The sequence below is a fragment of the Chitinimonas sp. JJ19 genome (assembly GCF_036961565.1).
In the GTDB taxonomy this organism is placed as follows: domain Bacteria; phylum Pseudomonadota; class Gammaproteobacteria; order Burkholderiales; family Chitinimonadaceae; genus Chitinimonas.
Map to the genome: position 1 here is coordinate 1 of NZ_JBAMDD010000017.1, position 55,777 is coordinate 55,777.

Below are 55,777 nucleotides of genomic sequence, written 5' to 3' on the forward strand. Positions count from 1 at the left end.
ACGGCGAAAAGACTTTGAACAGGCTCTAAAGGCGAGCTTGAGCCATAGCGTCCGGCGACCCTACTCACCGCGTTAGGCTTGGTATGCTAGGCTGGACTCGGCACGCAAGGGACAAGCACCTCTCAGTGCCGCGTCCCACCTGGGTAGGGCTGATCTTGCAGAGACTATGGGACCTCGCATGGCATCTGAGTGATGCCTGCGCGTATGACCCTGGTCAGCCGTCTGCCAGGCATTACCCCAACCGGGCGATGCGGGATGCGGCTTCGTCTACATGCCGGTGTATCGCCATCGGCCTGGGCCATGACAAATCCTTCCGGCCGGACAGGTAGGAGCACACCCAGCTCCCGAGTCAGGCCCTGCTCGTTAACGCTGAAAATCGGGGCTGAGGCAAAACCACGCGTCGTATCCCGCAGGGCATAACGAATAGCCGGACCAGCCCCGATTCGCACCACTTCATCACCCAGCCTGGCCAGCGCACGCGACACCGTAGGCTGGCTACTCCCTGTATTTTCAACAAGTTGCCGCGACGTCAGCGGGCCTCGAGCGAGCAACTGGCGGACAGCGTCGGATTGGCGAGCCATGACCATGAATAAGCCAGTGAATAGATAAATGAATAGCTACTGTAGCTACTCGCGGGCGCCTTTCACCACCCCTGCGGTAATGGGTCCAGGGAGTGGCGCGACGTGCGGTCGCCTTGGGCTGACGAAGATCAGGCATTGCTGGCCTAGCAACTACGCCTTGTTCGGGAAACCCTGGTGCGATGATCAGAAACCGCTACCCGGCTCCGCCAGATAGGCGATCTCCGCCTCGCTCGATGGCCGTCCCAGCACGCTGTTGCGGTGGGGGAAGCGGCCAAAGCGCTGGATCACCTCGCGGTGGCGGTGGGCGTAGTCCAGGTAGGGCGACAGCGAGGGCTGGCCGGCCGCCAGTGCCCCGAACAGGGCAACGGCCTGGTCCTGCATGGCCAGGGGTTCGGCATGCTCGAAGGGCAGGTAGACGAATATCCGCTGCAGGGGGCTGAGCTGCTGGTCCAGGCCCTGGGCTACCGCCTGTTGCGCTGCCGCCAGTGCCAGCGGGTCGGCCAGGAAGGCGCGTGGCTGCTGGCGGAAGGCATTGCGGCAGAACTGGTCCAGCAGTAGCAGATAGGCCAGCAGCCCCTGTGGGCTGGCCCGCCAGCGTTGCAGGCCGCCGGCCTGGGCGGCCGTGATCAGCGCACCGAAGCGCTCGATGATGGCGCCGTCGAAAGCGGCGTCGCGCTGGAACCAGGCCGGTCGGGGGGCATCGGCATCAGCAAACCAGAATCCCAGGATGGCGGCAATCTCGGCGGCCGCATCGGGCGGCGCGGCATTCATGGTGCCGGACAGGCGCAACACCTGGACGGGGTGGCCGGCCATCACATCCGGCTGCAGGCTGTCGATCTCGGCCGCCAGGCCCATGGCGCGGTAGAAATCCACCGCACCACCATTGCCGACCGCCACCCGCACGCTGATGCGGGTATGGCCTGCGGCCCGCAAACCCGCCACACCGGCCTGCCATAGCTGCCGCCCCAGCCCCCGGCCTACCCAGGCCGGGTCCAGATAGATGGCCCAGACTTCGCCTTCGCTGGCGGCGGCGCCGGCATCGCGGCAGGGGCCATAGGACAGCCAGCCCACCAGCTGCCCAGCCTGCTCCAGCACCAGGGTGGTGGAATCGCCTTGCGGCAGCAGGGTCTGCCAGCGGGCCTCGCGTTGGTCTACCGACAGCGCGGCCAAGGCCTCGGCCGGCAACAGGCCGGCGTAGGTGGCCTGCCATGACTGCACCTGTATCTCGGCGATACGGCGGCAGTCGGCCAGGCTGGCTGGCCGTATCAACGCTGCATCCGCCAGCATCTACAGCACCACCATATTGTCGCGGTGTATCAGTTCAGGTTCATCGACAAAGCCCAGCACCGCCTCGATCTGGCTGGTGGGCAGGCGGACGATGCGGCGGGCATCGGCAGCATCGTAGTTGCACAGGCCGCGGGCCATTTCGCTGCCGTCGGGGCCGACGCAGCGCACCATCTCGCCGCGCAGGAAATCGCCTTCTATGCTGGCCACGCCTATGGGCAACAGGCTGGTGCCTTGCTGCGCCACGGCGCGCACCGCACCGGCATCAAGCTGCAGGGTGCCGCGCACCTGCAGGTGATCGGCAAGCCATTGCTTGCGGGCAGCCAGGCGGGTGGTGCGGGCCGTCAGCTGGGTGCCTATGGCCTCGCCTTGGGCCAGGCGACCCAGCACCTGGTCTTCGCGGCCGCTGGCAATCACCGTGCTGGCACCGCTGCGGGCCGCACGCTTGGCTGCAATGATCTTGGTGTACATGCCACCCGTGCCCACGCTGCTGCCGGCGCCGCCGGCCATGGCTTCCAGCTCGGGCTGGCCGGCCTCGTACTCGTCGATGAAACGGGCATCGGGGTGCTTGCGTGGGTCGGCGCTATACAGACCACGCTGGTCGGTCAGAATGATCAGCGCATCGGCATCGATCAGGTTGGTGACCAGCGCCCCCAGGGTGTCGTTGTCGCCCACCTTGATCTCGTCGGTGGAGACGGTGTCGTTCTCGTTGATGATGGGGATGACCCCCAGGCCCAGCAAGGTCAGCAAGGTGGAGCGGGCGTTCAGGTAGCGGGTACGGTCGGCCAGGTCTTCATGGGTCAGCAATATCTGCGCCGTCTTGAGCCCGTGCGCCTTGAAACAGCGCTCGTAGGCCTCGACCAGCCCCATCTGCCCTACCGCCGCTGCGGCTTGCAGCTCATGCAGGGCGCTGGGGCGACGGGGCCAGCCCAGCCGGGCCACGCCCTCGGCAATGGCACCGGAACTGACCAGTACCACCTGCTTGCCCATGCGGGTCAGGGCGGCCATTTCGGCGGCCCAGCGGCCCAGGGCGGCATGGTCCAGGCCACGGCCATCGTTGGTGACAAGACTGGAGCCCACTTTGACGACAAGGCGGTTGGCGGTGGCAATGCAGCTCTGCATGGCGAAGACTCGGCTTAGGGTTGGTGGAACAAAACTCCGATTATGCCGTCATGACGGCACACTACAAGCGACTAAGCGCCTGTAGTGAACTCAGGGCATCAATAGCTGAGACGGATTGTGCAGGCGCCAGGGAAACCCTGGCGCTATAGGTCGGGGCAGCCGGATACGTTGGGCGCTTCCCTGATTTATTCCACACCCCCCGCCCGCGCCGCCGCGCGGGAGCTTCGCTGACGCTCGATATGAACTCAGCCTGTTTTGAATTCAGGACACCAATAGCTGATGACGGATTGTGCAGGCGCCAGGGAAGCCCTGGCGCTATAGGTCGGGGCAGCCGGATACGTTGGGCGCTTCCCTGATTTGTCCCACACCTCCCGCCCACGCCGCCGCTAGACTTGGTGTCTGGCCCCGGATACATGGCGCAAGCTGCCTAACAGCACCACCACAGTCATACCCAGCCTTCCATCAACCTGGTCTACCCTAGCCATGAAACCACTGCCCGGCGCCCTTTCTATCGGTCTTATCAAGACCATGGTCTTCCTCCTCTGCCTGCTGCCGCTGGGCAGAGCGGCCTATATCGTGCTCAGTGGCGAGGCTGTCAACCCCATCGAGTTCATTACCCGCTCCACTGGCACCTGGACACTGGTGTTCCTGCTGCTGACCCTGGCCATCACCCCGTTGCGGCGGCTGAGTGGTTACACCCAGCTGATCAGGCTGCGGCGCATGCTGGGCCTGTATGCCTTCGTTTACGCCAGCCTGCACTTCACCACCTATCTGTGGCTGGACCAGTTCTTTGATGTGGCCGCCATCATCCGTGATATCGCCAAACGGCCCTTTATCACCGTCGGTTTTGCCGCTTTCGTGCTGTTGATACCACTGGCGCTTACGTCCACCGATGCCATGATGCGACGGCTGAAGCGCAACTGGGGGCGCTTGCACAAGCTGGTCTATGGCATCGCCTTGCTGGGCGTGCTGCACTACTGGTGGCTGGTCAAGAAAGACCTGACCCAGCCGCTGATCTACGCGGTCGTCCTGGGCCTGCTCTTGGGGCTGCGCCTGTGGTGGCGTTGGCGGGGAGCCTAGCGTGGCTTTCTGCCATTTTGCAGTGAATATTCCACCCACCGCCAAGGCGGGGTGGCATTCCCTCACAGCTTGGCCTTGAATGATGGGATGCAAGAAGCACCATACCCCTACGTCTGGCTGGGGGAGGATGGCATCCTGCGGCTGGATTACGGGCGTAATCCCCGTATAGACCTGGAAGCCATACAGTCAGCCTTGCGCCAGCACGTCGCGATCTCCACCGTGCCGCGCCCGGTACTGGTCAAAGGCCAGGGCATGGTCACGTCTACTGCCGAAGCAGAGGACTATGCCGCCACCCCCGAGGTGATGGCCGTCACCACGGCTGTCGCACTGATGCAGCCCACCACCATTGCCCGCATCGCCGCCAAGCTCTACCTGACCTATCGCCGGCCGCCCTACCCCTGCCGCGCCTTCGACCGGGAAGCCGATGCCATAGACTGGTTGCTGCAGTACGTGCCCAGGGAGTGAGAGCCTTTCATGCACGCAAGTCATAGCCGGTTGGAACGGGCCGAACAGGCGCCAGGGTAACCCTGGCGCTAGACGGCAGCGCAGCCAGTGAGCCTACTAATTCCCAGCCAGGCCGCGCACTTCTGCCGTGGTATCGAGCTTGATAGCCTTGCCATCCTGTTCCACGTGGAGCACCAGCGGCAGCTGCTCGCCCACCTTGAGCGGCGCCTTCAGCTGCATCAACATCAGGTGGTAGCTACCGGGCTTGAGTGCCACGGTCTGGCCGGCGGGCAGGGGTAGTTTGTCCAGCTGGCGCATCTTCATCACGCCGCCTTCCATCTTCATTTCGTGCACTTCCACCATGGCGGCAGCCGGGCTGCTGGCTCCGGTCAACACGGCGGCCTTGCCGGCGGTGATCTCCAGGAAGGCCCCCGAAACCGGCTGGCCCGGCACCGTGGCGCGCGCCCAGGCATGCTTGACGGTGATATCGGCTGCCAGGGTGGCGCTTGCAGCCAGGAGCAGGCTGGTGATCAGGGCGTATTTCATGGGGGTCTCGGGCTTGGTGAAGGGGATAGCTTAGCTGCCTGGGCGGGCTGCCGGGCTGCGGCACAATGTCGCAGCCCAGGGCCATCAGACATAGGGCGTCGGGTCGGCCACACCGGCCGCCTCGAAGCCGGCACGGCGCAGGCGGCAGGCATCGCAGGCGCCGCAGGCGCGGCCTTGCAGGTCGGCCTTGTAGCAGGAGACGGTCAGCGCATAGTGCACGCCCAGGGCCACGCCGGTCTTGATGATCTCGGCCTTGGTCAGCTTGATCAGGGGGGTGCGTATGCTGAGTGTCGCCCCTTCCACCCCAACCTTGGTGGCAAGGTTGGCCATCATCTCGAAGGCCGAGATGAATTCAGGACGGCAATCGGGGTAGCCGGAGTAGTCCACCGCGTTGACGCCGATAAAGATGTCATTGGCGCCCAGCACCTCGGCCCAGCCCAGGGCAAAGGACAGCATGATGGTATTGCGGGCTGGCACATAGGTCACCGGTATCTCGCCCTCCTTCACCCCATCCACCGGCACATCGATGGCGGCGTCGGTCAGGGCAGAGCCGCCGAAGGCGGCCAGGTCTATGGTGGCAATACGGTGTTCCTTGGCGCCCAGACCCAGGGCGACGCGCCGGGCGGCTGCCAGTTCGGCATTGTGGCGCTGGCCGTAGTCAAAGCTCAGGCAATAGCACTCATAGCCCTGGTTCTGCGCCAAGGCCAGTACGGTGGCGGAGTCCAGTCCGCCCGAGAGCAGGATGACGGCTTTTTTCTGCATGGTGTGTCCCGTTGTATCCAGTTATGGGGGCTTCCAGAAGCTCCCCTCTATCAATTGGCGTGTGCCGCCTCGCTGGCGAGCTGGCCCAAGGCTGGTTGCAGCAAGCGGCGTACCGCCATATGCGTTGCCCGCACGGCGCCGCAGCTATCGTAAAAACCATTGCTCATGGCATTGTCGTGCACCACCAGCCATTCCATGCGGGTACAGGCTGCCGCCAGCGCAATCTGGGCCAGGGCCGCCATGGCGGCCCGCGCCACACCCTGGCGCCGGTGCGCCGGGGCGATATACAGCGCCTGCATGTATAGCTCGCGCTGGCCGGTAAAGGTGCCCCATTCCCATGAATAGATAAGGAAACCGGCTACCGCCTCCCCGCGCATGATCAAGCGGCAGTATGCCGCAGGTGCGTCGCCCAGGCAGGCCAGTTGTAATTGCTCGGCCGTGGTGGCCACCTGGGCCACCCCTTCGCTCTTGCCCAGCGCGTGCAGCATCGCCAGTACCAGCGGCATGTCGGCGGCTTGTGCCGCCTGCAGGCTGACCAACACGCTATACCCCCGGCTTGTCGCCCCACAATATCTTGTGCAGCTGCACCTGCACCCTGACTGGCAGCTTGTCTGCCAGCACCCACTCGGCCAGGTCCTTGGGCGGCAGCGATTCCCATACCGGGCTGAAAATCACCGGGCACAGCGTAGACAACTGGTTGTCCTGCAGCAGATCCCGCGCCCATTCGTAGTCGTGCCGGTGCACCAGCACCAGCTTGAGTTCATCGCGTGCGGTCAGGTGCTGCAGATTGGTCCACAGGTTCTTTTCCACTTCACCCGAGCCTGGGGTCTTGATATCAACAATGCGCGACACGCGCGGGTCCACTGTTTCTATCGGCAGGTGGCCGCTAGTTTCCAGGCTGACCGAAAAACCGGCATCGCACAGCTGCGTCAGCAGCGCGTGGCAGCCAGCCTGGGCCAAGGGCTCGCCCCCGGTGACGCAGACATAAGGCGTGCCGTGCTGCGCCACTTCTTCCAGTATGGCGGCCAGGCTCATGCGCTTGCCGCCATGGAAGGCATAGGCGCTATCGCAGTAGCCACAGCGCAAGGGGCAGCCGGTCAGGCGCACAAAGACCGTGGGCAGGCCCAAGCGGCTGGTTTCGCCCTGCAGCGAGTAGAAGATTTCGGTAATGCGTAGGGAGCTAGACATCCTGTACCCAGAAAAGCCAACGGCATGGGCGGCCGCCCATGCCGTATTGCAACTGGCTGAATTATCTCAGAAATTCCGCTCCACGCGAAGCTTGCCTGCGCGTCAGGGCAGCTTATCCCGTTTCATACCGTTGCCGATGCCGCAACATCCCCGGCGATCGGCCCCCTGTGCTTCACAGGCCTCAGTTGCCCGCGCTGACGCTGCCTATGCCAGACACCGTCTTGCTGACCTTGGCAGGCTTGCCGTAGTAGGTCAGCGAACCGATGCCATCGACGGCAGCCGTCAGCGACTCGCTGGCATAGACGCTGATGGCCCCCACGCCTTCCAGGCTGACGCTGACATCGCGGGCCTTGAGGGCATCCAGGTCCAGCGCGCCGGCACCAGCCGCCTGCACGGACAGCTTGCCTACCCGGCCGGTAGCGGTAACCAGGCCAGCCCCTTCGTAATCCAGGCTGAACTGCTCGCTATTGATATCGTGGAATATCGTCTTGCCAGCACCTTCATGGCTGTAAGCCGTCAACTTGGGTACCGTCACCTCGATGCGCAGCTTGCTGTCATCCTTCAGATGCACGGTCTGCTTGCCATCCTTGAAACGGATATGCAGCTGCTTGTTTTGCACCACGGTCTCGATCAGCGGCTGCAGGTTGTCGTCGGCCTTGACCTTGACCGAGGGCGCCGGGCCGACCTTCACATCAAGTATCCAGACGCCATCGCTGCGGATGGACTGGAAGTCGGTCACCGGCCGTAGCTGCTCCACCACGCGGCCGCTGCCGCGCACTTCTTCGGCCAGTACCGGGGTAATCAGGGCAAGGGCAATCAAGGCTGCGGGCATTTGCATGGCGGTCTCCTAGTTAGCATACTGATTAGTATGTTACTAATCATCCACAAATGCAAATGTCCGCCCCTGCTAGAACCCAGCCAGCTTCAGCCCACCCACCAAGGGCTTGCCCTTCTTGGCCCGCTTGCCCACATAGGGCGCCAGGTCGTTGGCATCAAAGGTCAGGCTCATACTCTTGCCGCCACGGCCGGTGCCGTTCAGCGTCAGGCTCTTGCCATCGCTGATGGTGATGGCCGCCAGGCTGTCGCCCTCGTCCAGCGCCATGGCAATCATGCCGCGCCCGCCGCCCGACAGCGCCTTCAGCTCAGCCAGGGGGAAGGCATGCAGGCGAGTCGATGCCGACAGGCAGCAGACCAGGTTGCCCTCGGCCGGGCTGAAGGTGGCGATCTTCAGCAGCTCTTCCCCTTCATCCAGCGACAGGAAGGCCTTGCCGGCCTTCTGCCGGGTCAGCAGATCCTTGAACTCGCAGTGGAAGGCATAGCCGTTGGCACCTGCAATCAGCAAGGCCTGCTCCGGCCGCGCCGTCAGCAACTGCACGATACGGCTCTTGGCGGCCAGGTCGATCACCGAGGCCACCGGCACCCCGTCACCGCGCCCGCCCGGCAGATTGCCCGCCAGCAGGTTGTAGACCCGGCCATCCGAGCCAAACAGCGCCACGGTATCAACCGAGCGGCACTCCAGTGCCGCCAGCAGGCTGTCGCCTTCCTTGAAGGTCAGGTTCTGGGTCTCGATGCCATGGCCGTTGCGGCTGCGTATCCAACCCTTTTGCGAGATGATGACCGTCAAGGGCTCATCCACCACGGCCACGGTGATGCTGGCCTTTTCGGTGGCTTCGATCAAGGTACGGCGGTCGTCGCCAAAAGCCTTGGCGTCATCGCGTATCTCCTTGACGATCAGCTTCTGCATGGCCGCTTCATTGCCCAGCAGATGCTCCAGGCCAGCCTTCTCGTCACGCAGCTTGGCCAGCTCCTGCTCGATCTTGATACCTTCAAGCCGGGCCAGCTGGCGCAGGCGGATTTCCAGGATATCGTCGGCCTGCCGCTCGCTGAGCTGGAAGGCCTGCATCAGGGCCGACTTGGGTTCATCGCTCTCGCGGATGATGCGTATCACCTCGTCGATATTGAGGTAGACCACCATGCGGCCTTCCAGGATATGGATGCGGTCATCCACCTGGCCCAAGCGGTGCGCGGTGCGGCGGCGCACGGTGGCAAAGCGGTACTGCACCCACTCCGCCAGCAGCTGCTTCAGCGATTTCTGCTGCGGCCGGCCATCAATGCCTATGGCCACCAGGTTGATGGACGAGCTGCCCTCCAGGCTGGTGTGGGTCAGCAGCATGTTGGCAAACTCATCCGGGCTCTGGGTCCGCGACTTGGGCTCGAACACCAGCCGCACCGCCACGTCCTTGCCCGATTCATCGCGCACGGTATCGAGCTGGCTCAGCAGCAATTGCTTGAGCTGCACCTGCTCCTGGGTCAGCGCCTTCTTACCCTTCTTGATCTTGGGGTTGGTCAGGTCCTCTATCTCTTCCAGCACCCGCTGCGACGAGGTATTGGGCGGCAGCTCGGTCACGACCAGCTGCCACTGGCCGCGTGCCAGTTCCTCTATCTTCCAGCGTGCCCGCACCGCCAGGCTGCCACGGCCGCCCTCATAGGCCGTGCGTATCTGCTCGCGGCTGGAGATGATCTGGCCGCCACCAGGAAAATCCGGGCCCTGGATATGGTCCAGCAGCTCGTCCAGGCTGATCTGCGGCCGCTGTATCAGCGCCACCGCCGCATCGGCCACCTCGCGCAGATTGTGCGGCGGCATTTCGGTAGCCATGCCCACCGCGATGCCCGATGCGCCGTTCAGCAGCAACATGGGCAGGCGGGCCGGCAGCAGCTTGGGCTCCTCGAACGCACCGTCGTAGTTGGGTACGAAGTCGGCAGTACCCATATCGATTTCGGACAGCAGCAGCTCGGCGATCTTGGTCAAACGCGCTTCGGTGTAGCGCATGGCCGCAGCACCGTCGCCATCGCGCGAGCCGAAGTTACCCTGGCCGTCCACCAGCGGGTAGCGCAGAGAGAAGTTCTGCGCCAGCCGCACCATGGCGTCATAGGCCGAGGTATCGCCGTGCGGATGGTACTTACCCAGCACCTCACCCACCACGCGGGCCGATTTCACCGGCTTGGCCGTAGCGCCCAGGCCCATCTCGTGCATGGCATAGAGGATGCGGCGCTGCACCGGCTTCTGCCCGTCACAGACATCTGGCAGGGCACGTCCCTTTACCACCGAGACGGCATATTCCAGGTAGGCCCGCTCGGCATAGCGCCCCAGCGGCACACTGTCGGCGCCGGCAAAGTCGGTCAGGCTAGGTGGTGGCGGCAGATCATTGCTGCCGGGCTCCGCAGCGACTGGCTCGGGCAGTTCGTCTTCGGGTTCATCGAGTGGCAGGTCTGGGATATCAGTCATGGTGCTTACGGCTAAGAGGATTCGGGCGGGCGGATGATGGCACGATGCAGGGGGCCTGGACAAATGAGGGTAGCTAAAAACGGCTTTACCCGGCCAGCCTGACTATAGACAGCAGCGGATAGACAAACCTGCTATGCCGGTAGGGCCATCACCAACCGGAGTCTACCTCATGCGCCTTGCCCCCCTGCTGCTCATGCTGTCCGGCCTGACAGCCCAGGCGGCCGAGACGCTGCACATTGCCACCGCAGAGTACCTGGGCTACGCCGAATCCAGTGGCAAGGGCTACTACCTGGATCTGTTGCGCAAGATCTACCCGGCACCGGCCTACCAGCTGAAGATCCGCTTCGTACCGTATGAAAGGGCTCGCATGATGCTGGATGCCGGTTCGGCCGACATCCTGCCCAGCACCAACAACCTACAAGCCAACAAGATACTGCTGTCTGCCCAGATGACCGATATGGATGTCGTGGATGCCGCCGTACAGGGCAGCCGGTTTCCTGCCTGGCAGGGCAAGACCTCGCTGACCGGCATGCGGGTGGGCGCGCAGATAGGCTATGCCTTTACCGAATACGCGCCGGATGTACGCATGGACTACCAGGAGAAGATTTCGCTGTCCTCCATGCTGGAGATGCTGGCCGCCAACCGGCTGGATGTGGTGCTCGACTACGAGGCCGAGATGAAGCCGCTGCTGGCCAAGCTACCCAGTCAGGCCGGTATCGTGATCAAGCCGGCGGTGCTGACCAAGCCCCTGTACTTCGGCTTTGTGGGTAAGCCCCGGGGCGCGCAGCTCAAGGCCCGCTTTGATACCGAGCTGGCCAAGCTCAAGCAATCGGGTGAGCTCAAGCGGCTATTCCTGGCCTACCCCAGCAATAATCCGGATGCGTTCCCGCCTTGATGGACCGGCATGGCCAGTAGGGGACTTCCAGAAACAACAAGGCCGCCCTGTGGGCGGCCTTGTTGCGACAGCACCAAGGGATGCTTATTCCTTGGCCTTCAGTGCTTCGACCAGGTCGATGTACTTTTGCTTGGCAGCGTCTTGCTCGGTGCCGGCCAGTTCAGCCCAGGCGTTGTACTTGGCCGCGCCGACAAAGTCGAACATGGAAGGCTTGTCGCCCTTCACATCGCCTTCGCTGGCTTGCTTGAACAGGGCGTACAGCTTGAGCTTGACCGAATTGTCAGGGGCTTCGGAGAGCTTGGTGACGTCTTCGGCGGCTTGCTTGAAGTTTGCATCGATATCGGACATGGCGTGTTCCTCACTGATTCAGGGGTTCTGGTCGTGCTTGGGTCGGGGTCCATGGACCCTGTTGGAAGCTTGGCGTGCGTTTCACGCTGCGCCCGGTTCGGTATAGGCCAGTCGGCCACCGACCAGGGTATGGCGGACTCTACCACGCATCTCCATCCCGACAAACGGTGTGTGCTTGCCACTGCTGAGCAGCGTTTCCGGCATGACACGCCATGTTGCATGCGGATCATACAGGCACAGGTCAGCCGGCGCGCCCACGGCAATACGGCCAGACTCCAGGCCCAGCAATTCGGCCGGGCCACTGGTGATGCGGGCCAGCGCCTGCGCCAACGGCACCCGCTTTTGCTCGGCCCAGGCCAGCACCAGCGGCAACAGCAGCTCCAGCCCGCTGGCACCGGGCTTGGCCTCGCCAAACGGCAGCAGCTTGTCGTCGTTACCCACCGGGCTGTGGTCAGAGCAGATGGCGCTGATGGTGCCGTCCAGCAGGGCATGCTGGATGGCATCGCGGTCGGTCACCCCGCGCAGGGGCGGACTCAAACGCATATTGCTGTCGAAGTAACCGATATCGATATCGGCCAGATGCACATGGTTGATGCTGACATCGGCCGTCAGCTTGAGGCCATAGTTACGGGCGGCGGCGATCATCTCCAGGCCTTCGCGGGTGGACACCCGCTCCAGGTGCACGCTGGCGCCGCTGTCCTTCATCAGGATCACGATGGTGGAAATGGCGACCGTCTCGGCCACCGAAGGAATGGCCGGCAGGCCCAGCCGGGTAGCGACCTGGCCATCATGGGCCACCCCGCCGGACGCCAGCCGCACATCCTGCGGCCGCAGGCGCAGGGTGATGCCATAGGTGGCGGCATACTGCATGGCACGGTAGAGCACGCGGGTATCGGCCAGGGGCGCATCGGCCTGGCTGAATGAAACGCAGCCGGCATCGCGCAGCTTGGCAAACTCGGTCAGCTCCGTGCCGTCCAGGCCCCGGGTCAGCGCGCCCAGCGGCAGCACCTTGGCCAGGCCCAGGCCATCGGCCCGCTGACGCAGCATCTGCACCAGGCCGGGCTCATCCAGCGCCGGATGGGTATCGGGCATGGCGCACAGCGTGGTGACCCCACCGGCCACGGCGGCACGCAGCTCGCTCTGCAGCTTGTTCTTGTGCTCGCCCCCCGGCTCGCCCAGGCGGGCAGCCAGGTCGATCAAGCCCGGTATCACAGTCAACCCTGCCACATCCAAAGTCTGGTCGACCACATGGCCGGCCGGTGCTTCGCCTATGCCGGCGATGCGGCCATCGGCCAGGTAGAGGTCGGCGACCGTCTCATGGCCGCTGGCCGGGTCCAGCAGGCGGCCGTTCTGTATCAGGGTAATCATGCGCGGGCCTCCGACAAGATGCTCATCACGGCCATGCGTACCGCGATACCGAAAGTGACTTGATCCAGGATGACGCTCTGCTTGCCATCCGCCACGGCGGAATCAATCTCCACGCCACGGTTCATGGGGCCAGGATGCATCACGATGGCATCGGGCTGGGCCAGTGCCAGCTTCTCGCGGCTGAGGCCGTAGAACTGGTTGAACTCATTGGCCGAGGGCAGCAGGGCGCCGTTCATGCGCTCGTTCTGCAAGCGCAGGGCAATCACCACATCCACGCCCTTGAGGCCTTCCTTCAGGTCGTGGAACACCCGCACGCCCAGCTGCTCCACATCTCGCGGCAGCAGGGTCTTCGGGCCGATCACCCTGACCTCGGGGCAGCCCAGGGTGGTCAGCGCATGGATCTGCGAGCGGGCCACCCGCGAATGCAGGATATCGCCGACGATGGCCACGGTAAGGTTGCGGAAGTCGCCCTTGAAATGGCGGATGGTGTACATGTCCAGCAGGGCCTGGGTGGGGTGGGCATGGCGGCCGTCACCGGCATTCACCACGGCCACGCCCGGCCGCACGTGCTTGGCGATCAGGAAGGGCGCACCCGATTCGGCGTGCCGCACCACGAACATATCGGCGCCCATGGCTTCGAGATTGTGGATGGTATCGAGCAGGGTCTCGCCCTTGGCCGTGGAGCTGGCCTGGATATTGAGGCTGTGCACATCGGCGCTGAGTCGCTTCTGGGCGATCTCGAAGGTGGTACGGGTACGCGTGGAGTTCTCGAAGAACAGGTTGAACACGCTCTTGCCGGCCAGGTCGCTGTGCTTTTTCTCGCCGGCATCGCCCGCTGCCACATAGCCGGCAGCACGGTCCAGTATCTGGTGCAGGATGCGCGCTGGCAGCGATTCGGTGCTGAGCAGGTGTATCAGCTCGCCGTGGCTGTTGAGTTGGGGGTTATACATCGGTCGATGCCTTTCAGATGACGGTCGCTGCACTGTGTTTCTCGAATACGAAACTGCGCCGCTTGGAATAGTCGAGATGCTCGTAGAACTTGTGGGCCTCGGTACGGTGGACGCCGGAACCCAGCCTGATGCGGCCGCCGCCCAGCTGTGCCACTACCCAGTGTTCGACCTGCGCCAGCAGCTTTCGTCCCACGCCCTTGCCCTGGCACGCCGGGTCTACCGTCAGCACATAGACCTCGGCATAGCCATCGCTGGCGGTCTGGCACACCTGGGCCACATGCACCCATCCCACCACCCGGCCTTGCCAGTCCGCCACGAACACCGCATGCGGCAAGCCCTGCGCCAAGCGTGCCAGCCGGCGCTGCATGGTGGCGGCATCGGCCGGGGCGTAGTCCAGGGCCGTCAGCAACTGGCCCATGGCCGCCGCATCGTCCATCACATAGGGACGTATCAACACATCCATTCAGGCCCCCTGCTGATCAAACCACACCTGCAGGATGCGCATGGCTGCCACCTGGTCCAGCGCGGCTTTGCGCTTCTTGCCAAAGGTCTGGGCCTCGCTCAGCAGCTCCTCAGCCTCGACCGAGGTCAGGCGCTCGTCCACCAGTGCCACCGGCAGGTTGAAGCGGCCATGCAGTCGGTTGGCGAAAGTGCGTGCCAGCCGGCTCATCTCGTGTTCAGTGCCATCAAGATGGCTGGGCAGGCCCACCACCAGCTGGCTGGGCTGCCATTCGGCGATCAGCTTGGCGATGGCGGCAAACTTGTCGTCATTGCTGGCACCGGTGATGGTGGTCAGCGGCGATGCCAGGCACAGCTCGGTACTGCCGCCGGCGACGCCGATGCGGACTTCGCCAAAATCGAAAGCGAGTACGTAGCCGGCCATGGGCTCAGGCGTGGCCGGCCGTGTCGGACAGCATGGCCATGTCTATGCCCAGCAGACCCAGGGCCGCCTCATAGCGTTGCTCAGACGGCAGGCCGAAGATCACCTCGATATCGGCGTCGACTGTCAGCCAGGCATTCTGGCCCAGTTCGCTCTCCAACTGGCCGGCTTCCCAGCCGGCATAGCCCAGCGAGATGAACATGCGATCCGGCCCCCCCCCCTCGCCCATGGCCAGCAGCACGTCCTTGGAGGTGGTCAGGCCCAGTTCATCCTCCACCGCCAGGGTGGATTGCCAGTTGCCCAGCGGCTGGTGCAGCACAAAGCCCCGGTCGGTCTGGACGGGCCCGCCGAAATAGACTTCCTGCTCGGCCACGTCTTCGCGGCGCAGCTCGATGTCTACCTGCTGGAACAGGGTGCGCATATTCATGCCCAGGGGGCGATTGACGATGACACCCATGGCGCCCTGGTCGTTATGGTCGCAGACGAACACCAACGACTTGGCGAAGATGGGGTCGGCCATGGCAGGCATGGCGATAAGAAATTGGCGGCTCAGATTCATGGCTTCCATGCGGCGAATTATCGCATACCCGCACCACACTTGCCTGTGCGGCAAACAGCCCATGCTCGAAATCCCGCCCCTGCGCATTGGGCAGCGTGGCCGCTGCACCCCCAGCCTGCGCACTGCGGGCCATGTTTCACGTGAAATAACGGCAAGACACCGCTGCAAGCCGGCCGTATTCTCCCTACAATTGCATAAGACATAACATGGACAAAATACATGAAGCCTTACACCACTGCCCTGCTCTGGCTGCGCCGCGATCTGCGGCTGGATGACCAGGCCGCGCTATACCACGCACTCAAGGCCGCCGAGCAGGTGCAGCCGGTATTCGTGTTCGATCGCGCCATCCTGGATACCTTGCCCAGGCAGGATCGCCGGGTGGAATTCATCTGGGAAACCCTGGCCGCCCTCAAGGCCGAGCTGCAGGCGCTGGGCAGCGATGTACTGGTGCGCCATGCCGTGGCCGAGGAGGAAATCCCCAGGCTGGCACGGGAGCTGGGTGCCCAGGCCGTCTACACCAATGCCGATTACGAACCCGCCGCCCTGGCGCGCGATGCGAAGGTGGCCGTCGCCCTGGCGGCGGACGGCATAGATTTTCACAGCAGCAAGGACCAGGTGATCTTTGAGCGTGACGAGGTGCTGACCCAGGCGGGCCGGTTCTTCACCGTGTTCACCCCCTACAAGAATGCCTGGCTGAAAAAGCTGGATCCCTTCTACCTGCAGTCCTACCCGGTCGCCCGCTACCTGCCGTCGCTACGCCGCTGCCCGGCCGAGCCGCTGCCGGCATTGTCGCAACTGGGATTCGAGCGCAGCAATCTGCAGCAGATAGGTATCAAGACCGGCGCAGCAGGCGCCTCACAGTTGTTCGAGGATTTCCACGACCGTATCGACAACTACAAGGTGGCGCGCGACTACCCCGGCATCAAGGGAGTGTCGTATCTGTCAGTCCACCTGCGCTTTGGCACGGTATCAGTGCGGCGACTGGCCAGCCACGCCTGGCAACGCGGTACCGCCGGCAGCCTGTGCTGGCTGAACGAACTGATCTGGCGCGATTTCTACCAGCAGATACTGTGGCACCGCCCCGACGTAGTGAGCCACGCCTTCAAGCCCGAATACGATCAGCTGCCCTTCCCCAACGACCCTGCGCTATACGCCGCCTGGTGCGAGGGCCGCACCGGCTACCCCATCGTCGATGCCGCCATGCGCCAGCTCAACCAGACCGGCTTTATGCACAACCGCTTGCGCATGGTGGCCGCCAGTTTTCTGGTCAAGGATCTGCTGATCGACTGGCGTTGGGGCGAGCGCTATTTTGCCGAGAAGTTGATTGATTTCGACTTGGCCGCCAATAACGGCGGCTGGCAATGGGCCGCCAGCACCGGCTGCGATGCCCAACCCTATTTCCGCATCTTCAACCCGGTCAGCCAGTCAGAGCGCTTCGACCCCGAAGGTAAATTTATCCGCCGCTATGTGCCCGAGCTGGCCCGGCTACCCACCGACGCCCTGCACGCACCCTGGCAAGCCAAGCCCCTGGTATTGGCCGGGGCAGGCATACGGCTGGGGCAGGACTACCCGGAACCGGTGGTCGACCACGCCACCCAGCGCGCCCTGGCACTGGCGCTGTTCAAGCGGCAAGGCTAGGCCAGATCCCAGCGCATCTCATGCTGCTGGGCGACCGAAGTAGCGCCCAGCTTGCGCAGCAACTGCACCGATGGGCCATCGGCATCCAGGTTGTTGAAATACAACGGTTTATCGCTACGAGCCGCCGCGCTGGCAATCAGTGCCTGCCCCAATCCCTGGCAGCGATAGCTGGGGTGGACGGCGAACAGCGGCAGCTCGCCGCTGAGGGGATTGAGCAGCGCCAGCGCTTGCAGTTCGCCCTGGCGGTACAGGCCCACCCGCTCAAACCGCTGCGGGCTGGCGGCCAGCGCCCGCACACTGTTCTGCCAGGCGGGCTGTGCCGTTAACCAGTCCAGGCTGGCTGCAGGCCACTCATTGCTGGCATCCACCACCACGGTCATTGCCTCGGGCAGGGCCAGCGGGGGTCGGGCCTGCAGCTGCAGGCAGTCAAACTGCCGGCTCAGGGCAAAGCCCGTGGCTGCGTAGCTGCGCCGGGCGGCCGTGTTCTCTGCCAGCACTTCCAGCAAAGCCTGTTGCACCCCCTGCTCACGCCAACGTGGCACCAGCCAGGCAAACAGCTGCTGGCTCAACCTTTGGCCACGCGCTTCGGGCAGCACACCGCTGGCGGTATCGTATGCCGTGCGCCGGCCTTGCCAGTCGCCCTGGCAGATAAAGTGAAAACCGATCAAGCGCTCACCGGCAAACACCCCACCCGACAGGCCCGGTACATAGCCGCGCCGTTGCAGCATGGTGTGCAGGCCTGCCTCGTCCAGCTGCATGGGCAACAGGTAGTCGGCAAACGCCGCCGCAAACGCCTGGTAGAGCTGCGCCAGCGGCACGCCTTCCAGGCTGGCAAAGTGCCAATCCTTCATTCCTGCCCCGCCGGAGAAAAGCGCCGGTTCAGCCATACCCGTATGCCATGCCAGACCGCTTCCTTGTTGGTCTCGTTCAGCAGCTCGTGACGGCCCTTGTCGAACAGGTTCACCACTACATCGCGCAGGCCGATGCGCAGGTAGCGCTCGGACAACTGGCGGCAACCGCGCCCGCCCATGCTGACCGGATCGTGGGTGCCCGCCATCAGCATCACCGACATCTTGGCCGGCAGGGTTGAGCCGCCGGCTTCCCGGTTTTCCATATCGACAATGGCGGCGAACAGATCAGACCACAGCCTGGGACTGCAATCAAAACCACACATGGGGTCGGCAATATAGGCATCCACCACGGCTGGGTCGCGGCTCAGCCAGTCGAACGGCGTGCGTGCCGGCCGAAAGCGCAGGTTGAACGTGCCAAATACCAGCTTGCCCATGAAGGCCGAGGGCTGATCCATGCCTTGGCGGCCTTTCCAGCGGGCGATCCGGCCCATCCAGCGCGCCAGCGGCGCCTGCCTGAAACCGGTGGCCGAGAGTATCAGGCCATCTATCAGGCCCGGCCGGGTCAGCAGCAAAGAACGAGCGATAAAGGAGCCCATGCTGTGGCCCAACAGCACCACCGGCAGACCGGGATGTTGCTGGCGGGCGTAGGCGATCAGCTCCATCAGGTCGGCCACCACCCGGCGAAACCCGTCTTGATCGGCAAAATGCCCGCGTTTGCCGTTTTGTACACTGCCACCATGGCCACGATGGTCCAGCGCCCAGACATCGCAATCGTGCTCGTTCAGGAATTCGGCAAAGGCATCGTAGCGCGCAGCATGCTCGGCCATGCCGTGCGAGATCACCATGATGATGCGAGGCTCGCGCCCAGCCCAGTGGTAGCGCGCCAGGGTAGCGCCATCGCTGGCGGTAAAGGTGTCTCTTTTCATATTGATGGTCATGGCAAACAAGCTGCAGGCAAGGTGGCAAAACGCGCAGCATAAACCATGTAATGGGGGCAGGTGGCGAGCGTCAGCATTTACGCCGTAGTGCTGTCGCGGTTTTTGGTAAGCTCTCGGCTGGCCACCAGGGGGCCAATAAGATTCTTATAAATCAGAGGCTTGGATTGATAGTCTATCTCTATACCCCGATCAACCCGGGGGAGCTGCCATGAGCTGGTGGCAGGTTGTAGGCGTTGCAGGCTTGGTACTGGTGGGCATAGGCCTGACCTGGACCCGGTGGGCTACCGCCACCCTGGCGCTGATGCGCCGCCGTGCCGGTTATGTGCGGCACAGCATAGGGGTCGATGGCTTCGAGCTGGTCTACCACGAATCCGGCCGGCGCGATGCGCCACCCATGCTGCTCTTGCATGGTTTTGGGGGCGATGGCGACAACTGGGTGCGCTTTACCCCACATGTGCGCGGCGACTACCGCGTGCTGGTGCCCGATCTGCCTGGTTTTGGCCAGACCGGCTATTTGCCGGGCCAATCCTATTCGCTGGAACGGCAGATTGCCCGGCTCAAGGATTTTGTCGACATGCTGCACCTGGAGCAGGTGCATCTGGTCGGCAATTCCATGGGCGGCTATATCGCTGCCGGTTTTGCTGCCGCCTATCCCGAGCGCGTGGCCAGCCTGGGGCTATTCAATGCCGCCGGGGTGGATATGCCCAAGCGCAGCCCCTTCTACGATGCCGCACTGGCGGGCGAGAACTGGCTGCTGGTGCGTGAACCCAGCGATTTCGACCGCATCATCAAGCTGGTTTACCACAAGCAACCCTGGATACCGGGCTTTCTGCGCGACTATCTGGTAGCCCAGCGCATGACGGTAGCGGACGACCAGGACCTGGTCTTCCACGAAATCTTTACCGAACGTGTCTGGCTGGATGACCGCCTGCCCGCCATCAAGGCCCCCACCCTGATACTGTGGGGCGACGACGACAGGGTGCTGGATATCTCATCCATCAAGCTGTTCCAGGCCGGCATACACCACGCCCAGGTGGCCATCATCCCGGCCTGTGGTCATGTCCCCATGCTGGAGAAACCGGCCGCCACCGCCAGGGTGTACCGCGGTTTTCTGGCCAAGCAAGGCGACAAGGTCAGCCCTGCCATGCATATCGGCGCACCTGGCGCCAGCACGGCCTGAGGCGATCAAATCAGGGCGGGTGGCATTCAGCGCCACTCGCCTTTCAGCATCACCGCCGCCAGCAAGCCACTGGTGCCCACCAGCACCAGCACTGTCATACCCCAGCCCTGCCAGCTAGCCAGGCTCTCACCGCCAGACAGCTGCATCAAGCCCAGGGCCATCAGGGTTCCCACCACTGCCCCACCTAAGGACCAGCGCGATTGACGCTGCTGCCTGGCCAACCGCTGCCTGGCCACGGCCAATGCCTGCGCGGCAGGCAGGGATGGCAGCGGCGAGTTATACACCTGCGCCATCACAATCTGGCTGAAGCCATCGTCCGCCAGATCAAACGGCCCTGCCGTGGCGTGCAGCATGGCATCCAGGGCTTCGTCCGTCGGTATTTCCGGTTTGATCGGCGTCATATCTGCTCTCCTGCCTGCCAGGCCGCCAGCCATGTGCGCAACCTGGCTTTGCCACGCGCCACATGCGATTTCAGGGTGCCCAAAGGCAAACCCAGTACTGCAGCGGCCTCTTCATGGCTTAAATCCATTTGAAAACAATGGACTATTGCTATCCGCTCCATCTCCGGCAGCCGTCTGACGGCCTCTTCGATATCCAGCCGCAAGACATTATCCACCTCGCTGGCGGCGATGTCCCAAGTATCGGGCAAGGCCTGCTGTACCGGGTGGCTGCGCTGATGCATCAGAAACTGGTGGTAGGCAATCCGGTATAGCCAGGTGCTGAACCGGGCGCTTCCCCGAAAACCCGCAATATGCCGCCAGGCCTGCACAAAGGCCTCCTGAGCCAAGTCATCGGCCAAGGCGATATCGCCCTTGGTCAATCGGCGCAGCTGCATCCGCACCCGTGCCTGATGCAGCCGTACCAGTTCGCCAAAAGCCGGCCTGTCGCCCGCGCTTGCCCGGCCCAGCAGCGCAGATTCCGCCTCTGCCTGGGTAATGGTGGCGCCATCCACCGTCAGTCAGCCGCGTTGCCCGACTTGTTACCCTGGCGCCCTTCTATCCACAGCGCCAGCAATTGTGCCGCACCTATGCAGAACACCAAGGCGCCAATGCCGCTCAGAAAGCGCAGGCCCAACATGTAGAACATGATCGCCAGGCCCACGCCCACCCCCAATAGGGTGATGGCCTGAAACAGCGGAGAGCCTTCCTTTTCTTGCTGCCGGGGCGGATCAAGCAACTCCGGCGGTATGGGCTGGCCTCTGTCGCTCAGATACTTGATGGCCTCGACCATCTGCAGGGTGCGTTGCTGCCGAAAATGCAGCACCACAAACACCAGGACGGCGGGCAAGGCGATGGCAGCCAGGGGAACCATGGCAAGCAGCCACAGATGTTCGCTGAAGAATTGTGCATCCATGTAAGGTGTCCTCGGTGTGTGGGCATATGCACAAGCCGGCCTTGCAGCGGCTGGTAGCATTTGCCGAAAGGCGGTAAAGACCCGCCACATTGTTTACACCGACTTGGATGCAGGCATTGAGCCTACTGGATGCAGAAAACAGAAAATTATTTTGACTACGCTGATCAGGGTAGGTGCATCAGGCGTCGCCTCGGCGGAATTCCCTCACCACATGGGCTTGCCGACGGCTGACCGGTAATTTTTCGGCACAGCCATCCAGTATGGCCATCCAATGGCCTTCGCCTTCCTCATGGCCACGCTCAAAACCTTGCAACTTGTTGCGGGCAATCAGGCAATTGCGATGGATGCGCAAAAAGCGGTCGCCAAATTCAGCTTCCAGCTGGGTGAGCGATTCTTCCAGCAGAAACTCGGCTTCACGGGTCTTGAGGGTAACGTACTTCAGCTCGGCCTTCAGGAATAACACTGAATCCACCGGCACCAGCCTGACCCTGCCGCGCTCTGCCACGCTGAAATACCGCCTTGCCGTCGTGGCCAAGGAGGCCAGGGCATCGGTACTGGCATGCGGCAATTCACGCGCACGGGCCAGCGCAGCGGCCAGCCGTTCCTGCCGTATGGGTTTCAGCAGGTAATCGAGGGCATGCACTTCGAAAGCCTGTACCGCGAACTCATCGAAGGCTGTGCAGAAGATCACGGCTGGCCTGTGGTGCAGACGCCCCAGGTGGCGAGCCAGCTCCAGGCCATTCATGCCGGGCATGTTGATGTCGGTCAGCACCAGGTCTGCCGGCTGCTGCACCAGTTTTTCTATGGCTTCCGGGCCGTTTTGGGCCGTGCCGACCACTTCGTGCGGAAACTCGGCACGGCAGTCGGCCAGGATATCCTGCAGCCGGTTCAGGGCTGGTGGTTCGTCGTCCACCAGAAACACTCGGAGCGTAGCAGTCATAGTTTTGCCGTGCGGTAAGGCATAGTTACATGCACTTGATAATAGTCGTTGCCCACGGTGGTTTTCAGGCTAGCTTCAGCATCGAAGTGCAAACGCAGCCTTTCCCGGATGTTGCCCATCGCCATCTTGTTGCCGGAATGATGATCCCCACCCTCTTTGTAATAGGGGTTACGGATATCAATATGCAACTCATCTCGCGATCGAAATATATTAATGCTGATGATACCGGGTGCAATGGCAGGTTCAATACCGTGATACACGGCGTTTTCCAGCAAGGGTTGCAGCACCAGCGGTGGCACCAGCGCATCAGCCGGCATGCGCTCGCTGTGCCATTCCAGCTGCATCCGTCCTCCTAGCCGCAAACCCTCTATCCGCAAATACTGGCTGGCCAGTGCCACCTCGCGTGCCAGTGGCACCAGATCACGGTTTTCAGCCATGAAGACGCGGAACAGATCGGCCAGATCCTCCAATGCCTCTTCTGCCTTGCGCGGCTCGCTGCGTATCAGGCTCAGCACAGCGTTCAGGCTGTTGAACAGAAAATGCGGCCGTATCCGGGCTTGCAGGGCTTGCAATCTGGCCTCGGTGAGCAGTGGCGACATAGCGCGGCTGCGTAGGCGGAAGTAGCCCAAAAGCAACAGGGTCAGTGCCGAGCTGGCAACCAGTGTGCGCAGATAGCTCTGCGCGACCAGTGGGTAGAAATCGGCGAGGCCTATACGAACCAGCATACCGACAGCAGTACACAGCAGCACGCAGACGGTGACACCCATGCCATAGGGCAAACGCAGCAAGCGATCGCGCAGCAGTGCCAGGCTACCCAGTGCAAACAGCAACGTGGGCTGTAACAAGGCCGCTTGTGCGATGAATTCACGCATCGCATCGGGCACGCTGTCTGTGCTCCACAGTGCGAGGCCCAGTGCGAACAGGTTGGCCGAGAGCAGCACGCGCAGCATGACGCCGAGGTTGCGGGTATCGGGCAGCTTGTCGGGCACGGACTGGGGGAGCGGGCTATTCACAGGGCGGCTTGATTAAGTAAGTGTGTAAAGATGGATAAAGATTAATAAAGGTAGCCGAAATCTGTGGAAAACCCAGATTACGTTTACTTTTCACAGGCTTAAGCCCCCTGTACCCGGTGCATAACTGTGTACGTGCGGGCAGAACGCTTAGTGGATGCTTTTTGGGCCTGTGCAAAAGGGCCGAATTATCCCCAATCCATACCCACGTTCACGCCATCGCTCAGCCATCCGGTAGGGCAAGCCGGATGGACGGCGCAAACTGGGTGGTTTCGGGGCGATTGGCAACCGTGCTGCAGCGTGCCTGACGGCCACCAAGCACCCTGCCAGAGCGGATTTCACCCCCTTGGCCCACAGCCAAGTTCGCGACAGCAGGTGGTGGAAATCGCATTGAGGTTTTCTTTTTGCCCCGCCAGCGTATAGAACATTGTTAGAGCCGTAACGCAGCGAACTGGCCAACAAGTGTGGTTCGCAACGCGTGCAACGTGCCCCTACATTCGATACCGCAGGAGGAAACCATGGACGCCGAGACCGTCAAGCTCGTCTATTTCATCGCCGTGACTGGGCTGGTGACGCTGATACTGCTGACCGTGCTGGGCGCCATCCGGCGTACCCTCGGCAGCCAGGGCTGGCGCATCGCCGAGGCCATGAGCGAAGAACTCGACCCCAGCGCCCTGCCATCTGCCCAGGCAACCACCCCACCGCCTGCCAACTCCAGCGACGCCGCCAACTACCAGCTACCCGCCCATTTGGTGCCCAGCTCCAGCCGGCTGATCGGCATGGTGGGCCTCATCATCATGGCCGCCATGTATATCGGCATCGGCTATTTCGCCCTCTACGCCGCATTCTTCCAGGCGGAGTCGTTGAAATATATCGGTGACCTGGCCCAGTACTTTCTGGTTGGCTCGGCCCTGTTTGCGCCCTACGCCTTTAACCAGCTGTCCAGCATCATGAAATAGGCAGGCAGTAGAAACCAACACAGCAGGAGGATGGCAATGGGTTTTCAGGCAGGATTCGACACCTCGCACTACCCCGGCGACAGCCAGATGGCCTGGCTCAAGGCCAATACCAACCTGGCCTGGTGCGGTTTCTACCTGGCGCCCGCCCCCAGCCACAGCGATACCGGCTGGATGAACACCCGCGCCACCCTTGTCGCTCAAGGCTGGGGCCTAGCCCCGGTCTACCTAGGCCAACAGACCGCCGGCCCCGGCTCGCACATCATCACCGCCGCCCAAGGCAGCCTCGATGGGGCAAATGCCGCGCAACTGGCCGGGCAGGCCGGCTTTGCAAAGGGCAGCTATGTCTATCTCGACGTAGAAGACGGCTCCACCCCCACCACCGCCAGCCAGGCCTATATCAAAGCCTGGGCCCAGGCACTGGCCCAGCAAGGCTATAGCGTAGGCATCTACTGCTCACACGTTATCGCCGCCAACCTGTTTAGCCTGCTGCAGACACTGGAACTGAGCGCCACACCGCGCATCTGGGCCTATAAGGTCAGCACCACCGCCACCCACGCCTACACCGGCAGCACGGCGACCTTCCCAACCCCTGACCCCGCCGGCAGCGGCTATGCCAGCGCCAGCATCTGGCAGCGCGAACAGAACTGCACGCTTAGTTTACCGGGGGCGCCGGTGACAGCGATGACGGTGGATTTGAATACGGCGGGGGTGGGTATTTTTGGGTGATTGAATATTGAAGAAAGATATGGAACGCCATACTTGTACTTTAAATTTGAGCATGAAAATCTATTTACAAGGGTGCCAAAATTAACATAGCAAAAAAGCTTTTCTTCACAATTATTTCCGTGCTGATTTTATCAGGGTGCGCATCGATTAGAAACCTGACGATGCCAGATGAAGATAATCTTCTCAGCGGTGCTGGCTCAATCATGAAGAGTTCAACTGAGGCAGATGGCGCAATTTCGACAGAAGGCTTCGAAGAAATCGATCTCGGACTTCTTCTAAAGAATTATGGCCTAGATAAACCTGCCGAAATAGGGGCTCTCCTGCCGGCCCAAAATGAAAATTATAAATATCGAAGGAATGACTTACAAGAACGTCTAATTACTGCTTCGAATCAACGCTGCAGTGCTTATATCAGAACAATAGTGTCCTCAAAATCTCAAACCCAAATGGGATGGACAGGACTGTCAACGTTGCTGTCTGGCGCAGCAGCTGTTGTTCCCCATGCTTTGACAGCAAAAGCATTAGCTGCGGGAAGCACGGTTTCTACAGGGCTATTGAGTACATATAACGAAGTGTACTTCAATAACCTCGCTGTCACAGTTATTTCAGCAGGCATATCAAAGCAACGCGCAAGCATTTTGGCTAGCATCAATCAATTTCAATCCAGGCCGCTTTCCCAATACTCAGTTAATGCTGCCATTGCTGATGCGCTTGCATATCATGCAGCTTGCAATATAGTCTCAGGCATGGAAGCAGCAGCGAAAGCCACTAGCGGTGCCGATACTGCAGGGTTTTCACCACTTAATCGGTAAGATATTTGGCCCATTCTATTCTTGATGTTGCGTTGCTGAACCTGTTATTCAAGGAAGGAAAAGTGTATGGGACATCGCAAGTACGAAAATCCCCAGCCGGGTGTGATGGGCTTTGTGCCGAGGTCCAAACCGGTCCAACTGTTCCGTAGCGTGGACCCGGGTGGCTTGAAAAGACTGACCGAATCGATTCAGACGACTGGCGCACCGAAATTCGCCAATAAGCTCAACAAATCGGGTGAGCCGGCTGGTGAAAACTTCTTTGCGGAAAAACGTGCCTATGCCGAGAAGTTTGCCAAGAAAGGCAAACGAAGCATGACTATGCAGGTTCTGCTGCATCCCGGCACAAAGGCTGCCTTGCTGCGCAATCCTCGTTTTGCGGCTGCACACGATAGCGTGTTCCAGACACCCGATTTCAAGCATCTGGCTAGAGCCAAGAAAGGCGCCCGCGAAGGCATTCTGGTCAAGAGCGAGCGGATAGGCAAAGGTATTGCGAGTTCGGTGAATTACGGTTTTAGGGAGGGGCCGGCTTACGATGCCTTCAATCGCTCCATCAAGCGCATTTATCTACTGCCGCCGGTAGGAAGCAAAGAGCGCAAGCAGTTGGTGTTTGCCCACCAAAGCCCACTGAATGCGATTTTGGCAAAGCGGCGGGCTGCCAGAGCTAAATTCAAAGCAACACAGGACAAGTAGCGAGACCCGCCATCCTTCCTCAAGCCAGTAATGTACAACCTTCCCTGCTATATATAGCTGGCTTGGGGGGGCGTGAAGCTTAATTTCGATGGTCGACATCGACGATGATGAAACGGTAGTCCTTGCCTAGTTGTTTATCCAGATAACTGACCATCATGGGCTGTAATTCATCGCAGGGTGGGCAGCGGCTGCCCTTGAAATATAGCACGGTATAAGTTGCGGAACGCGGCTTGAGTTTCAGCTGATCGAGATCCTGCATCAAGCTTGTGGTGATATGTCGTGTTTCGTGCTTACCTTTGAATAGCTCATCATTTTCAACCATGGATCTGATGAAATCTGACGCATAAATTAGTTCTGACTTTGTGGAGTAAACCTTGACGTAGGGAATGCCATAGGCTGGTTTACCAGAAAAAGTTTTTGTGGCAATAATATGTTTTGCCAGGACAATTGTTTTTGAAATACTGGCGCGTTCGTTAGCAATTGACTGTGAACTGAGGCCGATAAGCGCAGCTGTGATTAAAAGTTTATGGCACGTATTCATGGCTTATTCATAGTCTGCTGCGCTTGGGTTGCCAGCTGTTGTTTTAGTTTCGCATTTTCACTCATCGCGTCCTTCAACTGCAATACTGCCGATGGCAGAGGCTCGGCTACAGTACGCTCGAATGAAAACGCGGTCGATTTCTGACCATTTTCGTTGGAGATTTCTTCAAGCGCAACCGCCTTGATCCCTGCCATAGCGCCATTTCTGGCCGCTTCTTGCAGGGCTCCCAGCGAAGTTGCGATCATCTGTGGCGTCGTCGTACTCCGCAGCGATAGCTGCACGGTACAATTCTGCTCACGGCAGATCCATTGACTATCTGTTATAGAAGCGCCCAGTATCGTGCCATACACAGCTGCGCTGATCGCAGGTGGCAGTGCTGTCCGTTGTGCAGGTGCTGGTACCGGGGCGTCGGCTACCGGCGCAGGGGGGGGTGAGGCCTTGGGGTCTGAAAACAATTTTGGTGAGGCATTTGTATCAAGGGTAGCGATCCCACTATTATCAGCTGGCGGAACATCAGCCTCTGCTTCCGGTTTGCTACCCTGTGTAAAAAAAAACAGTCCTGCTGCAGATAATAAACCACCAAAACTGATCAAAAATAATTTGCGCATGTGTAACCTGCTATTGCAAATGGAACCACCCTTACGGGTGGCTGCCGTGATTAGAATTCGGTGCAACCATCTTTATTACAAGCAACACACCCGTATTTATCGCACTCCAGTATCGGGCATGGAGGGTTGCATTTGATTTCACCAGGGCTGGGTGAAACAGGGGGTGCGGCAAATACAGACAATGATCCTGCCATCATCATGACCATGACGAAAGCGTGTATTTTTTGCATTAATTTCTCCTGGGCTTGTTTATATTATGCCGCTAGCACAAATAGATACTACCGGTGCACCAGTGTATGAAACTTGATTAGCCTAGCCTAGGCGTAGCACGATTCTAATCGTAACTGTTGTATTAAGGTCGACTGAGCGCTGATGCCAGCCACAGGATAGCGGGGCTGTCTGTCTTTGACTGACTGGGTTAATGCTGCAGGCAGTGCTGTGCCCAACTAAGCGCCGCCAACAAGGCAGCCCTTCACCCTTGAACCCCACCCACCCCCATGCTCTAATCCCCCAAAGAAACATAGCAAATCAAGGGGGAAGCAGTGTCTCTGGCCGTACTTTACAGCCGCGCACTCAACGGGGTGGCCGCGCCCGAAGTGGTGGTGGAAGCCCATCTGGCGAACGGATTGCCGTCTTTCACTATCGTCGGCCTGCCCGATGCCGAGGTGAAGGAGGCCCGCGACCGGGTGCGGGCGGCCATACAGACGGCGCGCTATGAATTTCCGGCCCGTCGCATTACCGTCAACCTGGCGCCGGCGGATTTGCCCAAGGTGTCACTTTCCATTTTATTTGCGACTTTTCCAAATTAAGTGCGATGTTTTTCTCACTATTTGCGACTGTGTTCACGAACATTGGTCAAGGCATTCCTCATCAGCATTGCGGGCGCTGGTGCTCGTTGACCGCCATGCCGGTAGTGACTGACCGCTCAAATGGTGTGCGCTGATGACCCGTGCAAAGTGGCCGCAAGTGGATCAGTCAGTGAGCGGCGACATTCGACCCAAAGTGGCCAAGGCGTCGCTCAACAACGTTCGATTGCTTCTCGGCCTAAGCTGACGCTCAGTGAAAGAGCCCTAGTGACTGCTTCCGTCCCATTGCAGACACTCTTCGCTCAAGTGCAACATCACTATCTTACTTGGCGAGTGGAACAATCGTTCATGGCGCTCCTTGAACGCGAGCTCCTCTGGTACGTTGCCGCCGAGTACGTGCTTCACCTCATTTCTTGACCCACTCCAGAGCAGCTTGATCAGTCCCCCTTGCTGTACCGATGCCAAAAGACACAATGCGAACGAATGTCGAGTTTTCCTAAGCAATCACCCATTTGGGCTATGACAATTCATACCCCAACGCGCTACGCTTACGGTCGGATAATGACCAGAGCCGATCTGGGCAAGCCGCGACGCTTCTCACCAATTCACTAGAATGATCAATATGCCGCAAAGCAGTGCGAGGTCTCCATGCAGCAGTGAGAAAATCCCTACCTGTGAATCAGGTTAGCCATCATATGGCGTAACTTATCACATCAAATAAACCTTCTACTTAACGTTATGCATTAAGGTGGCCCTGTGTCTATTTCATCAGTTTCAAACACGATTGCAAGATTGCAAAAAGAGCTGTCAGATATTGCGGTAAAGGTAAGTCAAGAGGTCAAAAAAGAAATGGCCTTGCACGCCCGCATAAATCATATCCAACGATCTATAACAAGTAGCACATCAGCAAGCTCTCTCTCCAGTAAGCTTTCAGAGATTGAGCGAAAGCAAAAAGAGATAGCATCCATCTCTGCAGTCAAAGCAACACTTGCTAAAAAAGAATCCGAGAAAAACTCTGCCTTGCTCAAGGCGAGGCAAGATTTGGCGAAAGAGGAAGGAAAAGAAAGGAATCGTATTGCTGCGGCGAAAGAGCGTGAGCTGAAAAAAGAAATTGATCTGGAGAGGCAGCGTCAACGGGCCCAACTTGAGTTTCAGCGGAATTTAAATGCCGAGTTGTCTGCTACATCCGCGCTGTCAAAGAAAATTGAATCAACGGTTCCGTTTGGTCAAGGGCCAGAAATCGAGTATGACTTGTTCATTTCTCACGCCTCCGAAGATAAAGAGGAACTTGTTAGACCTCTAGCAGTTGCTCTGGAGGGTTTGGGTGTAAAGGTATGGTACGACGAGTTTACGTTAAAAGTTGGTGATAGCTTACGCAAAAGTATAGATAGTGGTCTATCAAACTCTCGTTTTGGGACGGTGGTGCTTTCTTCTTCATTTTTTGCAAAAAACTGGACTCAGTACGAATTAGACGGAATGACAGCTAAAGAGATGGAAGGGAGAAAAATGATCCTTCCAATATGGCATAAAGTAACTAAGAGTGAGGTTATAAAGTTTAGCCCAACTTTGGCGGACAAGGTTGCTCTTAACTCTTCAGTTCATAGCACTGAAGAGATAGCGCAGCTCCTTGCTGACGTTGTGCTTGGATGAATTATGCATAACCTTGTGGTCAAGGCTGGCCACAGTGTTCCGGTCAAGGTGAGTTCGCCTCCCGGAGTCCACCGACTGCCACCGCTGCAAAGCGGTTAACCCCCGGACTCTAAAGCCGAGTGCTACTGAATCCGGGGGGACGTCGCGCCGTCAAAACTTTACTGAAGCGTAGATGAAATATCTATAGCTATAGGGCCCAAGTCCACTTAACTAAGCAGAGCTGGCGTCAGAGAATGCTGCTACGCCAAAAACCATGTAATTGAAACCTAGCTTCTTTGATGGTTCCGATCGGTGTTGTAATACGTGGCCATCACTATTCCATACATAGTGGTCCCATCCCCATGCAGCACCGTCATCCGTCTGTACGACCACATAGGAACCGTGACGCAAACGTGCGGAGGTGCTTCCCTGACTAAAATCTAAGCCCATGTCAAAGCAATGAACTTGGATATTATTTCGGCGCTTTAAAGTCATATCAACCGCAGCAGCAGCTAAGCTTGTAAGTGGCTTAAGCGCTGGCTGGGCAGTATTTAGAAGAGCGAGACCGCTTTTAAATGCTGGGGTATCGAGCGTAGCTAGAATAACCTCATCTAAGTTGCTCTTCACATTCACAGTGCGGCCCTTGAATGAGATGCCATCTTGACCGACGTTTATTCCCATGAAAATAGGCGTACCGGCAATACTAGGCCCTGAGTTATCACGCGCTTCAAATCGTCTGGCAAATGTAAGTTCTTCGGTTTCTCCGGCGACTTGGTTCTTACCCGAAAATTCGCAGAGAATCGAATGAGTACCAATCCCGGGGTAGCTTGCTACGTGAAACTTGTCAAAGGTGATTTTGATGCGCTTGCCAATCAATTGTGGATCGGCATGCACGTCACTTAGGCCTGAAACATCACGAAGTTTCTCATTTCCGGGAGGGATAAAACCAATCACCATCCCCGTTTGGGCGAAGGGAGAGGGGCTCGAGAACGGAAAGCTTTGCCCTGCTACGGCACCAGAAGTGAATGCCTTCGCTCCCTCAATGTCTCCTATGTCGGCCAAATATTGGGCGATCTGATCTGGAGGGAGTGCACCTAGTGAATTGGCTGGATCGTAAATTGTCATTTTTCCTCCGTTGCGGTTAGGTTGTCTGACGTACTCTCGGTCGAACAGCCTGCAGTACTTGTTGGTAAAGTTGGCTACGTTGCTGCTGAGCGAGCTCCAGGGTAATAGCAACAGCATATGGAGCCTTCTCTTTTTCAAAACCTACTTTAGAGGTTGCTTGTACGTAAATAGATAGTGTGCCATCGGGATTTTTGATCAGTTTTTTGCCGCTGTGGATCACATGAATTACTGTCCCACGCCCACCGGCTGCCGTGGATGGTTGCGCTCGGCCCTCGGTGCTGACTCCGTCCCAGTAGCTACTGCTACCGTCAGGACCACACAATTTCAGAACAACACCACGCGGATCGGAAGTAGTGTGCGTCGTAGGACAAGTCCACGCCAAGGTGATGGTGATGGTGCGAACCTCCCTGTTGTTAACCATAGAGGCCGGAATAGGAAGCTTGTACCCATGCCTCTGCCCTGCCTGAATGCAATCCTCGCCAATGAGGGTGATTCGGTTGGCCTCGCCATTGGCAACACGTGTCAGATCTGCTTGGCCAAATCCAAGAAACCGTGTGATAGTTTCCCGCCGCCGAGCGTGCATACCTGGACCTCGCGGCTGGTAGGTTGCATCTAGAAGCTCCCCAATCGCCCCCCAACGACAGCCGTGCACCAACAGCGCCTTTAGCATCGGTACTCGCGTCTGCAAATCTCGCCATTTGACTTTATCGGCGGCAAAGGCCTCGTCCAGTGCCGTGGCCACGTAGTGGCTGGAGCGCGTAATTAGCGCGGCCGCATTACTGGTCCCCGCAGTTCGTATATAGCGCCGGAGCTCACCTATAGGTGAGGGTGCTGCTACTTTTTGCCCGTAATGAGCCGACGCGCGGGGATGAGCCTGTACGCCGCCATTCTGAACATTCGAATATCCGGCTACATAACGGCCACCAGGTTCAATCAAGTCAGGTTTGACGCTACGATTCACACCCAAGCCAACTGCTGACGCCAGATTAGTCATCAAGTGCGTGGGATAAGGATCCGTAGCTGCCGCTGTCGGTGGTGCGCCATCCGAGTGAACAGCTCCTACCGTAAGCGAGTTTATGGACTCTGCAGGACTCAGGATGCCACGTGTCCCCTTAGCCTGTTCGATGGCAGCAAGAAGATAAGCCTCTTTTTTCTCGGCAGGTTCTGCTTGGAAAGCAGCGGCATTAATATAATCCGGAAGTGGAAAGCCTGAGGTAATATTGCCGGCACTTACTACAAAGAGAAGCCGATGGGCGTGACTGAAATGATCTAAAAGAGTCGCCCAGGGTGATGGACGTCGAATGAAGGGAGCATAGTCGTCGCATATTGAGTGGTTTACAACAACGACGTTTGCTAAATCAGGATCCTGCTTGGGGTCAGCTTCCACAATTTTGCGGAGAGCACGATAGATCACACCGATCGGCAGCTTGCCTTCAGGAGTGACTTCGCGGCTTAAATCCTTGCTTGCCCCAAGAACGGGGATGGCAACGATTTTCTGCCCGAGTGGCAGTTCTCCGGTCAGCTGCATGTCGCCGTTAAGGATCAATGATGCCATTGCAGTACCGTGGAATCTAGCCATAACAGGCACGTTTTCACCTGTTACATCGACTTCTACGATATGTACTCTACCTAGGAGGGCCTCATGCTCTGTGACGGGGTACCCGTCTAGCATAGCGGCCAAACAAGGTCCCGAAGGTGCTGCAAGAGAGGGGCTGCCCTGTATTTGACTTTGATCGGTTTCGATTGGTGACTCATATGCCGATTGCGGGCGGATTGTCATAACGTCGTTCAACGACGCGATACCGTCTTCGCCTGATACCAGGCTACGTGCGACCTCCGCTGGTACCCTTACTAGGGCGCCTTGATATCGGATTTCCTCTAGATCGACTAGGTCTAGTAACGCTCCGCCCACTTCCTCAAGCATTTCCTTGAGGGTCTCGATAGAACGGTCCCTACGATCTCGTTCTGTGCGATACCAAAGATCTATTTCTACCAATACATCCCGGTCGGGTTCGTCTGCCAGTACAGAGTCGACATACCTGGCTAAAGCCGGATCGACCCTATCCTCAAAAGACCAGGGACGTAATACATGGAGATAGTCAAAGAGATCCCAAAGTCCACGGAGCTCGTTCGGTGCCGGCCAGCCCTTTGAATATTGCTTCCATTGAGTCAGTAGTCGAGTCAGTGCGCGCTCTGACGGCATTGTGAGATAAAGCAATTTCGGAGGGGGGAGTTCCGAACTGTCCTCGGCCGCCTCGCTGTCGTCGTCTTCAGCCGACTCACCAATACCTTCTGTGAGAAGCCATTCGAGCCCAAGGGCCTGAGCTGCAACATTGAACTTTTGGACTGGGCCAATAAGCTCAAATACGAGACATCTTTCGGGTATTACCGCTCGAGGATCTGAAGCAACGTCGATACCTTTAGCCAAATCATCCAGTGCACTTGCTGTATTTTGGAAGACTTCTCCTAGACGCTGTGCTTGGCGCTCATACGGAATCCGTCGAGGGAAGTGAGGTTTACGTCCCTTGAACTTTTCGCCGGTGCTTGTTTTTTTCAGGCGTACTAGTGGATATTCCTTCGCCATTTTTTTCCTCCCCGCTTGTGTCGATAGCAGGGAGCTTACCGCGTTTCATAACAAGACGAATAGCCTCAGCTGGACTGAGCTTGTCATGTGACAAGACGATTTTGCGACGAACATCAAGAGTGAACGCTTCGACAGCAGACATATTCTCGCCAGACATGTAGCTGGCAAATTGCTCTGGAGAGATTCCAGCAGGTCCGGAGAGCGATTTCTCGAATCGTCTGAACCAAGTAGTCAGTTGTTTGTGGTCTGGTTGATCAATTTCTAGCTTCAGCTCGAATCGACGCCACACTGCTCGGTCCAAGAGCTCAGGGTGATTGGTTGCACATACTATTAGTGTATGGCTCGGCAAGCGGTCCATTTGCATCAGCAACGAGGACACGACCCGTTTGATCTCGCCTGTCTCTTGTGCATCGCTCCGCTCTTTGCCAACGGCATCAAACTCATCAAAGAAGAGCACACAAGGATTTAGCGTTGCGTACTCTATGAGCTTACGCAATCGATTCGATGTTTCTCCAAGAAAGCTATCGACGATGGCATCGTATCGTAGCGACAGCAACGGTAATCCTAGTTCGCATGCGAAGACTTCGGCCAAGCTCGTCTTACCGTTGCCGGGAGGACCTACTAGAAGGACAGTATGTCTTGGCTCTAGCGAGTGTGATCGTAGGAGTCCGGCATTTGAGAACTCATGTAGAAGTTCTTCCACCTGCTCGACCACTTCGACTTTCAGTACAAGTTCCGACAGTCGGCGTCGGGCTGGAATCGAGTAGACTAAATCAGCGATGCGATCAGGGAGCTGGGAAGAGTCAGCTTGCCCACGCAGTCGAGCCGGTCCATCGACCTCCGGTAACTGCGTTTGGACGGGTTGGGTTGCGCGTAGTGCTAATCGCTTCGACTCTTCCATGATCGCATTCATGGTTTTCTGCAGAGCCTGCCTGTCGCCTCGAATAGTTGCCATTTGTTGCTTCCCTCTTGATCCCTGTTGGCCAGCTCTCAACCATCATCTGCCGACTTGCAACGCCGCCTCGTAGGCATCAACGAGCTTCAAGACGCTCTCGCAAATTTGCCGGATGCGCTCCAATTCGTGAGCTTCTACTGCTACCTGCTGTTCGGCGCCAGGAAGTGCAACGATTCTGGGTGTTTCAGTTTGATTCTGTGTTGCACGATTCAGGGCTTCTCGGTATTCAGTCCTTTGAGCATCAAGTGCTCGCCCTGTGCTGCTGAATCTCCACAAGGAAACTCTATCTACCTCAAACTCCTTGGCTGCCTTAGCGATGGAAATGCCGCGCTGTTTGATGAAAGCATTTAAGCGCGTTTGAAGTTCGACATCCGGAACGACTTTAGGCATTGGGAGCGATGAGATATTGTAGCAAATGCCATGGTAATCTGCAACGAAAAAAACTACAACAGAAACATTTCGGTTGCTCTTCTTGTTGCATATAAATGTACCCATTTTCACGCTAACGAAGCCCTGCCAAGCAGGCATGACGAATGTCAATTCGTGTCATTTATGCGTTAAAGTGTACGTTCGTACACCGGATTTTGCTAGGTATGAACCGCCCCGACTTCCGTGGAGGCTATTTGGTTTAAGTCCGCAACGGCGTGACAGCTTTGCAAGCGTGGCCGAGTTGGAAATGGCGAGCGACCTGTACGTGGCGCATCACGACATCGACCCCAAACCATTCATCTGGACGGCCAGTGCCACCGACATCCTGGCCAAGGCCGCCTTGGCAACGGCCACGGGATAAATACAGAACAGGGCGGTGCACTGCACTAGAGGATGGTGAGCGTACACGGTCTGCTTCATGAGCAGTGTCGCCTGTTGGCTGCAAAATATGGCAATTCGGAAGTAGTCCTTCTACGGGCTGGAGCAGCTGATCGCGGAATGGCCATATCTGACGTCACGGTTCCGCTAAGACTCTTGCGCTACAATTGTGGAGGGCGCCACGTTCTCTTTAGGGCGAATACGATTCAGCATATCTCTTGCTGCTCCCCCTTGCCTGAGCCACACAAAGGCCGTCCAAAGGTAGGCAATCCAAATCAGCGTAATAAACCCGAAGCCTATTCTCTGCCATAGCATGGTTTGCTCCAGATAGCGATTGAGGTTTGCTGCTCTGAGTAACTCGCAAATGACTTCCGCATCTTCCGTCGCGAACGCATTCTTCGGTAAAGCCTTTCCATCTATACATTGTGATCGTGAGATACCCATTCCAAACCCGATGGGTCGAGCGTAATCTGAAGATAGACTAAAGGGGGTGCCACTTTTTTTAACCAGCAGTAGCGCTTCATTCCACCCCGCTAGGCCCGTAAACGCTAACGTCGTTGCGAGAAGTGCAAGGACCAAGCCAAGTCGGCAGACTAGATGCCAGTTCTTTGGAAGTTCTTCCTCCTCTTTGAGCCCAACCTTTTCGATGTCAAAGTAACGACCACAGGTAGCTATCGCACCCACGTCTTCATTGTGCATGCGAGCCCAAGCGATCAATGCTTGCGCCTGCTTCAAGGTGCGTGCTCGAACACCAGTGATAAATCGAAATTGCATCAGCACTGACTGCTCGTGGAAGAAGTCACTGACCGGCGAGTCCTTGTGTTCCTTATCGCCATGAAAAATCTGCCACAACCTCGCCAATAGGCTGTAGTTGGATGCGGTTCGGTGCCACACTAGGAAGGCCAATATGTACATTGCCAATAGGCCGAGTATGGGTAATGCTCCGCTCAGGCTCGTTAAAGCTTCAATACCACCCTCAACGTTCGCGGAATCAACCATTTTTTCTCCTAAGTAATTTATACGGCATGGCCTAATGCCTAGGCTGTTTCCAAAGTGTAAAAAATGGGGCGCCATCCGAATAGTTGGTAAATGCAATCAATGTTAATTCGCCTTATAGTCCGGATGGGCTTTGTTGCAGCGCAACTGCAGGCTGTAGCAATTCCAGTTGCTATCAACTAAGGCAGGCCACCGCCTCCAACAGGAGGTGCTGGTCCTGAGCGCTAGACTCAAGCAGTGTAAATAGTGCTACGTCGCCATTGGCCGCGCCAACTATGGCCACGGCCTCACCATACGCGCCATGGCTACTGATGCGACACAGCGCCAAGCTCCGATGCTCTTGCTTGGCCACATTGCACCCCAGCCAGCAGCTCACGAGAAGCCTGCCTCGCTCATCACGCCTAACCGGCATTGTTACGACGGGCTTTTTTTCGGCTCCCCAGCGCACCAGATCGATCGCGAGATCGTCATCAATACTCCAAAGTCGCCAAAGACCTTTCCTAACGAACACAGGCAGTTTTTCCCCACCGTCACCTGTCTCGGCAACATCCACCAGGCCGAGGTCTACCGACCGGACTCGATTTGACCCAGACGGCGTACCAACGCTTTCTGCATGCCCGCCGGCAGCCAGCCTCTGCTGCCCTTCGGTTGGCGCTGCCTTGGCCTCATCGCAGCGCCAGATCCATTTATCAGCCAAGTCCGGAAATCGCTGCTGCGTCGCGATCGGCCGCCGGCCAGGTGTGAGCACACGCCCTGGGTCTTCGTTTACTTGGGTGGCGGAGCTTCCTTTGCGCGCGTGGCGATGCTGAGGCGCCTGACTATGGGTACCGTTAGTGCTGGCGGCACGCTGGCGTGCCGTGCTGAAACGTAGGGACTGAAATGGGAAAGCATGGGAGCACGACAGCAGCCGGGAGACGATAAAGGTGCGCTGGGCATCCGGCCCATGCGACAGCCACTTGCCCTCGGCATGTAGGTCTGTCGTGCCCTCGAAAGGGAACCGCGTGATCGGATAGATCGGCGCACGTTGGCCGCTGGCGCGCGCGCAACTAGCGCCGATCAGCTTTGCCGCGGCCCAGGCCTCGCTCGACAGTGCCAAGCGCCCGACATCCGACGCGGACCATCCACTGATGCCTTCGGCCAGATCGAGGTGCAGATACCCGCTGCGCGGGTGGTAGACCGAGTCAGCGAACAGCATCTGCTTGGTCACGCCCGGCTGAACTACGCAAGCCAAGAGGTTGCTCGAGGAGCCGAAGTAGAAGCGGATCAGCTCCCAACAGGGAACAATCAGTTGGCGGTCGTCAGCCAACCGGATCAATACACAATACGACCCCGTGTGCATCCGGTGCGCGGCATGCTGCTGCAGCGGCAGGTAATGCCCCCGCTCGCTCGGTGTTCCCGCCTTAATGGTCTGCACGTTGTCGCGACTCACGTCCAGGTCGTCGAATACCTCCACCTCGGCCGAGGAGGCATCCTCCCCAATCAGAATGCCTTTGCGCCACGTGCTGCCGACGTGCACGGCCGGGAGAAAGCCGACAGGTAGATGCACCTTACGCTGGTTAGCGCTGGCGGCCTGTTGCTGGGCTCGCAGTGCGCCAAATGGTCCATCTGGGACCGGGGACAGCATGACCTGCACCGATGGTTGGGACTGACGCCTGGACAGATCGGGATAGCCCAGCTCACCAAACCAGTCCACACGCCAGGTCGCGTCGCCCAAATCGAGCAGCTGGATATGTTGCTGATGCATTCAGAGCCATTCAACTCGTCGAGCCGCAAGCGCGGCAACGACGGGAAGATATGCGGATCAGCTCGATAGCGCATCCCTCATATAGGTGATACCTACAGTACCTTTGCCCGTGGCAATTCATGCCAATTTGTCGTCCAGGAAGGACTTTTCCTGCTTTGTCGCATCTTCCAGGCTTCGCCGGTACCGCTACTGGCCAAGCGTATGGCACCGCGACCGAACTCTCGATTGATCAAGTCCATGGTGGACATCAGTCGTACTCTCCTGGAAAGGGCAACCTCATCATCAAATAGCGTGGCTTGTCTCATGGTTCGCGGACACAGGTCCATCAACATAACGCCCGCCTTCATGAAAGCATAGCCCTCACGGTATATCCGCTTCAGGGCATAAACCGCTTGTAATCCCTAGTCATTCACGTTCCGGCGAGCGTGCATCCGTGGCAATCGCGTCCATCACGCTAGTGATTCCATCCACCAGATCAGGATGGTGCCGGCTTAAGTAGTCCGAGATTGCCGCGTTGCGTATCAGCCGATTTATGTACCCCTTCGCGATAACCAGCGACAGCATGGTGTCGCCGATATCCTCTTCTGCTAGCAGATAATCTTGATGGAGCTTTTCCATTTCTCGCTCCATGCGCGCGATGTCCTCCGGCCGAAGGTCGGTACTGGGTTTAGTCTTTTTGTCCACGAGTTGCTCAGGTCGGGTCGTCGCGAGCACCATCTCGGCATAAGGTTTCGTAAAACGGTTGGCCGCAATCATCATTTCAGCGGCCTCTATCTGACGCATGGGCTTCATCTTGCGCAGGATGGCGAAGATCGCGTGCCCAACCATGCGGGTTTTCAATAGTTCAACGACCTCGGGGGCGATGTTGTCCAGCAGCCGCTCTCGCTCCCGAATTCTTTCGACGTTGACATTGAGCACCTGTGCAATACGTGCAACCGGCACACCTCGATTGATCGCTGCCAGAATCATCTTGTGCTCCTGGATGGCGCTGATCCGGTTGACCTGGCGGTTATAAGTGAAGCCTTCGTCGTCGCATGAGACAAGGCAGATGACCTCATCAATGCCGAGTAGCTTGAGTGCGTGCAGTCGCAAATGACCATCAAGCAGGATGTAGAACGTTTCGCCCTTTGCCCCCTTACGCTCAGGGTAAACGGCGAGGGGCTCCACGATACCAATTTCTCTCACGGAGCTGAGGATGGCCTGGAATTTCTGCGACTTTGGCGCTTCCTTGTTCAGCAAACGGGTCGGTAGAATTTGGGCGACAGGGAGCGTGATTGCCCGTAGTTCAAACGAATGCTGCACGGTGGCCATCGGGTGACTCCCCCTTGATCAGATCGCAAAGCGGTTTAGGGATATCGTTCAGCCCTTCTGCACGAAGCAAGGTTCTGAAATGCTCATCGGCGATGAGGCGCCGAAATGCCGTAGTGATGAAGGCAAGCCGCTGGTGATTGACATCCGCTTTCTTGACCATCATGCGCTGGCGTCGAACTTCGGTCTGATATGCCTGTAGCAAGGACTTATGACTGGTCTTTTCACCTCTGTGTCGCCACTTACCGAAACCTCTGCCCAGCTTCTGCCGCGTCACGACAAGGCGACGGATTCGCATCAACTGGTCCCCCTTCAGGGTGCCATTCTGATACGCGAGCATCATGGCCTCCTGTACCTCGGCGTCACCCAGCTTGGCGATGGTGGAAGCCATATCGATCGAGAGCCATCCATTCTCTACCGCTGCAATCAGGCGGATTTCCCCTTGCTTCAGCAGCGTCAAAATGCAGTAGATGTAGCCGGGGTCCAGCCCCACCTTCTTGGCAATCTGTTGCACCGAGTAGCCACGCTCCTCTAAGGCGCGAACTGCTTCCAAGAGGTCAGAGTTCGAGTGCTTGCGACGAGCTAGATTCTCTACCAGGCTGATCAGGTAGCGGTCACTCTCGCTGGCCTCAACAATCATGCAAGGAATGGCCGATTCCCCTAACGCTTTGAACGCCTCATAACGCCCTTGACCGCAGACGAGTTGATACCACTTCCCATCTTCGTCAACCCCAGACTCCACAACAGTCACGGGGCGCTTGAGCCCAAGGGTTGCGATATTCTCGACCAGCTTAGCGAAGGTCTTCCGGTTCCGGGTTCGCGGATTAAGAATTCGGATGCGACCCAGCGGAATCTGCTGAATCGCAATGTGTTGAATGGCGGGATGTGGCGTGGACGCATCCGGTGACTGCTTCATGACCATACCTCTTGAAGAGGGACACGCGATGCCAAGCTATGTAGCGCATCCAGGTTTTCGTAGCGATACGCGTCTAGTCCGGCCTCGTTGTGGTCGGCCAGCCGAAGCTTAGGGTGGAGTAAGTCAATCACTGGGAGGAGGTAGTAATCGAGTGCCTCATCCCCATCTGGATTCATCCGGACGACGACGGTAATGTCTGGTAGCAAACCGGAATCGAATCGTATGACCCATCGCCGTGAGCCGGCCTTGGTATGAAAGCAGCGGCAAAGATTGATGGAGACCGTGAACTCTTCGTTGATCGTCAGTAGATCGGTCTGGTCATTGACGTCTACCCAGCCACCTAATGCTTCGATTTGACGCAAGGTCTCGGTAACCAGCTCTGGATATCGGGCACGAAGCCGACGATTCACTTCGAGATAGTGATAGTCACGATTGGGCTGGTAGCCGATCAGTGCATAACAACGCAGGATGCTACCGAACCGGCTGGTGTATGCGCTGCTTGAGGGGCACTGTTCACTCTCATCGATAATCATTCCAGACAGGCTGCCGCGCTCTTGCAGCAATCCACGCAGCGCAACCAGCATCTCTTCATCCGACAAGCGAACGGAACGCGCCAGGATGATCTGCTGTGCCTGTTCAAACACACCGCGCTCAACGATCGGTGCGAATACCCCGTCGGCGCGTATCCAGGCCTCCTTCGGGTTTTGTACATACTGCTGCTTCAGTTTGAACGAGGTTCGGTTCCAGACATTGTTCCCGATGTACTTTTCATTGATTAACACCTGATGCACACAGCCACGTGTCCACAGCTGGTCGCGGTCGGTCAGGAAGCCTCGCCGATTGAGTGAGGCCGCAATCTGCTTTTCCGTCAGCCCCGCAGAAACGAACAGCTCATAGATGTGGCGAATCACCTCCTGCTCTTCCTCCGGCCCAGGCACGAGAATGACACGGTCCGTCTGAATGGACTTGTGCTCGCCACGTGCGAGCAGTGTCTTGGGCTGGCCGGCGTGGTCAATCAGCTGGCGGCGCAGACCAAAGCCAGCTGGTCCTCCCTGGCGGTGCCCAAGTTGAATTTGCCGTGTCTGGCCAGCGAACACTTTGACACTGAGCTCACGACTGTACTCCCCGGCCATGGTGCGTTTGACGCTCTTGATGATGCTTGAGACCGGGCTGCCATCGTTCTCGAATTGCTCGGCGCAGTAATGCACTGCGACGCCGGCGTGTTTGCACCGGATTTCATAGCCCGCACTTTCGTCAGGATCCTGGAAGCGCCCCCAGCGGCTGACGTCGTAGACCAGCACTGCAGAAAAATCGGCAGTGCCGCTTTCAGCATCCTTGAGTAGTTGCTGCAGGGCGTTTCGCCCCTCAAGGCGTAGGCCACTCTTTCCCTCATCTGCATAGACGTGGACGATCTCCACGCCACGTGAGGCAGCATAGTGCTCAATAGCGCTTAGCTGATTTTCCGTTGAGTACTGCTGGTGCTCGGTCGACATACGTACATAGGCGGCCGCCCGCAGGCCTTTCATTCCACGCCCTAACGACGACTCAGTCTGTTTTGGCTGGGGGGTGATCATTATTCTTCCTTCCTACGTTTGCTCCACACGCAATCCGGGCGATGGTCATTGATATGTCAATGTAGGTAGGTGAAAGGGAAAAATGTTACCGAAGAAGGGCAAGAATTTACCGAGTAGCCATCAAGTCGACGAAGCGCGCAAGGATTACGCAGCAGTTATCGCGTTGGCGCTGGACAGAGAGCTAAGGGGATCAAACCGAACAGTGAAGACTTTGATGCGCTGGACCGGGGCAAGCGAGCGGACTGCCAAGAATTGGCTAAGCGCGAAGCGAGGGCCTAGCGGTCCGCACCTGGTCGCGCTGGCTCAACAGTCTGATGAAGTGGTACGAGCATTCTGGATTTTGGCAGGTCGGCCAGAGAATCGGGGGGACTCAGCTAGAGCAGATCTCCGAGCCTTACTGGTCAGCGCACTTGCGCTACTGGACTAGCTGACCTGCCGACGGCGATCCGGCACGCTCACCACTTTTTTGCGTTGATCTCCTTCATCACTTCGACTTCGAGATCCCGTTCGGCCAGCAGTTTCTTCAGTCGGGCATTCTCTTGTTCGAGCTGGCGTAGGCGCCGTAATTCGTCGGTGACCATGCCACCATACTTCTGCCGCCAAGTGTAGATGGACGCCTCGCTGACACCGTAGGCCTTGCCGACGGCTGCAACACTGGTTCGCTCTGACTCGCGCAGCATCGCAACGATCTGTTCTTCCGTAAACCTGCTCTTCCTCATGGCACCTTCTCCGGTTGCATGAGGCCAGTCTCTCCAGTTTCTGCTGGTCCGAAAGTCCCCGGGCAGGTCAACCCAATGATCTGCTCTTCTGTATACCGCTTCTTCATGTCCAATCTCCTTCTCTCTGGGATTGGACTCTAAATCACTGTGCTACTCAAATCCGGGGGGACGTCGGATCCAGCAAGCATGTGGAAGTTCGCGTCAGCGGACTCGCTCGCTAGACATTTGGAAAGCCAAGCCTGGCTGGCTGATCAGCTTGCCACACAGCACGCCGGTGTAGTCCTCGTCGTCACCCACCATGGGCCGCTCCGGCTCAGCGTTGACGAGGACTACACCGCCGACTTGGTCTCAGCGGTCTACTGCAGCGAATTCGATGGTTAGGTCGAGCAGGCCGATCTGTGGATACATGACCATGTGCACAAGGCCCGTGACTATCGGATCGGTGATGGGAGAGTGGTCACCAACCCACGTGGCTACCAGTTTGCGAATAGCCACATGGAAAGTGAGCGGTTCGATGCCGGCTTGGTAGTCGAAGTGTAACGATTCATCTTCTTGGACTTTGACGGCGTCTTGCACGGTCATGACCATTTGAAAAGGTACTTACAGGCGATTATCGCCATAAAGGATCAGTCGACCAAGCAATGGGAAATCCCATTTGTACAGGACTTACTCCTGCATACATGCTAAACAGGCTCAACAGGCCATCTCTCAATGCATTGTTCCCATCAATAGCATTCGTCATTATTCTTATTGCTGCCAACCGTGGATAAAGCAGTGCCGCATTAGAAAAATGCGCCGGATGACGAGGATGGGATTTCGGTGGAAAGGGGAAAAGTCGGTCCCAGAGCCGGGAATGGTGAGCACAGGCGTTCCGAAGGTGAGTCAATGTATGCAGCCATGACTCAAAGACAGGCGGTGAAAGGGCAAAGGTCGTTGCTATCGCGCTTTTCCCATGAGTTAACTCTTTGTAAAGAAGTGACCACTTTCCAAAAGAAAGGCATTCAGCAATCGCCCAAGAGGGTGGAAGTATTGGAGCGGTATATTTTGAAAAATAATGCTGTATAAATTTTTCTTTAGATTTATGAACATCTCGCGAAACATCCCCGAACCACTTCGCTTGATCATCGGTTTTTTTAAATATATTTCTTGAAAAATCAATATACCAATGTGGACCAAATAGTCGATTTAATTCATAAATAATGGCAGTACGCGCCGCAACCTCGATCCGATCAATTTGATCCATAATCAGGCATCGCAAAGCCCTATCAAATAGATAAAGGTCATAAACCTGATCAAACGTTACGCCTGGATTGAAAATTCTGGTTCCGTGAGCAAAGGCAGCAGGAGCTGGCTGCATAAGGGCCAGTCCATAACCTCGGAACCTGAAGTAGCCGATAGATCGAAGAACCCGTTCTGCATGAGCTGCATCTGGAACGACCAGCCCTTTAGCCTGAAGGCGCAGTATCAAAGCGGGGATTTCTAAGGCGACCTTGGTATACTTCATTCTTGGCCTATTAAATGAGAAACCCGCCATTTTTACACTGCCCCCTTTCGGAGGCGCGTGGCGGCGGGTGTTGTTGGAGCGGAGTATCAACGCCGAACTCGAGACCCGCAACGCCGAGGACGGGATCACGGTTTACAGGAGTACGATTAAACGGATAACTGGAGCACCAGATCGATCCTAACTCATTGATATTAATAGACCATGCAGCAACATATATTGCAGCTATCATCCGTTCTGTGTAACCATACCCATCACTTGAAGCCTGTTTGAGGCAGCAGGATAGGAGGAGGTCATGAATTCTGGCGGCAGAAAAGTTTCAAAAAGCATGTCGGCTCGTAGAAAGATGTTGCGGGACGGGTTGTGGCCGGGGCTTGATGAAAGCAAGCTCTGGCTTCGCTCACAACGCGTGGGCTTCACCACCATTCCTCGTACGATGGCGTTAGTCGGGAGGATACTAGATCAGCTTTCAGATAAAGGCTTCCCCCTTAGTAGTACGTATCTTACTCTGTGGTGTTGGGTCTTCGACGAAGCCTTTGTCGAGATACGAAACCCCAAGGAGTTCGCGTTCGAGTCCGGCTTCAGCGGCCCTCGAGGTGAGGCAACGTGGAGAGGCCGTATGCGAAGACTGGCGGAACTAGGCTTCATTGATGCCAAACCAGGGCTTGCTGGTGAGTTCCAGTATGTGCTCATCTTCAATCCTATAAAAGTTATCGATCTACAGTATGCAGACAAGAACAAGGATCATGCATATAAAGCTCTGCTAAGCAGGTTGGCTGAGATCGGTGCAGATGACTTGGATGAGATTGCAGTGGCTAGCGACTAGGCCGGCTACTATTGGGTGTTCAGTTGCTGCAATAGAATGCTGCACATCGCCGGTCGACACCGTAGGACGCAGCATGATTCCAGTGGAGCAGGATAAAGAGCTCATCGATCGCGCGTGTTGGAAGCTCAGGCGGCTCAGCGGCGATGGTTCGCCGGTGTGGGGTGCCTCCTCGTGAGCCTCCGAACCTGAAAATCGTTCCCCTCCAACCCCCGCCGCTGCAGGTAATCCTGAGCACTTCGCCACTCCTCCGCCGACATCGGATAGTGACGATGACTCCGACAGCGATCCAGCGCTTCCTCCAGCCAAAGTGGTAAGTCGCTTCGGTATGAGTCCAAGTACGAAGGTCGCAACGATGCAGCTGTTGCTGCAGACACAAACCGATCTGGCCAGTCCTCCAGCACCCAAGCAAGCAGGCGTAGAAGGTACACCCGATCACATAATCGGAGTTGGTCGATGTTGTAGGTAGGGCATTCGCCTGCCGGCGCGAGAGGGAGCAACCCAAGTTGTGGCGCCACCACAGCAGCAATATTGAGCATGCGGTTACGTCCAATCAGTGCCCTCAATAGGTACCGTAACCCCTTAAAAAGGGACATGCTCATCACGGGTCGACCGGTCGGATCTAAGGTCCACGTGCAGGACAAGGCACTCTCGACCTGTGCTTGAAACACCCAAAATCCATCCTCCAGGGGCCGCTCGGCCAAGCGCTTGCCCGCCCGCTGCCAATCATAGCCGCAGCGTAGACAGTGCGTGACGCGGCGATCCTCGCTGAGCCGAGCCGAACCCTCATCTCGCGAAACCTGCACGATGCACCTCCCGCACCCAGGACAGGCATCGAGCAGTAGACGCTGGTGCTTCACGCATGTGACCAAATAGCTCACGCGCCATTGCCGCCTAAAGTACGGTACCGGGTCTTCTTCAAGGCACTGCGGACAGATGGACAAGCCGTGGGCCGTTCGATTCTTTCCGCGGCCACCGAGGCGTAAGATGCCTGCAGGGTTGCATACCCCGCCATCGAATAGAGAACCCTCAAGCGAGCGCAAGCTCGTGTCCCAGACCGCCTCGTAAGGTTGCCGCGCCAACACAGCCAGCCGCTGCAAATCTTCGACCCCCACTCGCAGATCGCCGTCGCCACCCCACGGCACACCAGGGTGATGCCAGAAGCGCTTGGTTAGCGTGTGAGCCTTGATACCGTTCCGCCAGGCCAAGCGAAATACCCAAGAGCTGAGTAGCTCATCCGGCAAGGGCGGCTCTGTCACCAGGAGTCGACCGCTCAGCGCCTTCAGTGGCTCATAGGGTTGGGCGGTAGTGACCGCGTAACGAGGGGGCTGTCCAGCCGAGCGTTTCGAGGTAGTCACGGCCCAGCATCTCCTCAGTGATCTCCTCAACGCCAGTCCGAATCGCGTGTACCGCCAGCATTCGCAACAGATCCAGCATGTCGCCCAGCAGACCATCCGACTCGGCCAGAATGGCCATGGCTTTACGCATCTTCCAAAGCCCCGAGGGCTTTGCCAGGCAAAGCTCATCTTCGAACGTGGCCAGTAGGGCCTTGAGCTCGTCGTCGTATTGCCACCGCTTGAGATGCCGGGGAGGGAATCGGTTGGCGAACTGGGGATCCTGCTGAAGCACGTTCAACATCTCCGGCGTGCCGCTGAGCACGAAGGGGATCTGGAGTTCGTTGCACATATATTTAATGGCATTGAGCAAGTTACGCATCTTCTGCGGCCCACCAAACGCATGGTGGAACTCGTCAAGAATGATCATCTTGATTCCAAGCTCGCTCACCAGGCGTTTCAGTTTGCTGAATTTGGTCTCCGGCGCTTCTCTGCTGCTGGTCTGTGTGAAAAGCCGATTGAGCAGTTCGGTATAAAGCCGAGACTCGCTCAAGTTGCCCGGGCATTGGGCAATCAGCACAGGAAGCTTGGCCGACTCGCCGTCCTGCACCTCTTCCGGACAGTGCTGGGCCACAAACTGCTGAATAAGGGCGCTCTTACCGTTGTTCGAGTCACCGATGAGCGCCATGTTGGGCATACGATGCGAGCGAGGGTGGGCCATCAGTTCGTTGAGGCTACGGAGTATCTGCGTCGCCTTCGGATAGTTGATCCAGATTGAGCTCTCCAGACGATAAATCCGTTCAGCACCCTCAGCGGTCAACTCCTCTGCGTCGATTGTGCTATCGCTCATGACCGCGTCACCACAAACCGTTGAGGCGCGGCCTCTTCATCATCACCCTGAGCGATCGCTTCAACCGGGGCGTAGCTAGGTTTATCCAGTCCGGACTGCTGAACCTTCTTTTTCCGGGTACGGATTTTCTCGGCCTCGATGCGCGCCTGGTTAGTGGTTGCAATCGCCCGCTGCTCAACCCGGCGCATTTCGGCGCGCGCTGCGAAGATGGCATTCTCATCGACGGCATTCTTGCCTTGCGCCTTCAGGTAGGCCTTGATTGCCCTAAGCTCCCACACGCTGATCGCATCGAACTGCGGGTTACGATAGGGAATCCGGAAGTACCTCAGGAGCCGTGGATCCCAGAACCATATGCAAGAAATGTCCCGAGGGTCCCGCCGTACGATGAACTTCTGCTTTGCCCGTACGCTTGAAGGATCACGAGCCTCAACCCAGGGGCGCAGAACGTCTGCCTGGTAGTGAATGCTGTCAATCTCAATACCAGTACGCTGGACCGTTCGCTCTTCCAATGGCATAAAATCCAGCCTGAACTTCTCGACCGCTTCGGCGGTTTCCGGTACCGGCGGCAATCCAATGCCAGGCGCGTCGTCGCTCCCGAAGATGCTATCCCGGTATCGCTTTATCGGGGGCATATCGAGCGCCGAATGCACCTGATTGTGGTAAGCCACGACTAGGTTCGCAAACCAGCGCTCGAACTCTTGCAGCGTCAGGGCCGCTTTCTCGTGAGGTTTGTAACCTTTGAGGTCCGTCGAACGAGACTTGGTCGTACCAGGCAGGGCGTGAATTTCGGACATCAGCGTGCCGATGAGCCGCTCGATATGCCCGCCATAATTCGGCGTCCGGGGCGGCCGGTATTCAAGGTCGATACCGTACTCCTGGCATGCCCGGGTCAGCGCGTCGCTGCGGAACTCCTTGCCGTTATCCAGGTGGATTTTCCGGGGAATGCCACGACACGGGTAGTCCGTATCCAAGCCATGGTCGCGCAAGTGCTGGTCCTTTGGAAGGACCGCCATGGCGATACACATAGCGGTCGTCATCATGCTGGGTGGATCGAACGAGATGTAGTAGCCGGCGACCATCCGCGAGTGAACATCGATCGCTACGGTAATGTACGGCCGCGGAAGCGTCTCCCGGCCAGCCTCATCGACCAGCATCAGGTCGACCTTGGTATGGTCGATCTGCAAGACCGCATAGGGATAGTCTGCGCCAGGGAAAGCACCCACCACCTGCTTAATCCGGCGCTTGCCGGACTTGCCCTCACGGGCGCTGATGCGATCAACCATGGAGATCCCTTGCACGCGCCGATAGAAGGTACTGAAGGAAGGGGCTGAAACGCCGGCCTCGCGGCACAAGCGCTCCAATTCCCGGTATGCATGCGTGACTTTCGCGTTCTGCGTGGTCAGGAAGTACTGCTTGAGCACCTTGAGCACCAAGATCTCCGATTGGTTGCCGGTCCGAGGTGACGCGCGATCCTTCCGCGACCTGCGGACAAGCGACGAGATCGTGCCTTGCTGCTCGTACCTCTGTATCCATCGGAATAGCGTGGCGCGGTCGACGCCGGCTTGCTTCGCAGCCGAGCTGACTTTTTCCTCTCGGCCCTTCGACACCGAGAGCAACGGCGCGATCACACGGTAGCGAGACAAGGCCTGTTCCCAAGCAGTCTCGGAAATCTCGGCCAGGTCCTCACAGGGCACGCCGTCGGCCGGTACTGCGACCTTGTCCATCCAAGCCTTTGTGACAGTGCGGCCAGCTCCGTTGCCCACGTCAAGGAGGTCGATGCGACCATCGAGGCGGTAACCGGCCACGCAGTAGCGCCCACCCTCCGCATCTAGCATGCTACCAATTCGCAGAAGCTCAGCCATGGGCTGGCCTCTGCAGCGAGCTTGCCATCGTCAGGGGCTGTTCGAGGTCTGCCATGAGCCGACCGTGCGCGACCAGGTTCCATACAAAAGGAATCAACTCGGCCTGTTCCGCTGCCGTCCCTGCAGTAGCTTCAAGGAGCTGTCGCGGCGTCACCGTCTTGCCGGCAGGCACCAAGCTCAACAACACGCCTTGGCGCGTGGCCAGAGCCGTGGTGCCGCCGATCTGCATGCGAGCATCGGTGAAACCTAGAAGGAACCTTGCGTTCCTCAAAAGGGGCGTTTGGATGTCGACGTCGCGCACGATCCGGAAGTCGTACCCCTTGGCTCGGCACCATTTGAGCGCAGCCTTGAACCGAGGGCGCAGTTCTAGCCAATCGGCGCGCAGCACCGCTTGTGGCTTAACCTCGTACATAACGGGCCGCCGACCCATCGCCGGAGAAAAGTGCACCAGGGTGTCAGGCGTATACCGGGAGGACCGGCCAGCGCCATCACGCCAGTTTAACGTGACGGGTTGGGGCTCGTAGGTGACGACGTCGGCGTCGAACTCTAGCAATTGATAGAAGTCGCGTTCGAGGCCGGACTCAAAAGGGCGAGAAGTGGTAGCTTTAGAAGTCGCAACCTTGCCGCTGGTATAGGCGTAGCGAAGGCCGATCTTGCGACGATGAAGGCTTGCGGAAACCTGAATACTGGCGCGCGTAAGCATGCGATGAAACGTCCCCTGGCAGATCTACCGACTCCTGGCGATCCGCTCGTTTATGAGCTGAAGTAGCCTAACCACCAAGGTTGAGCTCGCCCATCCTCCAAATAGGGGAAAAGTCGCTAGCTATGCGTCTTGAGGCACGTAGATTTCGCCCATTTCCGACGAACGGTTCTGAGCAACATACTGTCATCATGAGAATGTAAACCAGCTCGTACAGGCCCGACATCGCGAGGACGTACGCCAGGCCAAGCAGAAAGGCACTCATGGTTTTACGGCTTCACACCAAAGATGGCCTCGAAATGATCAAGCACTAGCCTGTAGACCTTGCCATCGTCCAATGTAATCGCTGTGGGTACGGAGTTGGGCACCGGTGCCGGGAAGGCCAAGGCCAGACGAGCAAAGGCAAAGGGATCGGCGTCACACGAAGCTGGCGAAGCTTGGCCGTTCAGGATCAGCGATTTCCAGCTAGCAGCTTTGTCATCGGCGCAGAGCACACCCTTGAGCTTGGACTGAGCATCCGGGTTGTTATCGAACCGCAACGAGGTTGGCACGATGTAGACCGTGGCATCCAGCTGCTTGACGCGCTTTTGAAGCGCACCTTCAAGCTTGCGGCAGGAGGGGCAGTCGAAGGCCGTGAAAAGCAGCACTTGTCGCTTGCCGGTCCCGAAGGTATAGGTTGGGAACTGATCCTTCGACAGACTACCGAGCCACTGCCGATAGAGCTGCCGCTGCTCGTCCGACGACAGGTCCTGACCGCGCTTGGGACCGGACAGGTAGGTATATCCGGTTTCCGAGTTGCCCAGCACAGTCATACGGTCATCAACGTAGGCACGTGGTGTGATGTGTTCGGTGCCGGGAAAATACACCGCATACACCCCTGAGATGGGTGAGGTGCGGACAGCCGAAGGCTTATCTACTAGCTGCGCCCGCAGGCTCTTGAGGATGTCGGCCTCTTTGGCAGCCAGGGCACTGGTTGCGAGTAGCGCGCTCATCATTGCCAAGACCGCGCGATTTGCCAGAACAGCTACTTTGCATTGCGTCATCGTATCTCCGGAGCGGTATGGAAGTAGAACGTGACCGGTAGCTCAGTGATGTCTTCCTCCCAGGCATCCACGAAACGACGAATCTGCTGGATCGCTACCGCATCGTTGCCGATTCGGTCGGCATAGAGGCGCATCGTCATTTGCACTGCCGCTTGCAATGCCAGTAGCGGATCGAGATCGGCGCTGGCCATCTCAGTCAGACCACGCTGCGCGTGATCCAAGAAGATGCGTGCAGCCGAATCCACTTCATGCTGAATGCTGTTGTCGATGGGCATCTCTGGGCTATCGTAGGTTACGTATTGCGATTACATGGTATACGCATTGCGACATCGTTAATAGCCGGCTACCCACGGAAAGTTACGCCCAACGACATATATCGGTGCGCATAACGTGACAGCCAGCAAACGGGAAGTGCCTGCTACGCCCATAGTGGGATCAGAACTAGCCTTGCTCGTGGGAAAGGCGATTGCTTCACGCAGGAAAGCACTCGGCCCTGGCTACAGCCAAGAGTGGCTCGGTGAACAGGTTGGTTTGTCGAAGCAGACGATCAGCAGAATGGAGAATGGTCGGATTGCGCCGACAATCTTCCGCTTGCACGACATTTCCAGTGCGCTGCAATGCACGATGGGGGAGTTACTGGATGGCGTGGTGCAGGCCGGCTCAGACCATGCTCAGGCAGTGATCCGTCTGATCGACGGTTTGCCGGAAGCGCAGCGTGAACCTGTTCTGCGTGTGGTGAGGGAGGTAGTGGCTTCGCTGAAGCAGGTGTAGGCAGTCCGCCTGAGGACCAATGACAGCAGTTAGGTGTTAGCAGACCCTCACGGGTCTGAGCGTGAAAGTCCGCTATTGCTAATGAAGCGAACCGGAGGACGAGTTGATTGGGCACCGAATCACCCATTTGGGCTATGACAGGCAACACCCCAGCACGCTAGGATGGCGACGATGTCATGTACACAGCGAGCCCAGCAAGCGGTGATGCTTTTCACAGACTCATTAGGACCGCTAAGATAGGGCAGAACCGTGCATACCAATGTAGTACAAGGGGGATTCCCTCCGCTGCTACGCAGCTCCGGCTGCCAGTTACTTCAAACCTTAGAACTCATGCCATCCCTCTCCGCATCTAACAGTTTGTTTGAACTCGCGTTCGGCGTGAATGCTGTGTTACCCGCATTGCTCGTAGGTTTCCATGCAGTCAAGGAGAAAGCTGCAGAATCGCTGCTAAAGAAGTTGAAGGAAGTCAAACCAGGTTTTGAAATCCGTGAGCGCGACATTCCCGACTTCATCGATTTTTACTTTAAGTCGAGCAGAGGTCTTAGGCATGCGAAGTACGTTACGTACATCACGGCATTTGTTTCTCTATCCCTATGTGCAGCATCATTGGCTGCACTCTGCTGGTCAGCGGAAAATCCAAACTTTGACGTTCCTTCGAAGCATCTTTATGCATTCGTAGGACTCACTTTGGTCGCCGCGCCGATTTTCTACTGGTTAAGGGATCGCTATCTCCAGTGGTTGTATTCGACTATGGTGATCTACGGCACCAACAATGAGGCAGAAGCACTTGTGTTTGCTGACTGCGTGAACCTATACCTCACACACAAGAAGGAATGGGGGCCGCATGAGCAAAAAATGAATGCGTTTAAGGCCGAGCTACCGTTTTTAATATGGGAGATGAGGCTTATGCGCGCTAAAATGCGGCTAATGTCGCTGTGGCACCGATTATGTTCTAACTTACCGTTCAAGCGGACCCGCTAAAGCGGGCCGCTTAACTTTACGTTGAAGTCTGGAGCAGTTGCCACATCAGCCATTTAATCCTGGGGTTTTGAACGGCTGCTTAGACCGAAAAGCAGCCCTTCAATTTTTTTGATGTGATCGGTGCTTCTTGATTGTGCTCTTTAGAAGGAATTCTTTGGTCAAGCATCTCGCAACTCGTCGGGTCAAAACTTTGTTGTTGTACCTACTTGCAAGGGGTAGAGCGGGGCACTCTGAGGTGACCTCCAGTGGGGGATTTGAAATGACCAACCGTGAAGGTATTACGCTGCAAGTTATTAAAGCGGATTGGAAAACACGTTTTGGGGTTGGATCAGCCGAATGTCGGCAATTGGACTAAGACATTATCGGCGACAACACCTGAGAATATCGGGGAGAGAGCATGTGGCATGACAACGAAACAACCACGGACTACTTGAATTTCGGCGTCGTTGCGGATGCCTGCGCAAAGCTTCTGCAGCAGGCCAACGGCCAGCCCATTTCCATTGGCGTATCCGGCGGCTGGGGTGTTGGGAAATCCTCATTGGTACGCATGGTCGCTTCACGGCTGAACGTCGACGCAGACCCCGACAAGAATACGTACGTGGTGGTCACCTTCAATCCTTGGCTTTACCAGGACTTCGAGGGCGCACGTAGTGCTCTTCTTCAAATGGTCGGTGATGAGGTGTTGCGCCGAGCTTCCTCCGACGAGGGGCTGTTGAAGAAAGCCAAAAGGCTTCTTCAACGTATCAATCTGCTGCGAATCGTTCAACTCGGAGGCGAGGCGGCAGCAACGATCGCCACAGGCATTCCTATTGGCTTGATTGGACGCACGCTCGCAAAGTTTGGCTTTGGCGAAGAACAGGGGGAGGCCGCTGACGACAAGGCCGAGAAGGATGAGGATTGGGGCTTACTGAAGCCTGCAGAGCCGGTCTCTCTGCCAGGCGAAATTCAGGCATTTCGAGATGCGCTTGAGGAGCTTCTGAAAGAGCTGAAGATTACCCTTGTCGTGTTCGTGGATGACCTTGACCGCTGTCTCCCGCAGACGGCCATTTCGACACTTGAATCCATTCGCCTGCTGTTATTCCTGAAACGCAGCGCGTTTGTTGTTGCGGCCGACAACGAGTTTATCCGGGGAGCTGTGCGAGTGCACTTTGCGGGGACGGGCATCAGTGATGAGGTTGCGACGAACTACTTCGACAAGCTTATACAGGTCCCGCTGCATGTGCCAAGGCTAGGTGTGAATGAAGCAAAGGCCTACTTGGCGTTGTTACTGCTGGAGCGGGCCGTAACTGACGGTCAGTTCGTCGATGGTCAGTTCACTCGTGCGGTTCAGGCCGTCTCTGAACGCCTCAAGACCAGTTGGCGCGGTGATGCGGTGACGCTGGAATTTTTGAAGGGCCTCATCAATCCTCAGAACGCTCACTTGGTCGAGCTGATGGAATTGGCTGAGGGGTTGGCACCGCTGCTCACGAGTTCGAGCAAGGTAAACGCCAATCCGCGCCTGATGAAGCGGTTCCTCAACACCGTCTTTCTCCGGTCAGCCCTAGCCAAGCCTCAGGGGATTGAATTGGACCTCAAGGCCTTGGCCAAATGGCACCTCTTGGAGCGCTGCGACGAAGCCTTGGCAAACGCGCTTGCAGGCCGCGTCACTTCCGCGACGGAAGGACGTGTCGATGCGATTCGAGTGGCTGAGCACGCGGCCCGAGAAGGTGTGGCCTTACCAGAGCCATTCAAGGATGAGTTTTTCCATAAGGAATGGCTTGGACTAGAGCCTGCACTTGGCGAAATGGACTTGCGCCCATTGCTCCACCTGAGCAGGGACTCCGCGATGCGGGACTTCGGTGACGACAGCTTGACGACCGAAGGCCGTGCCTTGCGGGATGCGCTGATGGTTGCGACCAGCGCAAATGAGCCGCTGACACAGGCAATTCGAGCAGCTGGAGTGAGTCAGGCTGACGCTGTAATGGCCAAGGTGTGGCAGCTGAAGTCACCAAAGCGAAACTGGCGACAAACCGAAGATGTTGTGTCTTTGCTGGAAATCTCCAAGATCTTTCCTGACCTTGGTGCAAAGGCCACCGCTTTGCTGGCCCAGGCGCCCATCAAGGAGGTCGGTCCAGGGCTCGTCCCTCTCCTGTATGAGCAGACGTGGGCTCGCCCTGTGCTCGATCAGTGGCATGCCTCCGGTGATGCTTCCAGACCGGTCAAGCAAGCCATTGAACAAGCCAGAAAAGGAGTGCGCTGATGGGAACGTCGACGTCAAGCAAAGGTGGAGGCTCCCGCTCTTCCTTTGATCCTGAGTGGCTGTCGCCGCCCGAAGGCGGCAATGGCGGAGATAGCCCTGCACCTGGTGATGGCGAAGGCCCTCCTCCGGCTGATGCCAACGACGCCAACGCTGACGGGCAGGGCGACGCGGCTGGTGGTGGAGAAGGTGATGTGGCTGAGCCTGCACTAGCACCTGACCGCCGCTTTGCTCCAGCTCGTTCTGGCATGTCGGCATTCCTTGGTGGCGGGGGGCGCGAAGCTCTGCGCAGTGCGACCAAGAGCATGGTCAGCAAGGGAATGGGCGGCCCGCGACGAGCAGCGGCCACCATGAGAGCGACGGCTCAGGGGGCCGGCCAACTGGGTCAATTTCTTGCGTCCGCACGGGATGCCACAGACCCACGAGTTGTCGACTGGGTCCAGCGGGTTCGCGCCCAGTACCTTTCAGCAAACGACCTCGTCCTGGAGGTGGTCAAAGAAGTTCTTCCGAACACAGGAAGTGTCGACGAAGAATCCATTCGGAACGCTGCGGCAGAAGCGCTTGGTCGGCTGTACGAGGTAGCCCCTGAAGTCGATATCTTCAACCTGACAGATGCACAAATCGGGGACCTCATCGGATACATCGTCGCCAACGACCTATGTAATCGCGTTGACCTGCAACTAGGTCAAACATACGAGAAGCTTAAGTTCGACGCGCGGCAAATCCAGCTGTATCGGAACGACATCAAGGAATATGTCAACGCGCAAGTCAAGGTGGTGCTTGACCGACAAGGACCACGCGGGATTGACCATCAACGACTTGCCAGTGAAGTCCTGGCCTCAACCCTTGAGGTATTTGTCGAATGAAAGTTCTATGTACAACACCTGACTTCTTGCCTGCGCGCCTCGATGCCGGAGAAATCGCATTTACCTACTTCAAGAGCGCCCGACGCCCCGGCGTTGGCACCATAGCGA

At 58.0% G+C, this 55,777-nt stretch carries 58 protein-coding genes and 2 pseudogenes (1 of these 60 cut by a window edge); 17 read left to right on the forward strand and 43 right to left on the reverse strand.

Going from position 1 to position 55,777, the window contains the following annotated elements:
- Positions 1-164: 164 nt before the first annotated feature.
- From V7714_RS17430 to proB, 3 genes are all read right to left on the reverse strand, one after another.
- On the reverse strand, positions 165-587 hold the full coding sequence (locus tag V7714_RS17430) for an ArsR family transcriptional regulator (RefSeq protein WP_335710854.1): 423 nt from the start codon (positions 585-587) through the stop codon (positions 165-167).
- A 177-nt stretch (positions 588-764) separates the two neighbouring features.
- On the reverse strand, positions 765-1,868 hold the full coding sequence (locus V7714_RS17435; protein ID WP_335710855.1) for a DUF924 family protein: 1,104 nt from the start codon (positions 1,866-1,868) through the stop codon (positions 765-767).
- Entirely contained in the window at positions 1,869-2,987 is a 1,119-nt protein-coding gene (proB, locus tag V7714_RS17440; protein ID WP_335710856.1) for a glutamate 5-kinase, read from the reverse strand. It abuts the gene before it with no gap.
- 483 nt (positions 2,988-3,470) lie between these two features.
- On the opposite strand from proB, the gene V7714_RS17445 reads away from it, so the two are divergent.
- Entirely contained in the window at positions 3,471-4,067 is a 597-nt protein-coding gene (locus tag V7714_RS17445; protein ID WP_335710857.1) for a sulfite oxidase heme-binding subunit YedZ, read from the forward strand.
- 87 nt (positions 4,068-4,154) lie between these two features.
- A complete protein-coding gene (locus V7714_RS17450; protein WP_335710858.1) occupies positions 4,155-4,532 on the forward strand; it encodes a DUF7793 family protein in 378 nt (125 codons plus the stop codon).
- 96 nt (positions 4,533-4,628) lie between these two features.
- On the opposite strand, the gene V7714_RS17455 is transcribed toward V7714_RS17450, so the two are convergent.
- From V7714_RS17455 to parC, 6 genes are all read right to left on the reverse strand, one after another.
- Positions 4,629-5,057, reverse strand: coding sequence for a copper chaperone PCu(A)C (locus tag V7714_RS17455; protein ID WP_335710859.1), 429 nt, complete (start codon positions 5,055-5,057; stop codon positions 4,629-4,631).
- 84 nt (positions 5,058-5,141) lie between these two features.
- Positions 5,142-5,819: a 7-cyano-7-deazaguanine synthase QueC gene (gene queC / locus V7714_RS17460; protein WP_284195477.1), complete on the reverse strand. Its 678-nt coding sequence runs from the start codon at positions 5,817-5,819 to the stop codon at positions 5,142-5,144.
- Between the two features lie 50 nt (positions 5,820-5,869).
- A complete protein-coding gene (locus tag V7714_RS17465; RefSeq protein WP_335710860.1) occupies positions 5,870-6,361 on the reverse strand; it encodes a GNAT family N-acetyltransferase in 492 nt (163 codons plus the stop codon).
- 1 nt (position 6,362) lies between these two features.
- On the reverse strand, positions 6,363-7,007 hold the full coding sequence (queE, locus tag V7714_RS17470) for a 7-carboxy-7-deazaguanine synthase QueE (protein ID WP_335710861.1): 645 nt from the start codon (positions 7,005-7,007) through the stop codon (positions 6,363-6,365).
- 181 nt (positions 7,008-7,188) lie between these two features.
- Complete coding sequence (locus tag V7714_RS17475; protein WP_335710862.1) at positions 7,189-7,845, reverse strand: head GIN domain-containing protein; 657 nt, start codon at positions 7,843-7,845, stop codon at positions 7,189-7,191.
- Between the two features lie 69 nt (positions 7,846-7,914).
- A complete protein-coding gene (gene parC, locus V7714_RS17480) occupies positions 7,915-10,293 on the reverse strand; it encodes a DNA topoisomerase IV subunit A (RefSeq protein WP_335710863.1) in 2,379 nt (792 codons plus the stop codon).
- A gap of 169 nt (positions 10,294-10,462) precedes the next feature.
- Here parC and V7714_RS17485 point away from each other — a divergent pair, with 169 nt between their 5' ends.
- Complete coding sequence (locus V7714_RS17485) at positions 10,463-11,188, forward strand: substrate-binding periplasmic protein (protein WP_335710864.1); 726 nt, start codon at positions 10,463-10,465, stop codon at positions 11,186-11,188.
- A gap of 84 nt (positions 11,189-11,272) precedes the next feature.
- Here the strand turns inward: V7714_RS17485 and V7714_RS17490 are convergent, their stop codons facing one another.
- The 6 genes from V7714_RS17490 to V7714_RS17515 form a co-directional block, all read right to left on the reverse strand.
- Complete coding sequence (locus V7714_RS17490) at positions 11,273-11,536, reverse strand: acyl-CoA-binding protein (RefSeq protein ID WP_284195482.1); 264 nt, start codon at positions 11,534-11,536, stop codon at positions 11,273-11,275.
- Positions 11,537-11,617: 81 nt separating this feature from the next.
- Complete coding sequence (locus tag V7714_RS17495) at positions 11,618-12,904, reverse strand: dihydroorotase (protein WP_335710865.1); 1,287 nt, start codon at positions 12,902-12,904, stop codon at positions 11,618-11,620.
- Positions 12,901-13,854, reverse strand: coding sequence for an aspartate carbamoyltransferase catalytic subunit (locus V7714_RS17500; protein WP_284195484.1), 954 nt, complete (start codon positions 13,852-13,854; stop codon positions 12,901-12,903). Before V7714_RS17500 ends, V7714_RS17495 begins: the two co-directional genes overlap by 4 nt.
- Before the next feature lie 13 nt (positions 13,855-13,867).
- A complete protein-coding gene (locus V7714_RS17505; RefSeq protein WP_335710866.1) occupies positions 13,868-14,317 on the reverse strand; it encodes a GNAT family N-acetyltransferase in 450 nt (149 codons plus the stop codon).
- Positions 14,318-14,737 carry a Holliday junction resolvase RuvX gene (gene ruvX / locus V7714_RS17510; protein ID WP_335710867.1) on the reverse strand — a complete coding sequence of 140 codons (420 nt, stop codon included), beginning with the start codon at positions 14,735-14,737 and terminating at the stop codon, positions 14,318-14,320.
- A gap of 4 nt (positions 14,738-14,741) precedes the next feature.
- Complete coding sequence (locus V7714_RS17515) at positions 14,742-15,293, reverse strand: YqgE/AlgH family protein (protein ID WP_335710868.1); 552 nt, start codon at positions 15,291-15,293, stop codon at positions 14,742-14,744.
- A 219-nt stretch (positions 15,294-15,512) separates the two neighbouring features.
- Between V7714_RS17515 and V7714_RS17520 the strand changes: the two genes are divergently transcribed.
- A complete protein-coding gene (locus V7714_RS17520; protein WP_335710869.1) occupies positions 15,513-16,931 on the forward strand; it encodes a cryptochrome/photolyase family protein in 1,419 nt (472 codons plus the stop codon).
- Here the strand turns inward: V7714_RS17520 and V7714_RS17525 are convergent.
- Both V7714_RS17525 and V7714_RS17530 read right to left on the reverse strand, forming a co-directional pair.
- Positions 16,928-17,782, reverse strand: a complete 855-nt coding sequence (locus V7714_RS17525; protein WP_335710870.1) for a GNAT family N-acetyltransferase — start codon at positions 17,780-17,782, stop codon at positions 16,928-16,930. The genes V7714_RS17520 and V7714_RS17525 overlap by 4 nt on opposite strands.
- Positions 17,779-18,708, reverse strand: coding sequence for an alpha/beta hydrolase (locus V7714_RS17530; RefSeq protein WP_335710871.1), 930 nt, complete (start codon positions 18,706-18,708; stop codon positions 17,779-17,781). Before V7714_RS17530 ends, V7714_RS17525 begins: the two co-directional genes overlap by 4 nt.
- 220 nt (positions 18,709-18,928) lie before the next feature.
- Here V7714_RS17530 and V7714_RS17535 point away from each other — a divergent pair, with 220 nt between their 5' ends.
- Positions 18,929-19,900, forward strand: coding sequence for an alpha/beta fold hydrolase (locus tag V7714_RS17535; RefSeq protein ID WP_335710872.1), 972 nt, complete (start codon positions 18,929-18,931; stop codon positions 19,898-19,900).
- 26 nt (positions 19,901-19,926) lie between these two features.
- On the opposite strand, the gene V7714_RS17540 is transcribed toward V7714_RS17535, so the two are convergent.
- From V7714_RS17540 to V7714_RS17560, 5 genes are all read right to left on the reverse strand, one after another.
- On the reverse strand, positions 19,927-20,301 hold the full coding sequence (locus tag V7714_RS17540) for a hypothetical protein (protein ID WP_335710873.1): 375 nt from the start codon (positions 20,299-20,301) through the stop codon (positions 19,927-19,929).
- On the reverse strand, positions 20,298-20,852 hold the full coding sequence (locus V7714_RS17545; RefSeq protein ID WP_335710874.1) for an RNA polymerase sigma factor: 555 nt from the start codon (positions 20,850-20,852) through the stop codon (positions 20,298-20,300). Before V7714_RS17545 ends, V7714_RS17540 begins: the two co-directional genes overlap by 4 nt.
- A 2-nt stretch (positions 20,853-20,854) precedes the next feature.
- Positions 20,855-21,253 carry a DUF6249 domain-containing protein gene (locus V7714_RS17550; RefSeq protein ID WP_335710875.1) on the reverse strand — a complete coding sequence of 133 codons (399 nt, stop codon included), beginning with the start codon at positions 21,251-21,253 and terminating at the stop codon, positions 20,855-20,857.
- Between the two features lie 178 nt (positions 21,254-21,431).
- Positions 21,432-22,193 (reverse strand): LytR/AlgR family response regulator transcription factor, encoded by a 762-nt coding sequence (locus V7714_RS17555; RefSeq protein ID WP_284195495.1) that lies wholly within the window; start codon positions 22,191-22,193, stop codon positions 21,432-21,434.
- Positions 22,190-23,206 carry a sensor histidine kinase gene (locus V7714_RS17560; RefSeq protein WP_335710876.1) on the reverse strand — a complete coding sequence of 339 codons (1,017 nt, stop codon included), beginning with the start codon at positions 23,204-23,206 and terminating at the stop codon, positions 22,190-22,192. Before V7714_RS17560 ends, V7714_RS17555 begins: the two co-directional genes overlap by 4 nt.
- 515 nt (positions 23,207-23,721) lie before the next feature.
- Between V7714_RS17560 and V7714_RS17565 the strand changes: the two genes are divergently transcribed.
- The 4 genes from V7714_RS17565 to V7714_RS17580 all read left to right on the forward strand — a co-directional run bounded on the left by V7714_RS17565 (position 23,722) and on the right by V7714_RS17580 (position 26,390).
- Positions 23,722-24,162 (forward strand): hypothetical protein, encoded by a 441-nt coding sequence (locus V7714_RS17565; RefSeq protein ID WP_335710877.1) that lies wholly within the window; start codon positions 23,722-23,724, stop codon positions 24,160-24,162.
- Positions 24,163-24,198: 36 nt separating this feature from the next.
- Positions 24,199-24,888 (forward strand): glycoside hydrolase domain-containing protein, encoded by a 690-nt coding sequence (locus tag V7714_RS17570; protein ID WP_335710878.1) that lies wholly within the window; start codon positions 24,199-24,201, stop codon positions 24,886-24,888.
- A 161-nt stretch (positions 24,889-25,049) separates the two neighbouring features.
- Positions 25,050-25,700 carry a hypothetical protein gene (locus V7714_RS17575; protein WP_335710879.1) on the forward strand — a complete coding sequence of 217 codons (651 nt, stop codon included), beginning with the start codon at positions 25,050-25,052 and terminating at the stop codon, positions 25,698-25,700.
- Between the two features lie 66 nt (positions 25,701-25,766).
- Positions 25,767-26,390 (forward strand): hypothetical protein, encoded by a 624-nt coding sequence (locus V7714_RS17580; protein WP_335710880.1) that lies wholly within the window; start codon positions 25,767-25,769, stop codon positions 26,388-26,390.
- A gap of 79 nt (positions 26,391-26,469) precedes the next feature.
- Here V7714_RS17580 and V7714_RS17585 read toward each other — a convergent pair whose 3' ends face one another.
- A complete protein-coding gene (locus tag V7714_RS17585; RefSeq protein ID WP_335710881.1) occupies positions 26,470-26,931 on the reverse strand; it encodes a hypothetical protein in 462 nt (153 codons plus the stop codon).
- Positions 26,928-27,539 (reverse strand): hypothetical protein, encoded by a 612-nt coding sequence (locus V7714_RS17590; protein ID WP_335710882.1) that lies wholly within the window; start codon positions 27,537-27,539, stop codon positions 26,928-26,930. Before V7714_RS17590 ends, V7714_RS17585 begins: the two co-directional genes overlap by 4 nt.
- A gap of 542 nt (positions 27,540-28,081) precedes the next feature.
- Between V7714_RS17590 and V7714_RS17595 the strand changes: the two are divergent.
- Together V7714_RS17595 and V7714_RS17600 are read left to right on the forward strand one after the other, a co-directional pair.
- A pseudogene (locus V7714_RS17595) lies at positions 28,082-28,315 on the forward strand (magnesium chelatase domain-containing protein); the annotation flags it as partial.
- Positions 28,316-29,137: 822 nt separating this feature from the next.
- Entirely contained in the window at positions 29,138-29,995 is an 858-nt protein-coding gene (locus tag V7714_RS17600) for a toll/interleukin-1 receptor domain-containing protein (RefSeq protein WP_335710883.1), read from the forward strand.
- A gap of 210 nt (positions 29,996-30,205) precedes the next feature.
- Here the strand turns inward: V7714_RS17600 and V7714_RS17605 are convergent, their stop codons facing one another.
- From V7714_RS17605 to V7714_RS17660, 13 genes and pseudogenes are all read right to left on the reverse strand, one after another.
- Positions 30,206-31,099, reverse strand: a complete 894-nt coding sequence (locus V7714_RS17605; RefSeq protein ID WP_335710884.1) for a hypothetical protein — start codon at positions 31,097-31,099, stop codon at positions 30,206-30,208.
- Positions 31,100-31,115: 16 nt separating this feature from the next.
- On the reverse strand, positions 31,116-33,683 hold the full coding sequence (locus tag V7714_RS17610; protein WP_335710885.1) for a S8 family peptidase: 2,568 nt from the start codon (positions 33,681-33,683) through the stop codon (positions 31,116-31,118).
- Positions 33,616-34,596 (reverse strand): AAA family ATPase, encoded by a 981-nt coding sequence (locus V7714_RS17615; RefSeq protein WP_335710886.1) that lies wholly within the window; start codon positions 34,594-34,596, stop codon positions 33,616-33,618. The genes V7714_RS17610 and V7714_RS17615 overlap by 68 nt, the downstream gene beginning before the upstream one ends.
- A gap of 84 nt (positions 34,597-34,680) precedes the next feature.
- Positions 34,681-35,178, reverse strand: a complete 498-nt coding sequence (locus V7714_RS17620) for a hypothetical protein (RefSeq protein ID WP_335710887.1) — start codon at positions 35,176-35,178, stop codon at positions 34,681-34,683.
- A gap of 414 nt (positions 35,179-35,592) precedes the next feature.
- The gene (locus V7714_RS17625) at positions 35,593-36,444 is read right to left on the reverse strand and encodes a DUF6216 family protein (protein ID WP_335710888.1); all 852 of its coding nucleotides are present in this window, start codon (positions 36,442-36,444) and stop codon (positions 35,593-35,595) included.
- A gap of 172 nt (positions 36,445-36,616) precedes the next feature.
- On the reverse strand, positions 36,617-38,185 hold the full coding sequence (locus V7714_RS17630) for a hypothetical protein (protein ID WP_335710889.1): 1,569 nt from the start codon (positions 38,183-38,185) through the stop codon (positions 36,617-36,619).
- A gap of 92 nt (positions 38,186-38,277) precedes the next feature.
- The gene (locus V7714_RS20640) at positions 38,278-38,532 is read right to left on the reverse strand and encodes a DUF4113 domain-containing protein (protein ID WP_442891406.1); all 255 of its coding nucleotides are present in this window, start codon (positions 38,530-38,532) and stop codon (positions 38,278-38,280) included.
- 58 nt (positions 38,533-38,590) lie between these two features.
- Positions 38,591-39,496, reverse strand: coding sequence for a plasmid partitioning protein RepB C-terminal domain-containing protein (locus V7714_RS17635; RefSeq protein WP_335710890.1), 906 nt, complete (start codon positions 39,494-39,496; stop codon positions 38,591-38,593).
- Positions 39,471-40,409 (reverse strand): plasmid partitioning protein RepB C-terminal domain-containing protein, encoded by a 939-nt coding sequence (locus tag V7714_RS17640; protein ID WP_335710891.1) that lies wholly within the window; start codon positions 40,407-40,409, stop codon positions 39,471-39,473. Before V7714_RS17640 ends, V7714_RS17635 begins: the two co-directional genes overlap by 26 nt.
- Positions 40,406-41,983 (reverse strand): recombinase family protein, encoded by a 1,578-nt coding sequence (locus tag V7714_RS17645; protein WP_335710892.1) that lies wholly within the window; start codon positions 41,981-41,983, stop codon positions 40,406-40,408. Before V7714_RS17645 ends, V7714_RS17640 begins: the two co-directional genes overlap by 4 nt.
- A 426-nt stretch (positions 41,984-42,409) precedes the next feature.
- Positions 42,410-42,702 (reverse strand): annotated as a pseudogene (locus V7714_RS17650) (transposase); the annotation flags it as partial.
- 348 nt (positions 42,703-43,050) lie between these two features.
- Entirely contained in the window at positions 43,051-43,284 is a 234-nt protein-coding gene (locus tag V7714_RS17655; protein WP_335710893.1) for a hypothetical protein, read from the reverse strand.
- Positions 43,285-43,312: 28 nt separating this feature from the next.
- A complete protein-coding gene (locus V7714_RS17660; protein WP_335710894.1) occupies positions 43,313-44,206 on the reverse strand; it encodes an Abi family protein in 894 nt (297 codons plus the stop codon).
- A 292-nt stretch (positions 44,207-44,498) separates the two neighbouring features.
- On the opposite strand from V7714_RS17660, the gene V7714_RS17665 reads away from it, so the two are divergent.
- Complete coding sequence (locus V7714_RS17665; RefSeq protein ID WP_335710895.1) at positions 44,499-45,029, forward strand: hypothetical protein; 531 nt, start codon at positions 44,499-44,501, stop codon at positions 45,027-45,029.
- Between the two features lie 134 nt (positions 45,030-45,163).
- Here the strand turns inward: V7714_RS17665 and V7714_RS20645 are convergent, their stop codons facing one another.
- The 6 genes from V7714_RS20645 to V7714_RS17690 all read right to left on the reverse strand — a co-directional run bounded on the left by V7714_RS20645 (position 45,164) and on the right by V7714_RS17690 (position 51,090).
- A complete protein-coding gene (locus V7714_RS20645) occupies positions 45,164-46,384 on the reverse strand; it encodes a TniQ family protein (RefSeq protein WP_442891407.1) in 1,221 nt (406 codons plus the stop codon).
- The gene (locus V7714_RS17670; protein ID WP_335710896.1) at positions 46,317-47,210 is read right to left on the reverse strand and encodes a TniB family NTP-binding protein; all 894 of its coding nucleotides are present in this window, start codon (positions 47,208-47,210) and stop codon (positions 46,317-46,319) included. The genes V7714_RS20645 and V7714_RS17670 overlap by 68 nt, the downstream gene beginning before the upstream one ends.
- The gene (locus tag V7714_RS17675; protein ID WP_335710897.1) at positions 47,207-49,072 is read right to left on the reverse strand and encodes a Mu transposase C-terminal domain-containing protein; all 1,866 of its coding nucleotides are present in this window, start codon (positions 49,070-49,072) and stop codon (positions 47,207-47,209) included. Before V7714_RS17675 ends, V7714_RS17670 begins: the two co-directional genes overlap by 4 nt.
- A complete protein-coding gene (locus V7714_RS17680; RefSeq protein WP_335710898.1) occupies positions 49,065-49,775 on the reverse strand; it encodes a TnsA endonuclease N-terminal domain-containing protein in 711 nt (236 codons plus the stop codon). Before V7714_RS17680 ends, V7714_RS17675 begins: the two co-directional genes overlap by 8 nt.
- 266 nt (positions 49,776-50,041) lie before the next feature.
- Complete coding sequence (locus V7714_RS17685; protein WP_335710899.1) at positions 50,042-50,815, reverse strand: hypothetical protein; 774 nt, start codon at positions 50,813-50,815, stop codon at positions 50,042-50,044.
- Positions 50,812-51,090 (reverse strand): hypothetical protein, encoded by a 279-nt coding sequence (locus tag V7714_RS17690; protein WP_335710900.1) that lies wholly within the window; start codon positions 51,088-51,090, stop codon positions 50,812-50,814. Before V7714_RS17690 ends, V7714_RS17685 begins: the two co-directional genes overlap by 4 nt.
- Before the next feature lie 115 nt (positions 51,091-51,205).
- Here V7714_RS17690 and V7714_RS17695 point away from each other — a divergent pair, with 115 nt between their 5' ends.
- From V7714_RS17695 to qatC, 5 genes are all read left to right on the forward strand, one after another.
- Positions 51,206-51,586, forward strand: coding sequence for a helix-turn-helix domain-containing protein (locus V7714_RS17695; RefSeq protein WP_335710901.1), 381 nt, complete (start codon positions 51,206-51,208; stop codon positions 51,584-51,586).
- A gap of 249 nt (positions 51,587-51,835) precedes the next feature.
- Entirely contained in the window at positions 51,836-52,567 is a 732-nt protein-coding gene (locus tag V7714_RS17700) for a hypothetical protein (RefSeq protein WP_335710902.1), read from the forward strand.
- Between the two features lie 397 nt (positions 52,568-52,964).
- Positions 52,965-54,806, forward strand: a complete 1,842-nt coding sequence (locus V7714_RS17705; RefSeq protein WP_335710903.1) for a KAP family P-loop NTPase fold protein — start codon at positions 52,965-52,967, stop codon at positions 54,804-54,806.
- The gene (locus tag V7714_RS17710) at positions 54,806-55,669 is read left to right on the forward strand and encodes a hypothetical protein (RefSeq protein WP_335710904.1); all 864 of its coding nucleotides are present in this window, start codon (positions 54,806-54,808) and stop codon (positions 55,667-55,669) included. The genes V7714_RS17705 and V7714_RS17710 overlap by 1 nt, the downstream gene beginning before the upstream one ends.
- Positions 55,666-55,777, forward strand: the beginning of a protein-coding gene (qatC, locus tag V7714_RS17715) for a Qat anti-phage system QueC-like protein QatC (protein ID WP_335710905.1). 1,151 nt of this gene lie beyond the right edge of the window; 112 of the gene's 1,263 nt are visible here — the first part of the coding sequence; the start codon lies at positions 55,666-55,668; its stop codon lies off the right edge, out of view. Before V7714_RS17710 ends, qatC begins: the two co-directional genes overlap by 4 nt.

What these genes read in the sequence shown, in the direction of transcription:
- V7714_RS17430 (WP_335710854.1), bottom strand. Translation starts at nt 587, where the DNA reads ATGGTCATGGCTCGCCAATCCGACGCTGTCCGCCAGTTGCTCGCTCGA.
- V7714_RS17435 (WP_335710855.1), bottom strand. Translation starts at nt 1,868, where the DNA reads ATGCTGGCGGATGCAGCGTTGATACGGCCAGCCAGCCTGGCCGACTGC.
- proB (WP_335710856.1), bottom strand. Translation starts at nt 2,987, where the DNA reads ATGCAGAGCTGCATTGCCACCGCCAACCGCCTTGTCGTCAAAGTGGGC.
- V7714_RS17445 (WP_335710857.1), top strand. Translation starts at nt 3,471, where the DNA reads ATGAAACCACTGCCCGGCGCCCTTTCTATCGGTCTTATCAAGACCATG.
- V7714_RS17450 (WP_335710858.1), top strand. Translation starts at nt 4,155, where the DNA reads ATGCAAGAAGCACCATACCCCTACGTCTGGCTGGGGGAGGATGGCATC.
- V7714_RS17455 (WP_335710859.1), bottom strand. Translation starts at nt 5,057, where the DNA reads ATGAAATACGCCCTGATCACCAGCCTGCTCCTGGCTGCAAGCGCCACC.
- queC (WP_284195477.1), bottom strand. Translation starts at nt 5,819, where the DNA reads ATGCAGAAAAAAGCCGTCATCCTGCTCTCGGGCGGACTGGACTCCGCC.
- queE (WP_335710861.1), bottom strand. Translation starts at nt 7,007, where the DNA reads ATGTCTAGCTCCCTACGCATTACCGAAATCTTCTACTCGCTGCAGGGC.
- V7714_RS17475 (WP_335710862.1), bottom strand. Translation starts at nt 7,845, where the DNA reads ATGCAAATGCCCGCAGCCTTGATTGCCCTTGCCCTGATTACCCCGGTA.
- parC (WP_335710863.1), bottom strand. Translation starts at nt 10,293, where the DNA reads ATGACTGATATCCCAGACCTGCCACTCGATGAACCCGAAGACGAACTG.
- V7714_RS17485 (WP_335710864.1), top strand. Translation starts at nt 10,463, where the DNA reads ATGCGCCTTGCCCCCCTGCTGCTCATGCTGTCCGGCCTGACAGCCCAG.
- V7714_RS17490 (WP_284195482.1), bottom strand. Translation starts at nt 11,536, where the DNA reads ATGTCCGATATCGATGCAAACTTCAAGCAAGCCGCCGAAGACGTCACC.
- V7714_RS17495 (WP_335710865.1), bottom strand. Translation starts at nt 12,904, where the DNA reads ATGATTACCCTGATACAGAACGGCCGCCTGCTGGACCCGGCCAGCGGC.
- V7714_RS17500 (WP_284195484.1), bottom strand. Translation starts at nt 13,854, where the DNA reads ATGTATAACCCCCAACTCAACAGCCACGGCGAGCTGATACACCTGCTC.
- V7714_RS17505 (WP_335710866.1), bottom strand. Translation starts at nt 14,317, where the DNA reads ATGGATGTGTTGATACGTCCCTATGTGATGGACGATGCGGCGGCCATG.
- ruvX (WP_335710867.1), bottom strand. Translation starts at nt 14,737, where the DNA reads ATGGCCGGCTACGTACTCGCTTTCGATTTTGGCGAAGTCCGCATCGGC.
- V7714_RS17515 (WP_335710868.1), bottom strand. Translation starts at nt 15,293, where the DNA reads ATGAATCTGAGCCGCCAATTTCTTATCGCCATGCCTGCCATGGCCGAC.
- V7714_RS17520 (WP_335710869.1), top strand. Translation starts at nt 15,513, where the DNA reads ATGAAGCCTTACACCACTGCCCTGCTCTGGCTGCGCCGCGATCTGCGG.
- V7714_RS17525 (WP_335710870.1), bottom strand. Translation starts at nt 17,782, where the DNA reads ATGAAGGATTGGCACTTTGCCAGCCTGGAAGGCGTGCCGCTGGCGCAG.
- V7714_RS17530 (WP_335710871.1), bottom strand. Translation starts at nt 18,708, where the DNA reads ATGAAAAGAGACACCTTTACCGCCAGCGATGGCGCTACCCTGGCGCGC.
- V7714_RS17535 (WP_335710872.1), top strand. Translation starts at nt 18,929, where the DNA reads ATGAGCTGGTGGCAGGTTGTAGGCGTTGCAGGCTTGGTACTGGTGGGC.
- V7714_RS17540 (WP_335710873.1), bottom strand. Translation starts at nt 20,301, where the DNA reads ATGACGCCGATCAAACCGGAAATACCGACGGACGAAGCCCTGGATGCC.
- V7714_RS17550 (WP_335710875.1), bottom strand. Translation starts at nt 21,253, where the DNA reads ATGGATGCACAATTCTTCAGCGAACATCTGTGGCTGCTTGCCATGGTT.
- V7714_RS17555 (WP_284195495.1), bottom strand. Translation starts at nt 22,193, where the DNA reads ATGACTGCTACGCTCCGAGTGTTTCTGGTGGACGACGAACCACCAGCC.
- V7714_RS17565 (WP_335710877.1), top strand. Translation starts at nt 23,722, where the DNA reads ATGGACGCCGAGACCGTCAAGCTCGTCTATTTCATCGCCGTGACTGGG.
- V7714_RS17570 (WP_335710878.1), top strand. Translation starts at nt 24,199, where the DNA reads ATGGGTTTTCAGGCAGGATTCGACACCTCGCACTACCCCGGCGACAGC.
- V7714_RS17575 (WP_335710879.1), top strand. Translation starts at nt 25,050, where the DNA reads ATGCCAGATGAAGATAATCTTCTCAGCGGTGCTGGCTCAATCATGAAG.
- V7714_RS17580 (WP_335710880.1), top strand. Translation starts at nt 25,767, where the DNA reads ATGGGACATCGCAAGTACGAAAATCCCCAGCCGGGTGTGATGGGCTTT.
- V7714_RS17585 (WP_335710881.1), bottom strand. Translation starts at nt 26,931, where the DNA reads ATGAATACGTGCCATAAACTTTTAATCACAGCTGCGCTTATCGGCCTC.
- V7714_RS17590 (WP_335710882.1), bottom strand. Translation starts at nt 27,539, where the DNA reads ATGCGCAAATTATTTTTGATCAGTTTTGGTGGTTTATTATCTGCAGCA.
- V7714_RS17605 (WP_335710884.1), bottom strand. Translation starts at nt 31,099, where the DNA reads ATGACAATTTACGATCCAGCCAATTCACTAGGTGCACTCCCTCCAGAT.
- V7714_RS17610 (WP_335710885.1), bottom strand. Translation starts at nt 33,683, where the DNA reads ATGGCGAAGGAATATCCACTAGTACGCCTGAAAAAAACAAGCACCGGC.
- V7714_RS17615 (WP_335710886.1), bottom strand. Translation starts at nt 34,596, where the DNA reads ATGAATGCGATCATGGAAGAGTCGAAGCGATTAGCACTACGCGCAACC.
- V7714_RS17625 (WP_335710888.1), bottom strand. Translation starts at nt 36,444, where the DNA reads ATGGTTGATTCCGCGAACGTTGAGGGTGGTATTGAAGCTTTAACGAGC.
- V7714_RS17630 (WP_335710889.1), bottom strand. Translation starts at nt 38,185, where the DNA reads ATGCATCAGCAACATATCCAGCTGCTCGATTTGGGCGACGCGACCTGG.
- V7714_RS20640 (WP_442891406.1), bottom strand. Translation starts at nt 38,532, where the DNA reads ATGAAGGCGGGCGTTATGTTGATGGACCTGTGTCCGCGAACCATGAGA.
- V7714_RS17635 (WP_335710890.1), bottom strand. Translation starts at nt 39,496, where the DNA reads ATGGCCACCGTGCAGCATTCGTTTGAACTACGGGCAATCACGCTCCCT.
- V7714_RS17640 (WP_335710891.1), bottom strand. Translation starts at nt 40,409, where the DNA reads ATGAAGCAGTCACCGGATGCGTCCACGCCACATCCCGCCATTCAACAC.
- V7714_RS17645 (WP_335710892.1), bottom strand. Translation starts at nt 41,983, where the DNA reads ATGATCACCCCCCAGCCAAAACAGACTGAGTCGTCGTTAGGGCGTGGA.
- V7714_RS17655 (WP_335710893.1), bottom strand. Translation starts at nt 43,284, where the DNA reads ATGACCGTGCAAGACGCCGTCAAAGTCCAAGAAGATGAATCGTTACAC.
- V7714_RS17660 (WP_335710894.1), bottom strand. Translation starts at nt 44,206, where the DNA reads ATGAAGTATACCAAGGTCGCCTTAGAAATCCCCGCTTTGATACTGCGC.
- V7714_RS17665 (WP_335710895.1), top strand. Translation starts at nt 44,499, where the DNA reads ATGAATTCTGGCGGCAGAAAAGTTTCAAAAAGCATGTCGGCTCGTAGA.
- V7714_RS17670 (WP_335710896.1), bottom strand. Translation starts at nt 47,210, where the DNA reads ATGAGCGATAGCACAATCGACGCAGAGGAGTTGACCGCTGAGGGTGCT.
- V7714_RS17675 (WP_335710897.1), bottom strand. Translation starts at nt 49,072, where the DNA reads ATGGCTGAGCTTCTGCGAATTGGTAGCATGCTAGATGCGGAGGGTGGG.
- V7714_RS17680 (WP_335710898.1), bottom strand. Translation starts at nt 49,775, where the DNA reads ATGCTTACGCGCGCCAGTATTCAGGTTTCCGCAAGCCTTCATCGTCGC.
- V7714_RS17685 (WP_335710899.1), bottom strand. Translation starts at nt 50,815, where the DNA reads ATGACGCAATGCAAAGTAGCTGTTCTGGCAAATCGCGCGGTCTTGGCA.
- V7714_RS17690 (WP_335710900.1), bottom strand. Translation starts at nt 51,090, where the DNA reads ATGCCCATCGACAACAGCATTCAGCATGAAGTGGATTCGGCTGCACGC.
- V7714_RS17705 (WP_335710903.1), top strand. Translation starts at nt 52,965, where the DNA reads ATGTGGCATGACAACGAAACAACCACGGACTACTTGAATTTCGGCGTC.
- V7714_RS17710 (WP_335710904.1), top strand. Translation starts at nt 54,806, where the DNA reads ATGGGAACGTCGACGTCAAGCAAAGGTGGAGGCTCCCGCTCTTCCTTT.